This window comes from Thiomicrorhabdus heinhorstiae, from assembly GCF_013391765.2.
In the GTDB taxonomy this organism is placed as follows: Bacteria; Pseudomonadota; Gammaproteobacteria; order Thiomicrospirales; family Thiomicrospiraceae; genus Thiomicrorhabdus; species Thiomicrorhabdus heinhorstiae.
Map to the genome: position 1 here is coordinate 1 of NZ_JACBGI020000017.1, position 50,407 is coordinate 50,407.

Sequence of the window (50,407 nt, forward strand, 5' to 3'; positions counted from 1 at the left end):
AGTAACAAGGTGGTTTCAATAAAATGAAAATATTTTTTTAAATTGAGAAAAATTTAAATTTATCCGGCATAAAAAAACTTGCGTGAAGCAGGAAACGTCAGAAAGCGAACAGGCTTTAGAACGGCAAATTCAAGATAAAAAGGGAACGAAAAAGACTGACAGGAGAAAAGGTGGGGAATTTTCCCTAAAAACAGATCTGACTTCCAAAAACGGCAAAAAACATCCACTCTCTGGGAAGAAAAATCAATAAAACACAGACAAAAACTTGCTAGAAAAAAGAAAAGTGGGTCTATAAGCCGGGTTCTGTACTCCAAAGGAGTGACAACCATTCATCTGGAAAAAGCATCACTGCTTCACTCAAGCGACCTACCCGGAAACCTCTACGAGCAGCAGAGCGCCGCTGCAAGCAGCGACTATGTTTCCCTATTTGGTCTTGCACCGGATGGGGTTTACCATGCCGTCTCTGTTACCAGATCCGCGGTGCGCTCTTACCGCACCCTTTCACCCTTACCTGCTCGCCTAAACGAACATCGGCGGTTTACTCTCTGCTGCACTGGCCGTCGGCTCACGCCGCCCAGCGGTTAGCTGGCATCCTGCTCTGCGGTGCCCGGACTTTCCTCCGAGGCTAAAACCTCCGCGGTTGTCCGACCCACTTTTGTGGCGCTATAGTACAGCAAACCCCCTGCAAACACCAGCAGGAAAAACCGGCCGCCGCAGAGAAACATCGCATCCATTCCGACACGCTCATTTTGCACCGGCCGACTGCAGTGCTTGCGCCACCTGAATTCGGAAATGATAAGCGACCGGAGAATTCACCATTAAAGCAAACGGCTGCCAATGACCTTCTTTGACGATGTAGCCTGCCAGACAACTGACACCTTTCAAAGTACCGGTTTTTGCATAGATCCCTGGTTCAATTTCGGGTAACAGATAACGCCACGGATAAAACGCTTTGAGCACTTCCGACAGCTGCTGAGGCGTCAGCCGATTCTCCTTAGATAAACCGGCACCGTCTTCCAAATGAAAGGAAGTCCAGCCAAAACGGCTTTTCAACCACTGCTGGTAGTAACGACTCACCTTATCGCCATCTGCTGGTTTGCCAGAAGCATCTGCCGCCAGATTCAGGGCAAGTTGGTTGGCAATAAAATTGGTCGAAAAAGCCAGCATCGAACGAATCATCTCACCGAGAGTACGAGTGTTACGATAGGTCATTAACAAATCGTCGCGATGCTCTGCAGCGGATATTTTTCGTCCGACAGGCGCTTGTTCGATTTGCAGCCCTTTCTGCTGTAAGAACAGTGAAAAAAGCTCGCCGAAATAACGGCTACCGGCTTGTGTTTCCGCGCCAAGATTGAAGCGCTCGGCGCCTTTGAATGGATGTTGATCCCACTGAGTCTGAGCAACCTTTTTCGATAACTCGGTCAGAGGCGTTTGAGGTTCGGCACTCATCCACTGTTTCGAATTTCGACGAATATAGATACTGTTGAAATTGGCTGCCAAGGCCGACGGCACAGCATCATACGGATTGGAAGAGTCTCCTGTCCCCGGAAGAACCGTGCCATCACGATAATAGCCGTCATCCAGCAGAAGACGCTGAATACGGGGAACACCACGTTGCTGCAAATTAGCGACCACTTCTTCAGCCATCATGCTTAACTCTTCGGAAACCAGAAATGGATCACCATAGCCTTTGATCAACAGAGCCGGCGCACCATCCTCATTTTGCAACAGATAAAATTCGGTCTTAAAACGATAATCTTCGCCCCAATGATCGAGCGCCATCAGAGCGGTCACCAATTTGGTTGTCGAAGCGGGAATAAAAGATTGATCGGCGCGAATCTCCCGTAAAGCTTTGCCCTTCTCGTCACGCCACAACAATCCTGCCTGAGAGTTATCGGCTACCTTCTTCAGAACGGCCTGGGGAGGTTGCGTCCCCGCCTCAACCCAAGCGACTTTCAATAGCAGCAACAAGACCAGGAAAACAGATAGCAATGGAACCGACAAGCGTTGTCGGCCTTTACAAATACGATAATCCAAACTCTCTCCCCCGCATGTTTCCCTGTAGTTTTGGCTTTTCCAAGAAGATGTTATTATACGCACAAGTCGTCGAGCAACGACAAATCAGAATGACGCAACCTTCCAATTGCTCAAAAACAGAACCGGAACCCTTGTGACACCCAGAAAATCCTTATCCTCCTCGAAACCAATCCTGTGCCAACCGCTTTGCAAAACCTTCCTCTACGGATTTGCATGGAGCTTGATTTTTGCAGCCTTTATTCCATTGGGAAAAATTGCCGCCTGGCAGTACAGCATTTTGCTCGGATCGGTGCCGTCTACCTTGCTGTGGGATCTATTTAATCTGCAAAATACGACAACCCAAATCGCCAGTGCAATAGTTAACGCCACCATTCTGTTCACCCCCTATTTCTATTTCCGCCTGAGCGGCGAACAATCAAAATGGCTATGGCTGACATTTTCGCTCTATGGATTCATTAATGCTGCGCTTGGTTTTAGTATTATTATCAGTCTGAGGGGCGGCCATCTGTGATCGCTATAGACGACAAATTCTGTCCCGAATCAAGCCATTTGATCGCAGAGACATTCACCATCCCCCTGCTATCTCAATTGTCGGAGATACCTGACTTTTTACTTAGTTGGAAGGAGACGGATGAGGGCCATATTCTCGAGCTGAATGACGGCGGCAAATCACCGATTTCGATCGACTTCCTGGCCGGAAAAAAAGCTCATCGTCGCCAGTTCGGCGGCGGTAAAGGACAACCGCTGGTCAGAGCGATGGGACAACTGGAAAATACTTTGCCGAACGTTGTCGACGCAACCGCCGGTATGGGCGGAGACAGTTATGTTCTGGCATCACAGGGATTTGAGGTAACACTGATCGAGCGTAGTCAGGCAGTCGCCGCCTTGCTGTTCGACGCCTTGCAGCGTGCACGATTGAGTGAAGACTCGGAGATTCTGCAAACTTTGCAACATATGCGATTAGTTCACTCCGATAGCGCGCAGTATTTACGGCAAACCGCAGATCAAGTCGATGTCGTCTATATGGATCCGATGTATCCACATAAAAAGAAAAAGGCCGCGGTTAAAAAAGAGATGGCCATGTTGCAAAAAATGCTCGGCGCCGATACCGACAGTGAAAATTTGTTGGATGCCGCTCTGCACAAAGCGACTTACCGCGTAGTGGTTAAACGTCCGAAAGGCGCTGAACCGGTTTTTCATCCGACCATTCAGCCCAGTACCAATATCAGCAGCCCGAATACCCGCTACGACATCTATTCGATCAAAGCGTTGAAAGCCTCAGGGCAATTAAGCGAATAAGCAGCGCTAGCCATTATCCATTTGCATATCTTTTAGCTCCTGCGCTCTTTGATAGACCGCTTTCTTTTTACGACCACCGTACTCACTGACGATTTCAGCGATCTGCTTTACCGGCAAAGACTGCTTCAACAACAATAAAATCAGCACATCGTCAGCATTCTCTTCACGCTCAGGCTGCTCGTCGGCCCCTTGCAGCATGATGACGAATTCGCCACGCACTCGATCCGGGTTCTGTTTGAAGTACTCGACAATTTCACCAAGATCGCTGCCGACGAACTGCTCGAACTGTTTGGTCAACTCCTTGGCCACTACCGCCTGCCTTTCGGCACCGAAAACCTCCAACATCGCCTCCAGAGTTGCCTGCAAGCGATGCGGAGACTCATAAAACACCATCGTTCGGCCCTCTTGCGTCAACGTCTGCAAAACCTGCAAACGCTTGGCGGCTTTGGCAGGCAAAAATCCTTCGTAGCTGAAACGGTCGGTCGGCATACCTGCGGCGCATAAGGCGGTAATCACCGCACTTGGCCCGGGAATCGGAACCACACTAAACCCCTCATCCCGTAACGCCTTGACCAGATGATAACCGGGGTCGTTAATCAAAGGCGTGCCGGCATCGGAAATCAAAGCACCGTTTTCACCCTGACGCAGTCGCTGTTTAACCCCTTCAATACGCTCCTGCTCATTATGGTCATGCAAACTGATCAGCGGCTTGTTAATGGCAAAATGCTGCAACAACGGCTTACTGTGGCGAGTATCTTCGGCTGCGATCCAGTCAACCGAAGAAAGCGTCTCGATCGCCCGCTGAGTAAAGTCCTTAAGATTGCCGATTGGCGTCGCTACGATAAATAGGCTGCCGCTGTGATTAACTGTTTCCATCTAACTCCCGTTTCCAGCCGCTAAGGCCGCATAAATCGCTCACATTTAATTAAAACAAAACCCTGACTGATAACGGAATAAAAAGAATTTTCCGTAAACGCGCTTCAATAACACTTCGCCTGTAGGAATCGGCTATAATCGCTTTCTAATAACAGACAACTATTCTATAGAAAAATGACTGACAAGACCGTTTTTTCCCGCGCCCTATCCCTTGGCAAAACTTTCTCCGTCGCGATGATTCTGGCCTTATCCGCCTGTTCGATCCCACCTAAGGTTCCACCGGTCGAAAGACACAAACCGGTAACGCCTCCCGAACCGCAACCACCTAAACAGCCGGAGCAGGTGCTAGAAACCATTGGCATCCAGCAACCTGGATTTGATCTGCAACCGCAAGCCTTGCCGATCGGTGGCGAATCCGATTTGCAGCAGCGAATCAATACAGCGGATCTGAACGGCGACTGGGTAAGCTATCTCGAACTGAACCAGCAATTCTGGCAGGCATCGGATGACGAAGGCCGTGAAAAAATAGAATATGCCGTCTGGCAAAAACTCCAGCTGCTTTCCGACAGCAACGTCGCCCAGCTCGAACAGGAACCTTCGCGCATCGTACAAAGCTGGATTCGCCTATTAAAAGCCTCGCGCAGCAGTGCCGATAAACTGGAAAACCGTCTGCAACAGGTCCGACAGGAAGAGCCGTTTGCCATCTATCAGGCGCACCTCTTGCCACAGCTGATCGATAATTTCAGCGATCTGACCAGTTACAACAATATCGCGGTACTTCTGCCTCTTCAAGGCCGTTATCAGCAGGTCGGAGAACAGATTAAAGAAGGCATTCTAAAAGCCTATTTCGCTTCCGAGCGCAGCGGTCGCATTCAATTTTACGACACCTCCGATCCAAGCCGTATCGAGAATACCTACTACCAGGCTAAGCAGGATGGTGCCGACATGATTATCGGGCCATTGCTAAAAGAATCCATTCAACAGCTGATTCCGTTAAACGATGCCGACATTATTGCGCTGAACCGGGTCGATAACGCGCCTTTTACCGAATTCAGTTTTAAATCGGCTCACGAAATCGGGCAGCTGATTCAACGCCTTAACGCTTACGGTTATAAAAACCTCGGTATCCTCACCCCAGACTCCGCTGCCCAATTGAAACAGGCGCAAGAGTTGAAAAACCAGTGGGAACTGGAAAACGGCCACCAAGCGGTTCTGCAAACCTATCCGGATGATAATCCGCGCTTGAGAAACGCTTTAAGCGACCTGATCAACGAAACCTCCAGCAGTGAACGCTATCAGATTTTGAGACGGATCAGCGGCGAGAAAATCGAATTCTTCCCGCGGATTCGCGAAGATTTAAACGCGGTAGTGATTTTTGACGAACCGCAGCGAATCGCCGTCTTCAAACCGCAGTTTGCCTACTATCAGTTAAAAATTCCGGTCTTCTCTTCATCGGAAGCGGCGCCAAAGGTTTTAACCAACACGCAATCACTGCATGATTTAAAAGGGCTGCAATTTTTGGCAGCTCCGGCTTCGGTTACCCCGGACAGTTTGGAAACGTTGTTTGAAGCTTTCGGCTGGGACAGCTATCTGGCGGCAACGCACCTATCGGTTTTGCGTGCCGGCGGACAGATATCCAACGGTAAAACCGGAAAACTGCGCCTGAATCCGCAAACCAATCAGATTGAGCAAACCCTGATCTGGGCAACCTACGACGATGAAGGGAAAATTCAAGCGCAGTAGGCGTTTCAGGATTAGAAACTAAAATGTTCGCAATCGGCAAACGCAAAGAAAACCAGGCGCAAAAATGGCTCAGTAAACAAGGGGTAAAATGCGTGGAAGAAAACTTTCGTTGTAGAGGCGGGGAGATCGACCTGATCTGCCGACATGACGATTATCTGGTGTTTATCGAAGTGAAATACCGTAAAAACCTCGATCACGGCCATCCTAGCGAATTCGTCACCGCGGGAAAGCAAGGCAAAATACGTCATTGCGCCGAGGTTTTTCTGCAATCACATGCCGAATACCAAAGCTGCCCGATGCGTTTCGATGTCATAACTTTCAGCGGAAATGACACTCAACCCGAATGGATTCAAAACGCCTTTTAGGTTCTTCACACCCTTTTCGCAACAATCGCCGTTATTTGCTCGCTTCGGCGCTCAACACCAGCTTCTGGGTTTTTAAAATCGAATCCGGATTCAGACTGATCGCATCAATTCCCTGCTCGACCAGAAATTCGGTATAGTCGGGAAAATCCGACGGCGCCTGCCCGCATAAACCGATATGTCGATGGTTGCGTTTGGCACCTTCGATCGCCATGGCAACCATTTTTTTAACGCCGGGATCCCTCTCGTCATAATCGGCGGCCACTTTCTGCGAATCACGATCCACCCCCAGCACCAGCTGAGTGAGGTCGTTGGTACCGATCGAGAAGCCGTCGAAATACTCGGAAAATTCGTCGATCAGCAGCACATTATTCGGAATTTCACACATCATATAAACCTGCAAGCCATCCTGACCGCGTACCAGACCGTTTGCTGCTAGATTCTCCAGAACCTGCTTAGCTTCCTGAACACGTCGACAGAAAGGCACCATGATAATGACGTTTTTCAGACCCATCTGCTGACGCACACGCTGCAACGCCTGGCATTCCAGTTCAAAGGCTTCGGCAAAGTCGGGATCGTTATAACGAACCGCGCCGCGAAAACCGATCATCGGGTTCTCTTCATGCAGCTCGAAATATTTACCGCCGAGCAGATTGGCATATTCGTTGGATTTGAAGTCCGAAAGACGGATTACTACCGGTTTCGGATAAAATGCCGCTGCCAGCTGCCCAATCCCTTCCGACAAAGTCTGCGTAAAAAAACGAGCGCCGGATTCATAACCTGCGATTAAACCCTCCAACTCGGCACGCGTCTGTTCCGACATTACTTTTTGCGGATAGAGCAACGCCATCGGATGCGCCTTGATCTGATTATTAATAATGAATTCCATCCGCGCCAGGCCAACACCGTCATTCGGCAATCGATTGATGTTAAAGGCCGACTGAGGATCCGCGATATTCATCATCAAATGCGTTTTCGGTTTCGGCAGATCGCTCAAGTCGGTATGAATAACTTCATACTCGACCTGCCCGGCATAGACATTTCCCTGATCGCCTTGAGCGCAGGACACAGTAATCCAACTGCCGTTATCGATTTTCGCCGTGGCGTCGACCGTTCCGACTACTGCCGGGATTCCCAGTTCGCGCGCGATAATCGCCGCATGACAAGTTCGCCCCCCACGGTTGGTTACCAGAGCGGAGGCCATTTTCATAACCGGCTCCCAATCCGGAGTGGTCATATCGGATACCAAAACTTCACCGGCCTTGAAGGTCGACAGTTCTTCAACCGACTCAATGACTCGAGCACGGCCGGCAGCAATTTTAGTCCCTACCGCACGACCGTATACCAAGGCCTGATCGGGAGTACGGCACAAACGGAACTGCTCCAACTGATGAGCCTGTTTCTGCGACACAACCGTTTCCGGCCGCGCCTGAACAATAAACAATTCACCGCTGACACCGTCCTTGGCCCATTCGATATCCATCGGGCGGTTGCTTCCGGCCTGCTCACTGTAGTAGTCTTCGATAATCAGCGCATATTCAGTCAGCTTCATTACTTCCTGATCGTTTAAACAGAATTTCTTGCGATCTATTGGCGAAGTCGGGATATTTTTTACCGCCTCACGTCGATTCTGATCCGAAGAATAGACCATTTTGATTTTTTTACTGCCGAGGTGACGCTTCAATACGCAGCGATGCCCCAGCTTAAAGGTCGGCTTGTGTACCATAAATTCGTCCGGATCCACCGCCCCCTGAACGACGTTTTCCCCTAATCCGTAAGCACCGGTAATCAGCACCACCTGGTCGAAACCGCTTTCGGTGTCGATGGTAAACATGACGCCGGACGCGGACAAATCGGAGCGCACCATCTCCTGCACGCCGATCGATAGAGCGACTTCAAAATGATCAAACCCCTGGTCGATACGGTAGTGAATCGCACGATCGGTAAACAGACTGGCAAAACAGCGTCGACAAGCATCGGTGAATTCCGCATATCCTGAGATATTCAGGTAAGTGTCCTGCTGTCCGGCAAAACTGGCATTCGGCAAATCTTCGGCTGTGGCGGAGCTGCGAATCGCTAAAGAAGAACCGCTGCCAATCTCGTTCATCAACTCGTCATACGCCAGCCTCATCTCTTCCTGCAAAACTAGCGGCAAATCGGCACGATAGATCAATTCACGAATCTGAGCGCCGCGTCTTTGCAAATCGGCAGCATCATCAGGGTCAAGTGCATCCAGTAATTCGTGCAGACGCGGCCAAAGCGCATTTTCTTCCAATAGATAACGGTAGGCGTCGGCGGTAATGGCAAAACCGCGGGGAACGGGTACACCGAGCGGAGTTAAATTACTGAACATCTCGCCAAGGGAGGCGTTTTTCCCACCAACCAGCGGGATATCTTGAAGAGTTAAGGCGGAAAAATTTTTAATGTAACGAAAAGTTTCATGCGACATAGCGCCTCCCGGCTTTGAGCTGTAGTCCCTTTTTCGGTAATGCTCCCGGAAAGGAGCCCCGCTGCGTGCTAATGAAACGCAAAACAGGAATGACTCCTTCCGGAAATAAACTCTATTGACGTAGCGGCAAAGGCTTCTCGACAACCAAACGGACGGTTCGACTGCCCGGTGTAATTTCGACCACCTCGAATCCGCATGCTTTTAACATATAGATCAAGTCTTCGGTGTGATAACGGTTATGTTCAAGAAAATGTTGGAACACATCTTCAATGGCTGCCTTATCAACCTGTTCTTTCCACAAGCTTTCCTCCGGGAACTTGTGTTCCAGATAGGATTCCAGCGGCTGGCGAACTAAATCGATCAAACAGAAGCGGCCGCCCGGTTTCAACCAGGAAAAAACTCGTTGAAACAGTTTTACCGGTTGATTCAATTCATGAACCAGCATATTTGCCATCACAGCTGCAACCTTTCCTTCGGAAATCGAATTACGTGGATCATTCAAATCATCCAGCAGCATGCGCGCATTTTCCGGCAAGGGCAACTGAGCCACCAGCATATATTCTGCCGCTTCAATCCCAATCACCGTATTCTGTGCATACCTCAAGGCCAGATCATTGACGAACTGGCCGATTCCTGCCCCGAGATCCATAATCAGATCATCGTGGTCGATTACACTGCCCATCTGAGCATTCCAAAACTCCCAGAAATCGACATCATGACGCCGATCATAACTGCGGGTAATCATTTCACGGGCGTAGTCTCCATCGCCTCCGTGATGTTTTAGAATCTGCGCTTGAGTTTTCTCGATCATAACCGCCTCCTCATTGAAATAATCTCTGTAACAAACCAACAGATTATCAAAACTTCACGCTTGTGCAGTATTGCGCGATCAGATCTTGATAATTCCTGATACGGTTTTGCCAAACGGTTGGCAACTATTCTGACACAACTTCTTCCATCAATTCTTGAGTCACCTCAAGCCATTGGTCAACATAAGCGAAATAAAGCACCCATTTTTGCGGCCGCTGCTCAATCTGTTTAAACAGCTCACCATATCTTTGCAGCTGCGGTTGATACTCGAAGACCTTACCTTGCAGAAACGCCGGTAAATCTTCTCCTTCATACACACTGGTCTTGTAATCGACAATCCAGCGCACCCCGGATTCATCGACGAAAGTCCGGTCAATAATATGATTACGCACCGCTTGATCGGCTTCCAGCGAACTCAACGCTAACTCGGTTGCCGATTCCGCCAACGAAGAATCAAGAGCCTGACGTAAATGATCATTATTGCATGCATTTAACAGACAACGCTGCACTCTCTGTTCAGCACTGCTCAGAAGCTGATCCTTCAATCCCTGCTGCGCCAGCCAGCGACGATACAACGGCATCGCCGTCTCAATCGAGACCGGAGTCCAATTTTCAACACCCTGTTCGACTCTCAGTTCCAATAAACGATGTACCAGATTACCGACCGCCGTATTTAACAAAGCGCTTTGCGCCTCCTCGCCAAACGCCCCCTTCCCCCCGGCATCGAAGCGTTTGGCATCAAAAGCTTCCGATTCGGATGGCGTTTGCTCAACCTGCCATGCAAAAGCTTGGCGTTCCATATTTTTGACAATCTCTAATGAACAGCTTTCCCGCTCGTCCAGACGGCTGACTTTAGGCAGAACAGCCTCGGTTTCAAGAATCTCATTTCCAGCTTCATCGTGAGTATCCGCCAGAGTTTGAAACGCTTTGCCGACCTCGGGCCACATCACATCCAGCAGGGAATCAGGCTGAGGCTTCGGCACTTTCATGCGATCCTCTCGATCGAATTGCAGTGCGAAGTCGACCTGTCCGAACAGATGCAGATGCCGTTTGGCCCGTGTACAAGCGACATATAACAAACGCGCCAGCTCGTAACGTTGCTTCTGCTTCTCGAAACCGCGCAATAACTGACTCAGATAGGACGCATCCGTACCTTTCGGATCAAGCGGGGCAAAAACCAGGCGCTCTTCTCCCTCTTCCGACAGGAATTGGAACCAGGAAATCAGCGAGCTTTCGTCACCACGCGGTTTACGTCCCAACGACGGCAGAATCACCGTATCGAACTCCAGCCCTTTGGACTTGTGCATCGTCATCAGTTCGATGGCCGAACTCGCCTCGCTGGCATCCGCTTCGGCATATAACACATCGGTAATTTGCTGCAAACCATTGCCGTCGAGAGTTTCTTGATCATGTGCGGACAAAGCGCGGCAGAAAGCTTCGACATTCTCTACCGCCAGATCGTTTTCGACGGTCAAAGCCCCCTGCAGCAACAGCCAGGTTTCCCTAACCAGTTGCGAGAACGGCAGTCGTCCCAATTGCTGCAAAGCATTTTCCAGGACGGTGAAAGCGTGTCGCCAGCGAGCTTTTTGCCAGTCGCTATCATTGCTTTGAGCCTGCCATAAAGACCACACGGTCTTGTACGGCTTGGCGGCGATTAAATTATCCAGCTCTACCAGTGAAAAGCCGATCATCGGTGTACGCAGCAGGGCGATCCAGGCAGCGCGATCGCCCAAATGCAATAAGGCGCGACTCAGGGCAAGCACGTCCTGGATTTCCTGGCGCTCGGAGAGTGCTTCCAACTCGACGGCACGGAAAGGAATGCCGCGTGTTTTCAACTCCACCGCCAGCGGCATCAGATGCGAACGCGAACGCCCCAAAACAGCAATCTGTGCCTTTATATCCCGTTGATCATTCAAAGCCTTGTCAATCACCTCAACGATGTCGAGCACTTCCTGCCGGGCACTTCGATTCAATGCCCAATGAGTCTGCACGGCCGCAGAGAAGTCATCGGAAAAAGCTTGCGAATCGCTATAGGCCACCGCCCCTTTCTCAATCAGGCTCTCGTTCGGGAAAATCTGTTTAAAGTGCCGATTGACCCAATCGACCACACCACCGCTGGAACGGAAGTTCACCTGCAATTTCAACGGAATCAGCGGAACACCGCCGATTTCGCCTTGCCATGCCTTGAGGAAGTTACCGACTTCGGCTTCACGGAAGCGATAGATCGACTGCATGGGGTCGCCGACCAGAAACACACTGCGACCGTCGTCTCTCTGCCAACCTGCAAGCAGCTTCTCCAGCAAGCGGAACTGTTCGCGGCTGGTATCCTGAAATTCATCAACCAGCAGATGTTGAATCTGATAATCGAGCTGCTGGGCCAGATCGGTCGGCGATTCATCGTCTCCCAGCGCTTGCAAGGCTGCTTGAGCAATTTCGATAAAGTCCGCCTCGCCGTGTGCCTGAAAAACCAGCTTCAGATGCGCAGCGCTGAGTTTCAACAATTGCAATAACGCCTGAAGATTTTGCCACTGGTCGTCACTATAATGCGGTTGCGGCAAGCTTTTTAAAACCGCCAAACTCTCACGCAAACGCCCCTGTAAGCCATCGGCTTCATCTAACGCTTTTAGGATTTCACTCATCTCATCCTTGCGCTGTTTCGCTTCCCCTTTCCCACTCGGGAATCCTTCGTTTTTGGTCAGACGCTTGCGAAAACCTTTACTGTCTTTCGTCAAAATCCAATCGGCCAGAATACGCCATTGCACTATACCGTCGGCCTCCTCGCTCAAAGGCCAGGCCGAAGCGATCGTTTGCAATTGCGGCTGATCGTTCCCCTGCGCATAGGCGGCGATTTCACAAATCTCGGCAAACAGTGGATACTGCGCGCTTAACACTCGCAGATGACCTTGCAATTCCTGGATGATGATCTCTTGCAGCGCCGTTTCCAAATGCGTTCTGGCTTCCAGAGCCGTCTCTTCGTGACCGTAGGGTAATAGCGATGCCATCCACTGATCGCGCTTGGCCAGCATCGACATCAACAGGACTTCCGCACGGTTATAACGCCCGTTGACCAACTGCAACAGCGTCGCCACCGACTCTTCGGCCAGCGGACTTTTCAAAACGGCTCGGACGGCCTCGCGATAGACTTTATCCGGCGTTTGGGCGATACTCGACTGAGTCCCCATTTTCGATAACAACGGCATCTGTCCGACCAGGTAGCCGTTCAATCCATCGATGGTTTTGATGCGCAATCGGTTCGGATTATCGAGCAGGTTCCAGCCCATTTCTGCATCACGCTGCAAGGCCTTCTGCGCCAACAACCAGTTATTGCGCTCGACCAGTTTCGCCTGAGGTCCAAGCGGCTGCAAAGCGGCATTCAATAATTTAAACACCCGTTCGCGCATCTCCGCGGCGGCCTTTTTAGTGAAAGTGACCGCCACAATCTGCTCCGGCGCTTCAACTTGCGACAGCAATACCAGAAAACGCTGGGCCAGCAGCGAAGTCTTACCTGAACCGGCCGGGGCCTGAACAATAAACGACGCTAAAGGGTGAATAGCACTCAAGCGTTCCAGACCATCAGCCAACTCGTGATCCGTCGCAACGCCAAAACGCTGCGCCAAAAATTCGCTCGCCTGCATCATGACTTCACGACTCATGCTTCGTCCTCACCGTTTTCATAAGCTTCCAACTGTGCTAAAGCCTCAGGAAGACGTAACGCCAATCGTCCGGCAGCATAATCCATATCGCTCAGCTTGCGGAAACGCAGGCGCGCATCGCCTTGACGGATGCCGACCGCTAAATCTTCAACCTGATTGCGCAGGCTCTGCAAAAAATCCTCCCAACGCACGTCAAAAAATTCGCCGTCCTCTTTTTCGGCCAAACGTGAAAACAGGGTAATTGAACGTGATGTCGGCAGAACACTGTCGTCTTCCGTCAGGGCGCTCAATTTCACGCCGTCGTCGGAATGCAGCAACGCATAACCGATCGCCGCCACCGGCAGATCATCCGGTACAGCAAACAGATACACAGCTAATTGCGGTGCCTGGATTTCATCCTGCAACAGGCCTTTAATACTGGCGCGACCGGTTTTGTAATCAATAATAATCGCACGCCCCTCTGACTCATCGACCCGATCGACCACCACCTTGAATTTCAATCCGCCCAACTCCAGCTCGTGCCTGGCTTCTGTCTGAACGACTTTAAATGCATTGCGTGTTTTTTCGATCTCCAGCCAAGCCTGACAGAGCTGCAGAATTCTCGCTTGTTCCAGTTCCAGCAACACTGCACTTTGCGTATCCTGAAATTCCGCAAACACCTCGGCAATCAATTCCTGTAAACGCTGCTGCAACGCTTCTTCACTCAGGGACAGAAGCCCGTGCAAATCCCCTGTCTCCTGCCAGAAAAGCTCCATGACTCGATGCAGCAGAATCCCCTGATTGGTCTGTCCGAGATTCTCTTCGACATCCAATAAACCATACTTCGCCCCAAGACGGTAATCGATATACGCCATTAACGGACACTGGCTTTGAGCTTGCAGAATGCCGCTTCCGCCGGGTGCAAGAGCTCCCTCAGCCAGTTGGCAACCGCGGTTATCTTCCACCCACTCTACGGAGCCTAAACGATGTCGACGATTGAGAATGCCGAGTGACGACGAGTCGAGCCCCGGCAAGCTTTCAAAAGGCTGCCAATTCTTCAAGAGCGGGCTGGGCAGAAGCTGCGCATCACCTTGCCACTGCGGGTAACTGAAAACAACCTCCCGGCAACTGCCGAGCAGACGCATGCTAAGGGTCTGAGCATAATTCAACTCGCGCTGGGCATCGCAACGCGGCAGTTTGAACTCGTGCTGAAGACGCATCGGCAAAAACGGATTCGGATTCGCCGCCCGCGGCCAGGCTTCGTGGTGCAACCCGAGAATCCACAACGCATCAAACGCCTGACCACCAGCCTCAAGCATCCCCATTATCTGAATCGGCGCATGGCCGACGGTTTGCGGCTGGTGAATCTGTTCGCGTAAATAACGGCCGAGAATCCCCATCCAGCGACTGAGCGGATATTGACCGGTCAGATGCAGAGATGCAAACATCTGCAAGGCATTTTCAAAAGCGCTTTTCTGCTGGAATTCACGGCTGGACAGTGTACGCGATCCAGGCCACTGCAAAGTGTCAAGACAGAAACGCACTGCGGCGATAAACCCGTCCAATGACAGGGACTCGGATTTGGGCCTATCGGCAAGTACAGTCAGAGACTTAACCAGACTTTTCGGCAGGGGATTAAAGCGCCCTTCTTCCTCCGAAGCACCTTTTTGCAAAACGTCCAAGAGATGCGGCCAATGAAATTGCGACCACTGCAGACGGCGGATTTCCAGATCGGCCTGATGACGAGATTCCAAAGTCGCGCTGTTGTACGGCGAAGTTAGCCAGTGGCTCCAATCCTGGAACGACACCGGCTTATGCGGCTGTAAAAACAGCTGCAGGCTCAGCCAAGCTTGTTGCACCAGAGGAATATCAAACAAGGCTTCGCCGAGAGAAATATTATAGGGTTTGACGGCATCCGGGTTTTGCGAGGCAAGCAGCGAATCCGTAGCGACATACAACTGCTCGTCGAGTTGCTGCTGTAATAAAGCCTTATAGTCATTCAAATCCGGCGCAACCAGAGCGATCTTAATCTGCGCACTCGGTTTGTACTGCTGTAAATCCCGCCAGGTCTGCAACGCCCAATTCACCGCACGAGCCGACTCTTCGCGGCTATGTTGAGCCGGAAAATAACTGCGATCGACGGCAAGCGATTCACTCACAGTTTCCGCAACCACTTCGACACCGCGTTGCCTGAGCGCTCCAATCCACCGCTGCATAAAAGGGACGATTTCGTCAAAGCCGCGCAAATGAACAACTTTAGGCACGCTGCCGACGCCCTGTTCCAGCCAGATCAATCTCCGTTCCTGAAGCATGCTTTCATCCATCCAGCCGCGCTCGGCAAGCATCGCTTTATAGGCATCAACCACACGGATAAATAGCCTGGACTCCTGCGACAGAAACACTTCTTGCCGCCAGGATTCCTGTAACCATTCAGCTTCAAGCTGTCTTGCCTGATAGAGCTGTTTGAGGGTCGCGTTCCAGTTGAGCAGTGCCGAACCTTCCTGCAGTTCGTCGTCTTCTGTCTGCAACGCATCCTGCAAACACTGCTCCAACAACATCTGTGCTTCAAACGCCCCCAACACTTTCTCCGGCAGATCGTCCAAAACCAGATCGGCATTGAGCAAAGCGGTTTCATACCACTGTTCCCACCACTGCGACAGGGTCATAACCGCCGGCGTTTCGGCAACCGCAGTTTGCGCCGTCGATAAAAACATCTGCTGTTTCAAACTCATCGATAAACGGCTGTTAGCAGTGATATATAGCGTTTTACTCATAGACTCGTTCGACTCGTGCCATCTTAATTAGGTTTTTTGTAACAAATCGATCCAGCGATGCCCATGCAGCCGCAACTGCTGCTTGGCTTGCCGGGTGTGTGGGAAATGCCTTTCGACCAACTGCCAAAAAGCTGCCGAGTGATTGGCGTGGATGCGATGACAGAGTTCGTGCACCATCACATAATCCACCACCCACTCCGGTGCCTGCGCCAGACGCCAGTTAAATTGCAGATCGCCACTTGACCGGCAGCTACCCCAGCGCCCTTTATAGCCTTTGATTTCTACTTTGCCGAAATCGACTCCAATTTGCTGGGCGAATCGAGACAGTCGCGCGTCCAAGTGCAGCTGCAAAGCCTGGCGTAAATATTGTTCCAGCCACGCTTGAACCAGTCGTTTCCGCTCGCAATCACTGAGCGAAGCGTGGCAGGACAAGCACCAGATATCGCCTTCTCTGCGGACCGATACGGCTTTCTTTTTAAGCGTGCCGGAATCGGCATCGACGACTTTAAATCTCTGCCTTTCTCCGAAGAATTCAAACTCTCCGTGAGAATGCCACAGAATTTCATCTTCATGCAAACGTTCGGCCAAGCGCAGATAATGTTTGTGAAGCCAGTCGTTTCTTGAACCCAGCAAACGCTCGATCTCGCCATTGGTAAGGCGTTGCGGAATTTCCAGCACCACTTCACCCTTGCGGACTTTCAAGGCAATCGACGATTTCCGTGCGCTGTAAACTATCGGCAGTTCACGCTCTCCGTCCGGCGTTTTCAGTGGCCAGATGACCGCTCTTTCCGCACCGCTTGCCGCCACTTCGGCATGTTGGTTTTTATTCGTTCGCCTACCGAAAAACATAGGTCCAATTCCATTCAAGAACAGATACTTTATACTATTCGCTTTAGAGTCGGTTGAAAATTCCCGGCCATTCATCAACTGAATTCAAAGCCAACTTATGTCCGACCGCCAACAACCACAACACTTCCATACCGAGCTCACAGCTCCGCAAACCGCGCTGCAAGCCTTGGCCGGTCTTGAAGTTTTCAGCAATAGTGATTTAAAGCGACTGGCGCAAAACGGCGCCGTCTGGTTGAGTCGTTTCGATTCAAAACGCGGCACCTACCGCAAGCCCGAACGCCTGCGCCGACTAAAAAACGAATTACGGCAACAGGATCGGCTCGACCTCTACTACCATCCTCAACTGGATAGGCCTTGCACTCATGAACCGCTTTTAATTGCCGATTTTAAAGATTACTCTCTATGGCTAAAACCGCGCGGCGTCATGTCGCAAGGCTCCAAGTATGGTGACGCTTGCACTCTGTATCGTTGGGTAGAAGTGCAAAATACCCGACCCTGCTGGATCGTTCATCGCCTCGACCGCGCGACTCAGGGCTTAATGCTGCTGGCTCACAATAAAAAACTGGCGCAAACCCTGACCTCACTATTCGAAAACCGCCGGATAGAAAAACGTTATCAAGCCAATGTTCACGGATTACTGGCCGAAGCGATCAGTATCGACACGCCTATCGATGATCGACAAGCACTCAGCCATATCCATCCCTTATACACCTTCGAGCGTAACGGCAGTCAATGTACCCGTGTCGAAGTCAAAATCGATACCGGACGCAAACACCAGATTCGTCGGCATTTAAGTGCCATCGGTCACCCTGTGATCGGCGACCGTCTGCACGGTGATAAGGTACTCGATCAATGCCATTTCGCAGACATCAATCTGCAGTTGACCGCTTATCGTTTGCGATTCGAGTGCCCGATTAGCGACGAAATGCAGGAATTTAAACTCGACGAAAAGCAGCTGGATCTGCTGCATCCGCAGATTCAACAGGCGACTTGAGGCCGCAGATGCACTTTAAACTCGATCTGATTATCAAAGGCAGCTACTACTATCAGGCAGAAACTTTATATCGGCAGAAACAGTTGTATCCGGGCACAAAACTCACTGCCAAACGCGAAGCGGACAACCCTCACGACTGTAATGCGGTGCAACTATTTTACCCTTTGGAAAAACCGCAGCCAGCGGCTCTGCTCGGCTATTTCCCACGGCAAATTGCCGCCATCCTATCGAGCAAATATGATCTGCAAAGTATCGCTTCGATTCACTTGCAGGAGGTTCGCCACAGCGAGAATCGACTGCAACTGAGCTGCCGGCTCGAACTGAAACAACCCTGGACCAAGGCTCTGAGGCTCATGCTTCTGGCGACCTGGTTAAAATTGCCCAGCCCTCTCGCCTCACGAAGCCTGCCGACAGAAAAAGATCGTTAGTGTTAAAATCCAACTTCCTTGCTTTAAAAACTAAGACGAAACATTATGACGCCTTCCCCAGAACAAGCTACCGCGCAATCTCTTGAGCAATGCATCCAGCAACTGCAAGCCAGCGGCGACTATCAGGTTTTACGCAAACTGTCACCGCGCGAGACTTTCAACGCACCTTCCCCGGAAACAACCCATCGAGTCTGCCTGATCGATACCGAAACCACCGGGCTTGATACCCAAAGCTGTGAAATCATCGAACTTGGTTACCAGCTGGTCGAATTCGACTCTCACGGCCTTTTTTACCGTGTTCTGAGCGCTAAAAACTTTCTGAACGAACCGGAAGGCGAAATCGGTGCAGAAGTCACCCAGGTGACCGGCTTGACGATGGAAGACGTAAAGGGACACTCGATTCCGTGGGACGAGGTCGAAGCAGATATTCAGCAGGTTCAGCTATGCGTCGCACACAACGCCGCTTTCGACCGCCCGGTGCTGGAACGCTATTCCGAAGTATTTGTCGATAAGATCTGGGGTTGTTCGGTGGCACAGATCGACTGGCAGAAACTGACCGATGTCGGTTCTCGCAGCCAGGAATTTTTGTGCTGGAAAGTCGGCCAATTCTACTACGGAGCCCATCGGGCTTTAGACGACGTTCAGGCCCTGACCGAATTGTTATCGCAATCCGTCGGCGACGAGCAGAAACCGGCTTTTTTCTACCTTCTTAAGGCGATACGCAGCAGCAAATCGCTGGTCAAAGCGGTCGGAGCTCCATTTGAAGTCAAGGATACCCTGCGCAGCCGCGGCTATCGCTGGAATGCTTCGGAACGAGTCTGGCAGAAAGTAATCGATCAGGCGGATCTTGAGGCGGAAACCCGCTGGTTAAGCGAACAACAGTGCCATGCACCCTTTGTGCAGAAATTAAAATCTACCGATACCTTCTCGGTCCGAGCCGGATAACAACCTTAACCAATTTGATCTAAACAGTACCGTTTAAAATACGGATTAAAGACTGCCTCACGATTGTTTAATGGCGAATAAAGTTTTTTGATTAGCCAAGTGTACGAGCTTGGTGTCTACTGAACCCGGTTAAAACCCTATCGGGCACTTAGACTCATCAAGGAGGAAACTATGGCTACTATCACTTTAGGCGGCGATCCGATCGAAACCGTCGGGCAACTACCGGCTGTCGGAAGCCTGGCACCAGATTTTACATTGGCCGCAAAAGACCTTAGCGAAAAAAGTCTGGCGGATTTTGCAGGCAAAAACGTCATTATGAATATTTTCCCAAGCATCGATACAGGCGTATGCGCAGCATCGACCCGTGCCTTTAATGCCGATGGTGCAGAACGAGCCGAAGTATTATGTATTTCAATGGATCTGCCGTTTGCTCTTGATCGCTTTTGCGGCGCTGAAGGTTTGGATAAAGTCACGACACTTTCCGCTTTCCGCTCGCCTGAATTCGGCCAGGACTACGGTGTCAGTATTGTAACCGGGCCAATTAAAGGACTTTTGTCGCGAGCCATAGTGGTGATCAACTCGGAAGGAAAAGTGATCTACACCGAACAGGTACCTGAAATCGCCCAAGAACCTGACTATGCTGCAGCGCTGGCTGCTTTAGATTAAAAAACGCAGGCAAACCGCTCCGATTTTGGAGCGGTTTTCGCATTTGGATCAGTTTTTTACAAACTGCCCATCAGCTTGGAAATAATAAATCCGATCCACACGACCGCCGCAATAAAAAACGACAGAAACACCGCCGCCGAAGCCTGATCCTTGGCTCGCCCGGACAACTTGTGATATTCGTCTCCGATACGATCAACCACCGATTCAACTGCCGTATTCAATAGTTCGACCAACAGCACGATCATCAGAACCGCAATCAGTATCGCCCGTTCGAAAGCGCTTTCACCGATCCAGAAAGCAGCCGGAAGCAATAGAATAAACAGCCACACTTCCTGACGAAACGCGGCTTCATGCTTCCAAGTCGATTTGAATCCTTTCCACGAATAGCCAGCGGCATATACGACCCGCTTTAAACCTTTATGCGGCGATTTCATCCTTGATCCTCTCATCGATTAATTGCCTGTTTAGTTATTTAATTTTCAGTTTGAACCTTCGCGGGCAACGTGAAAACTTTTGCCTGGCCTCGGCCTCGATAATCCGAAGCCGCCTGCCATTCGTCATCTTTCCTCAATAAGAACTGGACATCGCCCAGATAATTATTCAAACGTAATTTATACCCCTTCGCCTTTAAAGCCGCTTCGGTTTGCGGCGACAACTCGGGATGGTAGTCAATGCGATCTTTCGGCCATAGCTGATGGTGAACACGCAATGCATCGACGGCTTGCTGGGCGCTCATTTCCCCATCCATCTCTTTTGTCACAGCCGAATCCAGGCTATTCACCAATACCTGAAAAACCGAAGTGATAATACTTGAACCGCCCGGTGTTCCGACTACCGCTTTAACACGCTCACCATCCAGAACCAAGGTCGGCGACATCGATGACAACATGCGTTTGCCGGGAACGATTTCATTGGCATGACCGCCGGTTACGCCAAATACATTCGCGACTCCCGGCTTGGTCGAAAAGTCGTCCATTTCGTCATTCATCAGAAAACCACCGCCTTCAATAACCACCCCATTACCGAACGGCATATTCAAAGTGTAGGTATTGGAAACCGCGTTACCGTCGCTATCGACAATCGAAAAATGTGTGGTCTCCGGCGACTCCGCCAGACCGGGTTTAACAGCTTCACTGTCAGAGATCTTCTGAAGATTCACCTCTGCCGCACGCTTCTGCAAGTATGCACTACTCAATAAACTCTTTACAGGCACTGCAACAAAGTCGCTGTCACCCAGGTATTCGGCGCGATCGGCATAGACGCGCTTTTCCATTTCTGCAAAAAAGTGCGTCTTTAAAGCAACAAGGTCTTGCAAATTCCTTCGCGCGGTTTCCTGCGCTTTCAGATATTGCGGCTTCAAGATGCTATACATTTGCAACAGCTGACCGAGAGCGATCCCGCCGGAACTCGGCGGCGGAGCGGAAATCACTTGATAACCGTTCCAGTCAAAACGGATCGGTTGCCGCCACTTGACCTGGTATCCGGCCAAATCCTTGCTATCAATCAGACCGTTACGAGCGCGCATGCTTTGCACGATCAGTTCAGCAGTGCGCCCGCGATAAAAATCGTCCGCGCCGGACTCGGCAATTCGTCGCAAGGTCTGCGCCAGTTCCGGCTGCCGAAAACGTTCTCCGCTTTGCAGATTCCCGAAATAGTGGTCAAAATTCAGTTCTTCATCGCTTTTATCTGCCACCCAGGACTGGTACCACAGGCTGTGCTCCTGCAGAGCAGGATCGACGATAAAACCGTTTTGCGCCAAGTCGATTGCCGGTTGTAACAATTGCTTCCAAGACAACTTTCCGAAACGCCGATGCGCCTGCCATAAACCCATCACCGTTCCGGGAACCCCGCTGGCTTTCGCCCCGACCAGAGAAGCAAACGGAATCACTTCTCCTTTTCCATCAAGATACATATCCCGCGAAGCGGAACCCGGTGCGGTTTCTCGATAATCCAGAAAATACGCCTGTGCAGCCGAACGGTTTTGTTCCTGCATAAACAGGGTCATAAAACCGCCGCCGCCTAAATTCCCCGCCTCCGGATAGGTGACTGCCAGCACAAAGCCTCCGGCCACCGCCGCATCAACTGCATTCCCCCCTGACCGCAACACCTTCTCGACCGCTTCGGCACTGTAAGAATCCGGCATGGCAAGCGCAGCTTGACCGGCATGGACGATGCTCAGCTGAAAACTCAGCAATCCGCCCAGTAAAGCGTAAAGATAAAACCTCATAATCTGCTCTCTCGAATTCCGTACAATCGAGCTTATCCTACTCTATTCAGGGAATGAATCGCCAATCATGAGGGATATTTTCCGGAAGACAAACGAATAAACCTTGGCGTTACTTTTTGATTGGCGCCAGATTCTGTAAGAACTGCTTGGCGGCATGCGGCCAGCGAAATTCAGGAATCGACTCGGCAATCGGTTCGCGATCCAATTTCAACGCCTGTGTAATGGCGACGCCCAAATCCTCATTCAGACAACCGTTGACACCCTCTTTAAGAATGTCTTTCGGACCGGTAACGGGAAAGGCGGCAACCGGCGTTCCACTGGCAATCGCTTCCAGATTTACCACCCCGAAGGTATCGGTTTTGGAAGGAAAAACAAACACATCGGCACTGGCGTAATATTTAGCCAGCTCTTCACCACGCTTGGCTCCGACAAAAACCGCTTCCGGATAGGCATTCTGCAAAACATCAAGTTCCGGCCCCTTACCGACGATCAGTTTGCTTCCCGGTAAATCCAGATCGAGGAATTCCCGTAGGTTTTTTTCCGGTGCCACTCGACCAACATACAACATAATCGGTCTCGGCAAGCCCAGATCACTACGCCGCTCGGGATTAAACAGGTCGGTATCGACGCCACGGCTCATCAAGCGTAAATCCTTGAACCCCTTACCTTGCAACTCTTGCTGAATCGACTCGCCAGGCACAAGCGTGCGTTGTGCCGGTGAATGGAAGCGTTTTAGAAATTTATAAACCCAGGATTCGGGAATCCACGGAAAACGTTTATGAATATATTCCGGGTACTTGGTGTGATAGCCGCTGGTAAAAGGTAAACCGTGCTTGAGTGCCAATTTGCGGACGGCCCAGCCCAAGGTACCTTCGGTGGCGATATGGATCGCATCAGGGCGGAAATTAAGCAGACGTTCTTCAAGAGCGGGTGCTCGACGAACCAGACGAATTTCCGGATAGGTCGGCAAAGGGAAGCATGGATAAGGCTGCGGCTGAATGACATCCACCTCAACCCCTTGGGCGGTAAGCTCTTTAACCAGGTGGTTCAAAGTCGTCACAACGCCGTTTACCTGCGGTTGCCATGCATCGCTGACCAGAGTCAGGCGTCGAATCGAGTTCCCTCGGGTCTCGCTAACCACCTTGGCAGGTTCAGGCTTAGTTTGAAAGGAGCGCGAAGATTCCATCGAACTGGCTTTTTCGACCACAATCACCTTACTCATTCCTTTGATCTCTCCTCAATTTATCGGCTGACAATTTATTTGCATGCCTGTTATGTCGCTTAGGGTAAAAGATTCGTATACCGAATACATGAAGGATATGTGACAACGACGGAGAAGCGTTCCCCCTCATCGGTTTATTCAAGCTATAGTCAGGATTTATTTCGGAATGCTACAAACTTTCTAGGTACAATGAAGCCAAAAGTTGGATACATAACCTCACAACCAGATACTTAAGGAGGAGCCATGAAACAGTCGACTCGTATCGCCTCAATTTTATGTTTGGCTTTAGCATGGACGGCACCAAGCGTTCAAGCGGCTGAAGCGGATAACGCACCGCAAATGGAACAGCAAAACCACGATAAAGACTATGTCAAAACCATCGATGCCTTTCGTAATGCGTCGAAATCAGCCGCCTTCTTCAAGCACTCATACGGTTATGCCGTCTTTCCTACTATCGGTAAAGTCGGCTTTGTCATAGGCGGTGCCTACGGTCAAGGCCGTGTATACAAGCAAGGACAATACGCTGGCATGACCGAAATGACACAAGGTTCGATCGGTTTCCAGCTTGGCGGTCAGGCTTTCAGCCAGATTATTTTTTTCCAGGACAAGCGCGCCTATGACGAATTCACCAGCGGTAACTTTGAATTCGGTGCTCAAGCTTCAGCCGTCGCGATCACTGCCGGTGTCGCTGCCGAAGCTTCAACCAAAGGAACGTCAGCAACCGCTAATGCCGGTAACGACTATGTTGCCGCCGAAGGCCAATACTATAAAGGCATGGCGACTTTCACCATTGCCAAGGGCGGTTTAATGTACGAAGCAGCGATCAGCGGTCAGAAGTTCAATTTTTATCCAAAATAACTTCAAATACCGAATCCCGTACAAAAAAGCCCGCTTTGAAACATATTCCAAGCGGGCTTTTTACTTTTTTACAACCAATCGGTTACGAACGGCTGGTTACTTCAACCAGGTGATAGCCGAACTGAGTCTTAACCGGACCTTCAACCGAACCGACATCGGCACTGAAAACTACTTTGTCGAATTCCGGAACCATCATTCCCGGTCCGAACTGTCCCAAATCACCGCCACTGCGCCCGGAAGGACACTGTGAATTCTGCTTGGCCACTTCGGCAAAGTCTGCGCCTTCGGCAATCTGCTGTTTTAATTCCAGACACTTCTCTTCACTGTCTACCAAAATATGACGCGCTGTCGCTAGAGCCATAATGTTTCCTTTTTCAATCGTTTTTAATTAGTTCCATCCAAATTATCGGCGAAACCACATCGCCTGTCTGCGGCATGAATTGATTTATTAATGACTTTGACATTCATATTCAAGCCTTCGCAAAGCACATTTTTAAATCACAAACGTGCACTGATGTACTTAAACCGATAAATTCCGTACTTTTTTTATCATCGTTTGCGGTGCTCCATTATAATATCGCCTATGGAAAATCAGACACCTTCACAGCAGACTCTTTTCGCCTCTATTCCGATGCAATCGGTCGGCCCCTTTAAGCTTATCGGCGATGTCACTGTCGACGATCTTATGGTTCCGATGGCGACCTACGAAACACCATTATGGCCATCGGTTGCGCGAGGAGCTCGAGTTGCTGCCCACTCCGGCGGTATCCGCGTTACCGTTATAGACGAGCGAATGACGCGCTCGATTCTACTGCAAGCACCGAATGCAGGAACCGCTCTGCAGCGCCTGCGCCAAATTGAAAACGATAAAGACGCGATGCAGGAAGTTATTTCTCAAAGCAGCCGCTTTGCCAAACTCGACGCCATGCATCATCAAGTCGTCGGCAATCTGATTTATCTGCGACTGGAGTTTCTGACCGGTGACGCTTCCGGGCACAATATGGCGACCAATGCCGCCGACCATTTGATTCCGTGGATTCTGCAAAAATATTCCGATCTGGAATATGTCTCCATCTCCGCCAACTACTGTACAGACAAAAAAGTTTCTGCGGTCAACGGTATCCTCGGCCGCGGCAAGTATGTGGTCTGTGAATGTACCATTCCGCGTAAATACTGCAAACGCTTTCTGAAAACCACGCCCGAAGCATTGGTCGATCTGCATATTAAAAAGGATCTGATCGGCAGTATCGTTTCCGGAGGTCTGAGAACGGCCAACGCACATGTAGCCAATATGCTGCTCGGCTTCTATCTGGCGACGGGACAGGATGCCGCCAATATTGTGGAAGGCTCACAGGCGATCAATCATGCCGAGGTCACGCCCGACGGCGACCTGTATTTTTCTACGACCTTGCCGAATCTGATTGTCGGTACCGTCGGTAACGGCAAAGGTCTGGATTTCGTGTTGGAGAATCTTGAACAACTGGGTTGTGCCGATCGTGATAAGGAACCCGGAGCCAATGCCCGCCGCCTGGCGTGTATTGCCGGTGCAACTGCCTTCTGCGGAGAACTTTCCTTGCTGGCGGCACAGACCAATCCAGGCGAGCTGATGGCGGCTCACCTGAAACTCGAACGTTCCCGCTGAGGCGTGTCGGATTTATGACTCGCCCTGTATCGCCGCAAGAGACGCTGTTATTGAACCAGCGCAAACAAGATCACATTCAAGCGGTACTTGAAGACCCTAAAGTGGATCGCAATCAGGCTGCTTTCGATTCGCTAAGATTAATGCACCGCGCTATGCCGGAATGCAATCTGGCAGACCTCAAAACCTCAAGCTGTTTTCTAGGCAAACCGATCGCCTTTCCTTTTCTCATCGCCTCCATGACCGGCGGAGCGGCTGACAATCTGTCGCAGATCAACCGCAATCTGGCTGAAGCCGCCGAAGCGTGCCAGGTGCCTATGGCAGTCGGCTCGCAAAGAGCGATGATTCAAGATACCAACGCCAGAAAAAGTTTCCAACTGCGCAGCTATGCGCCGACTGTGCCTCTGATCGCCAATCTGGGAGCGGTACAGCTTAATTACGGTTTCGGAATTGATGAGGCGCAGCGTGCCGTTGAAGCCCTGCAAGCAGATGCCCTCTACCTGCACCTCAATCCGTTACAGGAAGTCATCCAACCGGAAGGCGATACCGACTTCTCAGCATTGATGGAAAAAATTCACCGGTTAAACGAAAAACTGGACATTCCAATCATACTCAAGGAAGTCGGCTGCGGCTTGTCTCCGCAGGATATTGAACTTGGTTTACAAGCCGGTATTCGTTATTTTGATCTGGCGGGTCGCGGCGGCACTTCATGGAGCCGAATCGAAGCGCATCGTTCGAATGACGACCTTGGTTTCCTGTTTGAAGATTGGGGACTGACGACTCTGGAGGCCCTGCAACTGAGCGCTCCATATCAGTCACAGGCGACATTTATCGCCAGCGGCGGAATTCGAAACGGCATAGACATGGTAAAAGCTGTTATAATGGGCGGTCGCTTATGCGGGATCGCTGCCCCTTTACTGTCTGCAGCCATGAATTCAAGTGCCGAAGTTATCGAGATAATCCGCCGCTTTGAGCGCGAATTCCGCACCGCGCAATTTTTACTGGGCATCAAGAGTGCCGAAGACTTACACTTAAACACCTCTTTAATTCTGCCGAAAACGGCGTTTTAATCAGGGCAATGAATTACAAGAACACATAAGAATCCGCTTTAATGATGAAAGTAGGTATAGATTTACTGCATTTTTCCACTGCCGATTATTATTTAGGGTTGGATACCTTCGCGGCCGAAAAGAATATCGACGTCAACAAATACTATATTGGTATTGGTCAAGAGAAGATGTCCATTGCTCCGCCGGATGAAGATATCGTCAGCTTGGCTGCCAAAGCCTCTGCCCCGATTATCGAGCAAGTTGGAGCGGATCAGATTTCTGCCGTTTTATTTGCCACAGAAACCGGTGTCGATCAGTCGAAATCGGCCGGTGTCTTCCTGCACGGCCTGCTCGGCCTCAGCAAAAATTGCCGCGTAGTTGAATTCAAACATGCCTGCTATGCCGGTGCCGCCGCAGTACAAATGGCCACGGCGATGGTACGCAGCAATCCGAAAGAAAAAATCCTTGTCATTGCCGCCGACATCGCTAAATACGACGTCGACACTTCCGGTGAAGCGACACAGGGCTGTGGCGCTGTCGCCATGTTAATCAGCAGTGAACCGCGTGTATTGGAAATCGAACCGGGTTCAGGTTATTTCACCGACGACGTAATGGATTTCTGGCGCCCGAACCACCGCACCACCGCGTTAGTCGACGGTAAATATTCGACCAAGGTTTACCTCAACAGTTTGAAACAGGCGTGGCAGCATTTCACCGAACAGACCGGACGCACCTTTGACGACATCGACTATTTCTGCTACCACATCCCTTTTACCAAAATGGCGGAGAAGGCTCATCAGACCTTGGTCAAGCTGACCGGAGCCGAAATCAGCGAACAGGAATTCGAAGAGCAGACCATTCCAAGCCAGATCTATAACCGCGTAGTCGGTAACAGCTACAGTGCCTCGTTGTTTGTCGGCTTCATCTCCCTGTTGGACAATCTGAAACAGAATCTGGAGAATAAGCGAGTCAGTTTCTTCAGCTACGGCTCAGGTTGTGTGGCCGAGTTCTTTACCGGCATCGTCCAGCCCGGCTATCAAAAAGTGATGATGACCGAGTCGCATCAAACACAGATCGATCAGCGCACCCCTCTAAGCTACGCAGACTATCTGAAGTATTATCATGAAGTCGATTGTGCAGTTGATAATATCGAGTTTGCAACCTTGAATCGCGGCCCTTTCCGTCTTGCCGGAATTCAAGATCACAAACGCTATTACCAGAAAGTAGAGCCGGCCTAGGTTTCGACTATGGACAGCCTGTGCTCCGCCCCCGCAAAGTTAATTCTTTCGGGCGAACATGCCGTTCTCTACGGCTGCCCGGCTATCAGCATGGCCATTCCGATTTACAGCCACTGCCGATGCCGTCATACTGCCAGCTCCGAACTGGTTATCGATCTCAACCTGAAAAACCTGCAACACCGCTCCCGTTTCAATCCGTTCCAATGGACTGCGCGAGTTGCGGAAATTCACAAACGCTATCGTGATTTCACTACCGATCAATGCCGCATTGATCAAGTTCTGCAAGAACCGGAAGAACTTTTTCTAGTCGCTTTCGAACATTTCCAACTCCGTTACCCTTTGAAAAACGGCATCTGGCATTTTGAGCTTGATTCCGATATTCCAATCGGCCGCGGTCTGGGAAGTTCGGCATCGATTATTGCCAGCATGCTTATGTCCCTTGCAAGACAAAACTCGATCGAATTGGACCCTGAAGCTCTGCTGGAGATGACTCAAAATATTGAACATTTCCAGCACGGCCGTTCAAGCGGCATCGATCCGGCCACAATTATTCACGGCGGAATACTGCGTTTTCAAAACGAAGTCACCGAATCTCTTACCGATTGTGAATTACGGGGCTGGATCATCGACAGCGGCGCTCCCCTGAGCAGTACAGGAGAATGTGTAGCGCAGGTCGCCCGAAACTTTTCGAGCGACCTGGCAATCTGGCAGAAATTTACAACCGTGGAAACAGAATTGCACCAGGCCTGCCTGCAGAGCGATTTCGAATCTCTGAAAACTGCCGTTGCACACAATCAGCAACTTCTGGAACAAATCGGCGTGGTACCGCAAAAGATGACGCAATTTATCCACACTCTCACAACTCAACTCGGCGGAGCGGCCAAAATCTGCGGGGCCGGAAGCGTCACCGACGGTCCGGGAGGAATTCTGCTCTATATTGGCGAGCAAGACCCTACATCACTATGCCGGAAAAACAACATGCCATGTTATCCATTGCAACATGCTCATGCACAGTTAATTTGCGAGGATATTCCGACATGAGATTGATCAGTAAGGCCCCGGCCAACAGCATGCTGCTCGGTGAGCACAGCGTGGTATACGGTTACCCGGCGCTGGCATGCGCTCTGGACCAGTGGATCGAAATTGACTGGCAAGTCCGTAACGATCGTCAAATCCATATCGAATCGGCGCTCGGCAACATTCAAACCGACTGGAATACGATTGAACTCTATCCTAAACTGCTCTTTGTCATGCATGCCTTAAAAGCTTTTCAAGCGCATCGCCTTCCCGGCTTGAATATCAGAATCAGCAGCGAGTTTTCCTCCACTATCGGACTGGGCAGTTCGGCAGCGGTTTTGGCCGCCACACTGGTCGGATTGAATCACCTGAGCCAAGGCAACTTGTCTTCTAAAGAACTGTGGCAGATCGGGAAACAGGTCATACTCGATATTCAGGGACGCGGTTCGGCAACTGATCTCGCCGCCAGTTTGTTCGGTGGAGTAGTTTATTTCCAGCCTCCGAGCAAATCCTCCGATTCACAGATTGCTTCACTGAACGCCAGCATGCCGCTGTTACTGGTTTACAGCGGCTATAAAACACCAACCTCTGATGTGCTAGCGAAAGTCGCCGAAGAATGGCTGGATCAACCTGAGCAATTACAGACACTGTACCGACAGATGGGCCTGACGACTCTACAAGCCTATCAAGCCTTACAACAGCAAGACTACGATGCGTTCTATCGGGGTTTCGGAAGCTATCAAATGCTGATGGCACAACTCGGTGTCAGCGATGAGAACATGGATTATCTGATCGAACAATTAGTTCATTGCCCGCAGGTCTGTGCCTGCAAAATCTCCGGCTCCGGCTTAGGCGATTGCGTTGTGGCAATTGGCGCCATAAACCGTACAGACGCCCCTTCAAACGCTAATTTGCTGGTAAATTGCCCTGCCGAAACAAACCTGGCCGATTATTTACAGTTACAATTACCGATTACACCTCAAGGCGCGCACATCGTAAGTGCTTATGAATGAATAAACTCAAGTGACCCAGCAATGACCGATAAACAGAGACAACAAGATTTTATCCAGCAGATCCTCACACAGAGCGCCAACTCATCTCCGCTACAGGCACAAAAAACCCGCGGTCACGGCCAGGCGCCGGTCAATATCGCTCTGAGTAAATACTGGGGCAAACGTGATAAAGCGCTGAATCTACCCATTAACGGCAGTGTTTCGATCAGTTTGCCCGGGCTGGGCACGGAAACCACTTTAAGCATCACTGAGAATGATAGAGACATTATCCGTCTTAACGGCACCACTCTGGAACCGGAAGCGACTTTTGCCAAACGCCTCAGCCAGTTTCTAAACTGGTTCCGCGCCGACCAAACCACCGCTTTTTCGGTCGATACCAGCAATAGCGTGCCGACCGCTGCCGGCCTGGCTTCGTCGGCCTCCGGCTATGCGGCTCTGGTTCTGGCCTTGAACGATTTGTTTGACTGGCAATTACCGAAAGAAAGCTTATCCCTTTTAGCCCGCTTCGGCAGCGGCAGTGCCAGTCGTTCGCTGTTCGATGGTTTTGCAGTCTGGCACAAAGGTCATCAGAACGACGGCATGGACAGTTTTGCCGAACCTCTGGCAACTCTATGGCCGGAACTGACCATCGGACTGGTCAAAGTCGATACTAGGGAAAAGCCAGTTGGTTCAACCGTCGGAATGCAGCAGACCGTCGATACCTGCGACCTCTATAAGGCATGGCCGGAGCAAGCCGAACGCGAACTGAAAACGATTGTTGACGCCATTCAAAAGAAAGACTTTACTCTGGTTGGTAAAACCGCGGAGCACAATGCATTGAGCATGCACGCTACCATGATCGCGACCTGGCCACCGATCGTCTACTGGCAACCGGAATCGGTCGCTGCCATGCGGATGGTTTGGGCACTGCGGGAACAAGGAATAGAGGTCTATTTCACAATGGATGCAGGCCCGAACCTGAAACTGCTATTGCAGGAAAAAGATCAGACGGCTGTCAAAAAAGCCTTCGGCGAACGGGATATCCAAATCGATTTTATCCAGCCTTTCGAATAATTTAATCAACGGTATTAAGGCTGGCTGGCACATGAATTAACCATCGCCAAAACAGCCTTGCCAAACCCATCTCTTACAAACAGATTCGACGATTAAGCCGCATACCATAGAATGGCAAAATAGTGACAGCCTGTTCCACCCATTACAAAGAAATGCCAGATGGAATGCCCGTATTTCAATCTCGAATCGGTTGCATAGAAGATCACACCCACGGTATAGAACAGGCCTCCGGCCAGTAACCACATTAAACCTTCGGTCGGCACCATCTCGAGCAGAGGGTTAATCGCAATCACTACCAGCCAGCCCATTGAGAGATAAAGTCCGGTGGACAACAAAGGATGATAACCCCATTTAAAGGCTTTCATGGCCACGCCAATAGCTGCCAGGCCCCAGACAATACCAAACAAAGTCCACCCCCAGGCACCGCTCAAAACACCCAGTGTAAAAGGAGTATAAGTGCCGGCAATCAACAAAAAGATTGCCGAATGGTCCAGGGTACGGAAAATCTGTTTCACCTTACCGGACTGCAGTGCATGGTAGACTGTGGAAGCCAGATAAAGCAAAATTGCCGAAGCGGCAAAAATACTCGCACCGACCACGAAACCGGCATCCCCTTCCTGTACGGCGTTCCAAATCAAGAACGGCGTGCCGACGATAATCGCGACCAAGGCAACCGCATGACTGATTGTATTGGCAATCTCTTCACCGCGAGACTGCTCGCGTGATGTATCTAAAGCAAATTTACTCATATCAAACCTACTTCCTAACTTAAGAATAAACAGCATAAACCATTTAAATTTTCACGTCGACCGGACAAGTTTTACATTTCATGAAGATATTCCAAATCGGATTTTCGGCAAAATGCCCAACTGGAAATATTTATTCCTAAGCAGGCTAAACAGACCTTGGATAATAAAAAACCCCAAAGCGGAGTTTCCGTTTTGGGGCTTTGCAATAAGTGATTGAAGAACTGGAGACTATTTAACGACTGAAAGTGTCGGACGTTTTTTCTTCTTATCACCTTTGTCTGGCTTGTCGTCTTTTTTTGCCGGCTTGTCCGGTTTCGGGCCTGTGCTTTCAACACCACTTATTTTCGGCTTGGAAGCGACCTGTGCCTGAGCCGATTCCTGATTCGGATAAGGTTCCGGCGGAAACGGCATACCGTGACCGTTTTCACGGGCAAAAATCGCCAATACCGCTTGCGGCGGAAAACCGATCACTCTTTCAACACCGCCGAAACGGGCTTTGAATTGAAAACGGTCATTTTCCATCGCCAAACCGAAGACCGCCGACGGACTGACATTCAAGACGATGACGCCGTCTTGAACATACTCCTGAGGCACCTGTACACCCGGGTAATCAGCGTCAACCTGAATATGCGGTGTCCAGCGGTTGTCAACGATCCAATCGTATAGAGCACGGATCATGTAAGGGCGATTCGAGATCATTCTTAGTCTCTCATATCCAATTCGTCATCCGACAAGCTTTCGGAGAACATTTCACGATTAAGCACTTTTTCAGCGTAATCCATAATCGGCTTTGCCGTTTTCGGCAGTTCAATACCCAAATAAGGCAGACGCCACAACATGACGGCCATGCTGATATCGACCAGCGAGTAGTCTTCACTCATAAAGTAAGGTTTGTGGGCAAATACCGGAATCAGCTGAATCAAACGTTCCAATAGGTCACGGCGAGCAGTTTTAACCGCCGCTTCATCATCACTGTGCATGATGGTTTCCACTAAAGGATACCACTCTGTTTCGATCTGGCGCAACATTTGGCGCGCACGCGCTTTGGAAATCGGATCAACCGACATCAATGGCGGATGTGGAAAGCGCTCGTCCAGATATTCGATAATGACTTGCGGATCGTATAATACCAATTCGCGGTCAACCAAAGTCGGCAGAGTTCCATAAGGGTTCAACTCCAATAAATCTTCCGGCAGGCTATCAGTATCCACTTCAATGATATCCATCGGAATATCTTTTTCTTTGGCAACAAGGCGTACGCGATGGCAGCTTGGGCTCTTCGGATCAGAAAACAGAACCATCACGGAACGCTTAGTGACTGGGATCTCAGACATGGAGTTTCTCCTAAAAAACGCTAAACAGCAAAAAAATTAACACGAATTAAATTATTATACACCCTCTGTCAAGCCCCCCCTTCACCCCCGAGTTTCCGTTGACATTCGACTTATAATCGATGAAACACGCCGCCTACCAGTACCAAAACAATCACAACGAACAACAACTTCTTCGACGGCCCGTGATCAAAAGCGAGCCTAAAACCGAATATAAAAAAATAGAAAACTCTGAATAAAGAGATGGATCAGGCGTCATGCAATCCGAAAGAGAGGCCTTGTTCGATATCGGTAAACCCCTGTTGCAGCATCAATAACCGATCGACACCTAAAGCGACGCCACTGCAATCCGGTAACGAATATTTCTCCAAGGCTTGCAGCAGCTTTTCATCGAGCGGAACCGGTGACAGACCGAATTGTGATCGTTGCAGCAAATTTGCTTCAAAGCGCTGACGATAAAGCCGAGCATCGGTTAATTCTCGGTAACCATTGGCCAATTCCATCGCATCGACAAACACCTCAAACCGTTCGGCAAACTTGGCATCTTGCGGATTGATTCTCGCCAAAGCAGCATCCCTGGCCGGGAAATCACAGAGCACGCTGATTACTCCTTGACCAAGCTGCGGTTCAATCACTTCGGTTAATACCAACTGTTCCCACAGAGGTTTGTCATCGGCATCGACACCAACAATTTCCGGCACGCCATAGCGCTGCAAACACTCGATGCAACTCTGTGCATCTGCCTGGAAAATATCCTCGATCCCCGCCAGTTCGGCGAAAGCCTGCCTATAACTCAATTGCTGAATTTTTCTTGGAGTCGGTAGAATGCTATTAATCAACTCACAGACTTCATCAATCAGCTGTTGCAGGGTGAAGCCCAGGCGATACCACTCCAGCATAGTAAATTCAACCTGATGGCGCGGGCTGAGATCACCGTCTCGAAAGACCTTGCCAAGATAAAAAATGTCTCCGGAACCCTCGCACAACAGACGTTTCATGGGATATTCCGGCGACGTGTGCCAGTACAAGGTCTGCGCTTCTTTGATCCCTGGAATCTGCACCCTACTGCTCAAAGAACGCAAGTGCAAATCAGGCGTCGCCCCGGCAGAAAGCATCGGTGTATCAACTTCCAATACATCTCGTTCATAAAAAAACGCCCGCAGACTTTGCAGTAGCTGCGAGCGTTTTTGCAATTGAGAACGTCTGTCGAGCGAGTTATTTCGCACGCGAGACATATTCGCCTTTCTCGGTGTTGACCACAACCATTTCACCGATTTGCACGAATAGAGGAACTTGGACAACAGCTCCGGTTGACAGAGTAGCCGGTTTACCGCCTGTTCCGGCAGTATCACCTTTCAAGCCCGGATCGGTTTCAGTTACTTCCAAAGTGACCTGCTTAGGAGGCGTTACAGAAATCGGCTGTCCGTTAAACAAAGTTACCGTACACATATCTTGTTCGATCAACCATTTGTTGATATCGGATACCGCCGATTCCGGCGCCTGGTATTGCTCAAAACTTTCCACATCCATGAAGTGCCAGAACTCACCATCGTTGTACAAGTATTGCAGATCGGTATCAATAACATCCGCTGAATCAACCTTTTCACCTGACTTGAAAGTCTTTTCCAATACTCGGCCGGTCATCAGGTTACGGTATTTCACGCGGTTGAAAGCCTGACCTTTACCTGGCTGAACGATTGTATTATCAAGGATGGTGCAAGGCTGTCCGTCCATCAAGAACTTTAAGCCGTTTTTAAATTCGCTGGTGCTGTAACTTGCCATAAATAGGTACCTAGAATAGTTCCGAATAAGTTATGTTTATCAATCAAATCCGATTATTTTACCGCAAAACCCTTATGGGTAAAAAACAAAATCCTCAACAGATCATTTCTCACAGACCTAAAGATGAAAAGCGTAACAAAGCCCGTTACAATGCTCATCATTGACTGATCGCTCTTTGTTTGAAGGCCGCTAATTAACCATGACGCTAGATTCCGCCGCTGTACTCGATACAGATACCCTGCGCAAACAACCCGACTACGGTTTTGCTTTTAAAGCACCACAAGCGTTTTTGCAGCGGATCAACCCAAACGACCCTAAAGACCCTTTGCTATTGCAAATTCGTCCCGATCCGCAGGAAGGACAAGAGGTTGCCGGTTTCAAAACCGATCCGGTCGGAGATCTACATAAGAATCCGATACCAAGTCTATTACATAAGTATCATGGTCGCGTTTTGCTCATGGCCAGCCCGCGTTGCGACCTTCACTGCCGTTACTGTTTTCGCCGCCATTTTCCTTATCAGGAGCAGATCAACCGTCGCCACTGGCAAGAAGCGCTGGATTATATTCGCAGAGACGACAGTATCCATGAAGTGATTCTCAGCGGCGGCGACCCCCTAACGCTCAACCCCGAAGCCCTGTTGCAACTTCTGGCAGAAATTGAACAGATCCCGCAGGTCAAGACCTTACGTTTTCACAGTCGAACCCCGATCGCAATACCCGAAAAACCTGTACACCGCAGCATTATTCAATGGGCGGAAAAGACTCGGTTAAATGCAGTTATGGTTATTCATTGCAACCATCCGCAGGAATTAAACCAGGAAACCGCCGCTTTATTCACCGCCTATCGTCAGAGCGGCATACATCTGTTAAATCAGAGCGTACTGCTAAAGCAGATCAACGATAGCATCGAGGCCCTTGAAGCTTTGAGCCATAAACTCTTTTCCCAAGGCGTTTTGCCTTATTATCTACACCAACTGGACCGGGTCAGCGGCAGTGCACATTTCGAAGTCAATCAAGCTACCGCCCAAGCGTTGCACACCTCTTTGAGAGAACGGTTACCCGGTTATCTGCTTCCGAAACTGGTACAAGAAATCTCCGGCGAACCCTATAAAACACCGCTGTAGCTCGCAAAGCAAACTCAACCTGCCAACATCTCTTTTATGCAGTTATCCACTTTCTCACAACTTATCCACAGGCTAGAAACCGATTTGTACACAAGTGAAAACCTGGCCGGAAGAGAAAAAATAGGTCCTGTCGGCTAATTTCGTTAAAATGGCAACTTCGTTTATTATCAGGCGGCAATACCATTTGCCGAGCGCTTTTCAACCAATCATTCAGCTACCTTGCAAGGATTCTTTATGAGACCAGCATCAGCCGGCATCTGGCTTGTCAGCATCGTCACTTTCCTGCATCTCATTCTGGCATTTCATACCGAACTTGGTGTCGACGAGGCACACTATGCTCTGTACGGACTACATCCCGACTGGAGCTACTTTGACCATCCTTCACTGGTCGGCTGGCTACAGATTCTTCCGATGGCTCTGGTTCCGACTGATTGGGGCGCTCGCCTGGTTCCGATCCTCCTGTTTGCAATAGTCAATTATCTGCTCTACCACCTGGTGCAACAACTTTTCGATGAAAGGAACGCCAAGGAGGACGTTGAATGGATCGCCTTCTGGAGCCTGGCACTGCTTAATAGCAGCACTCTTTTCTCGCTCATGGGCTTCGGGCTTCTTCCCGATCTGCCATTAATGATCTTTGCCCTGCTTTTGATCTCTGTCGTACATCAACTACTGCAATTTTCCATCGGACAAACGCCGCTACGCCTCTGGGTCTATCTCGGCATTCTGGTCGGCTTGGCGGCACTTTCCAAATACACCGCCATTACACTGGTTGCCTCATTAATTCTAGTCGTGCTGTTTAGCAAGCGCTGGGACTGGCTCAAGGACAAAGGATTATGGCTATCGATACTAATCGCACTGATTTTTATCACCCCGGTACTCTATTGGAACTGGCTGCATGACTGGGCATCCTTCCAATACCAAATCGACCATGGAACCGGCAAGACTCACTGGCTATGGGAAAACTTTGCTCGTTCCCAAGCGATTCAACTGGTCAGCTACACGCCTTTAATCTACTTTATCGGCTGGTGGATGCTGGTCAAACCGGACAACTACCGAAATCCGTCTTCCCGTTTACTGGTGCTATTTGCCCTGCCGGTCACGGTATTATTTGCCTGGGGCTCCGGTTTTGAAGAAAGCCTGCCACACTGGCTCTCCCTTTCCTGGTTGCTGATGACGCCTTTGGTTGCAGGCACCCTATGGCACAACCGTCACATTCGCTGGATTAAATATTCGGCCGCCGGTTTATTGATTATTTTTACCGTGCTGAACGTCTCTTTACAGAGCCTGCTGTACACTTTCTGGTATCCGTTCGAAGACAATAAAAATCCGTTGAAGACCGAATTCGGCTGGCCGCAAGCGTTGCAAAAAGCCCAACAGCTGACAGAACAGACCGGAGAAGAACGCATTTTTGTCGGCAACTGGAGTTACGCCAGCCGATCAGCGTGGTATTTAAGACCGCAGCCGATCTTCATTGCCAATAAAAAACAAACCCAGTTCCCTTATTGGTTCCCGCAGGCGCCGCAAGGCTCAAGCGGACTATTAGTCCAACCGAGTTACGACAAGGAAATGCCGATCGGCACTCAGGCATATCGATTCGAATCGTGCCAAAAGATCGATCGTTTGCCTCTGTATGAAAACGGTCGTTTGGTCGTCAGTTACGACTACTATCGCTGCCAGGGATTCCATTATTAAGTCTGGTATAGCTTAAACTCCTTTTAAGCAAAGGCCGCCAACTGCCCTGCTTGGGAGCGAAAGCGTTGCAAGCACGGCGATAAATCGGCATAATGCCTAACAATTTATAATCGCAATTCATCGACTTGTGGCTCGGCTCAAACACGATTTCCAAGGTTTTCCGACCCAAAAACGTCATCAATCGAATGAATCCGAAAAAACAACAACCCAGATGGATCGGAGACACACTTTGGGTAACCTTATAAAAATTCTGCTCTCGGCTGCGATTATCGGCTTCATCTTTTATAAGTTTCCGATGGACAGTGTGTGGGACACCATCCTGTCGGCAAATATCGGTTTATTGCTTGCCGCTCTGGCCTTTCAAATTCTCAGCCAGACCGTCGCCGCCTATCGCTGGTCACTGATTATGGGGATTCTGAAGTTTGATCACCCCTTCTCCTTCTATTTCCGCAGTTATTTCAAAGGTAGCCTGTTTAATCAGATGCTGCCGACCAGTGTCGGCGGCGATGCCTATAGAATTGCGGAACTGACGGCTCACGGCGGCCTGGTGCAAGAAGCTTTCTACGGGGTATTTATCGACCGGATTGTCGGCCTGTTCGGCCTGCTGCTGCTAAACCTGCTAGCCAATTTAATTGAAAGCGACCTGCTTCCTGAAGAGGTTTTCTGGAGCATTAATATTGTCATCCTTCTGGCAATCAGCGGTTTGATCGTACTCTTGCTGATCCGCAAAGTTCATCTATTGCAACGATATAAAGTCACGCGCTTTTTCTTCTTTCTTTCCGAACGCTCCCGTCTGATCTATCGCACTCCAAAGCGCATCAATCAGCAGATCGGCCTGTCGATCCTGATTCATTTGCTGTCGATGATCGCCATTTTCGGCATCGGCCACAGCGTCGGCATCAATGAGCCGCTGGTTACCTATCTGGTACTGATACCACCGGCAATTTTATTGACCATTTTGCCGATATCCTTTGCCGGCTGGGGAGTCCGCGAAGGCGCGCTGGTCGCATTGTTCCTGCTGATCGGTGTGGATCAAACTCAGGTACTGGCGATGTCGCTACTGTATGGCGTTATTCTGATTCTAAGCGCCTTGCCCGGCCTGTACTTTTATCTGAAAAGTAAACACAAGTATTTATAAAATCGCCGGACTTGGCGTAGGCCAAACGGCAAAAAAATGGCATAATGCCCTATTAATCTCGACAATGCCTTTTGTTAAGAATTTGCTCATAAAAAATAACAGAAAATCACACATTTCAGGAACAGAACATGAATGTAGACATGATGCGGAAAGTCGACCATCATCTAGGGATTCCGCTTACCTTTCTAGCAACCTACTGGCTTAAACTGATTCACCTGATCAGCGGTAAACAACCGACAACGCCTAAAAACATTCTGTTTGTCGAGCTATCAGAAATGGGCAGTACCATTATTGCCGACCCGGCAATGAAGCGCGCGCAGAAACATTTCGATGCTAATCTGTTCTTTGTAATTTTCAAGAAAAACAAACCGAGCCTGGATCTGCTGAATACCATCCCACAGGAAAATATTTTCACCCTGTGCGAAGATAATCTCTTCACCTTGATTCGCGACTCAATCCGTTACCTCTTCTGGTGCCGTAAAAACCGCATCGATACCGCGATCGATCTGGAACTGTTCTCTCGTGTATCGGCTCTGTTAACCGGCTTCAGCGGTGCCAACAACCGAGTCGGCTACCACAACTTCCATGGCGAAGGTTTATACCGAGGCGAAATGCTAACCCACAAAGTCAGCTATAACCCTCATATCCATATCGCCAAAAACTTTATTTCGCTGATCTATGCTCTAGAAGCGAAAAGCGCCGAAGTTCCTTATTCGAAAGTATTGATTACCGATCAAGATACAAAACTGGATCAAGTCACTTTCAGCGACGAAGAACAGGCTCGTATTCGCAATCAGGTCAAAGCCTGCTACGCCGACTATCAGACTGATAAGCACCAACTGGTTCTAATCAATCCGAATGCCAGCGACCTTTTGCCGCAACGACGCTGGCCGAAAGCCAATTTCATTGAATTGATGCAACGTATTCTGAATGAATATGAAGACTGTCTGGTCCTGATTACCGGAGCGCCGAATGAAAAAGCCGAAGCCGAAGAACTAAGAAAGCAGGTAGATCACCCACGCTGTATCAATTTCGCAGGCCAGCTAAAGCTGTTGGAAATGCCGATTCTCTATACCGTATCTCGCCTAATGGTCACAAACGATTCAGGTCCTGGGCATTTTTCGGCGATTACTCCTTTGAAGACCTTTGTTCTTTTCGGTCCGGAAACACCAAAACTGTATGGTTCTTTGGGCAACAGCACTCCGATTTACGCCGGCCTAGCTTGTTCACCATGTGTCAGCGCAGCCAATCACCGAAAAACACCCTGTTCGGAGCCGGCCTGTATGGATGCAATCAGCGTCGACAAAGTTCATCAACTAGTCAAAATCGAACTCGGCTAAAATTCCTATATCGCCAGCGGGAGACTTTAATCAGGATTCCGATGGCAGCTTTTCCCCTTCGGTACAAATTCCAGCCACTGTTGTTGCATGGCATCGAATCCCTGCAGCAAAAAATCACGACTCTCCTCAGCTTCACCTAACACGCATAAACATTCGTAAATTGCTTCCAGCGTCGACAAACTGGCATCATTTTTCTGCTTACGGATTTTGTAGCGCGACGGATCGAAATCTTCCAACTCGACTCTCGGCAGAGCCTGCAAAAAAGGATTCAACAGTAACTGTTTATAGGATTTCTTCCAGGTCGCATCCAAAACCACGATACAGATTTCTCCAGCAGGTAATGAAGCAACTTCCCGAATGGAAACCGACAGCGGCGAAGTGACGCCCTCACGTTGTGGATAAAGCAAAAAAACGTGTGGTGCTGATTGCAAATACTCCAGCAAACTTCCTGAATGTGCGAGTTCTACACTATCGCAATAAGCTTCCTGCAAAGTTTCGCCAATCCACAGTAAAGAGCGCTGCAGCATCAGATCAGCCAGCCTGGCGGTGCCTTTGGCGTTTTTTGCCTCACTTGGATGCTGAAAGATAATAAACTCGATTTGGTTGGCAACCGGTTGCACCCATTTGCACAAACAGGCTTTCTGTGGTCGCTGACAGACGGGACAAATCGATCGTTTTATATTGCTTTGATTGTTATCAGTTACAATAAAATTCACATTATCCTCGACGGGAATAAACTTTGAGCGTTCGTTATTTTTCAATCAATGCCTCTGCAGGAGACGACACTTTTCGGCTTAAGCACTTTCTGAAGGCATATAAACAGCGCGCTTTTCAGCGACGCGACAGAGTGTTCACTGCTGAGGATCGGAACTATCTCATCAGTTTCGCTCGTCTGGTTCCGATTGATGAAGGTGGTTACTGGCTGCGCGGCCTTTTCGTAATTCCCGAAATGCGCCGCCTGGGAATAGCCTCTCATTTAGTCGATACCCTGTTAAAAGAGGTTAAACAGGAAGAGAAAGCCAGAATTTATCTGCTTGCGCGGGAATTTCTGACCGATTTTTATCTAGCCAAGGGCTTTACCATTCTGGAACCTAACGACTTACCAGAAAGTTTGCAAGCAACCTACGAGCAAGCCATATCGCATGGCAAACATTGGACGGCCATGAAGTGGTCGGTTTATTCGCCTTTATCTTCCAATTCATTAACCCCTCCTTCTTCCTGAAGCAAGTGGTTCGGGATTTCTTTTTTGGTTTTCCCTGCCAACTCTTTTAGCATCTGAGCCTGACGGATCAGGTTACCCTGCCCTGAAACCAGCTGGCTGCGCGCTCTTTGGTAAGTCTTATGCGCAGTATCAAACTGAGTGCCGACTTTTTCGAAGCTTTCGACAAATCCGGCAAATTTATCGTGAACTTCCGCGGCACGCTTGATCAATTTCATGGTGTTTTCACTCTGTCGCTCATAGCGCCACAGCTGCTCGATAGTTTTTAAACTGGTAAATAAAGTGGTCGGTGTTACCACTGCCACGCGTTTTTCAAATGCATCTTCAAAAATACGGCTATCCGCTTCAATCGCCAGCAGATAAGCTCCCTCAACCGGAATAAACATCAAAATAAAGTCAGGCGCATTCAGGACTTCAAGATGGTCGTAGCGCTTGGTCGCCAGTGCATCGATATGCTGCTTCAAACTCTGTAAGTGAGCCTTAACCGCTTGCTGGCGTTTGGTTTCACTTTCGGCATTCAAAGCCTGTTCATAGTGAACCAGTGAAACCTTGGAATCGATAATAATATGCTTCTGATCCGGCAGATTCAAAACCACATCCGGCCGCAAACGTCTGCCGTTTTCGTCGGTAAAACTCTTTTCTCGCTCAAACTCGAGGCCTTGCCGCAAACCGGAACGCTCCAACAGCCGCTCCAGAATCATCTCGCCCCAATTCCCCTGAGTCTTATTATCGCCCTTCAGAGCCTGGGTGAGGTTTTGCGCTTCCTGACTCATCTGGCTATTAAGAGCCTGCAGCTGCTTTAATTGTTCCTGCAGACCGGCACGACCTTCCAGATCTTCTTTATGAGTCTTCTCTACCCGATCTTTGAACGAATCCAAAGCCGCCTGCATCGGTTTCAAGACCGCACTAAGATTATCGCGGCTGGATTGAGTAAACTGTTGCTGCTTCTGATCAAAAATCTGGTTGGCGAGGACTTTAAACTCATTGCCCATTGTCTGCTTGGCTTCATCCAGCAATGCCAGTTTTTCTTCCGCGGCCTGCCTCTCTTTTTCTAAAGCGGTTTGCGCCGAACTCAACTGCTGAGAAATCTCTTTGAGCTCAAAACGAAGACTCTCCAACTGTTCCTCTTTATGCTGTAATTGGCGGCGGCTCTCTTCACTGCCACGCGTAAGCAATTCTACCTCGGCCACTAGTGCTGCGAGTTGCTTATTCTCCTCATTCAACTTGCTATTTTCTTCTTCCAGTTTGGGAAGCTGTTCCAGATAAGTTTGCTGCTGGATCAGTAATAATTCCTGCTCGCGAAATCGCTGCTCGCTCTCGCGCACTTTTCGTTGCTGAAAAATATACACCGTTGCAGGCAACATAATTGCCAGACCAGCAAGTGCAAATAGATAACCGATATCCATAAACCGCGTTTGTCTCTCTTAGGTCATTTGTCTAAACCTAATTATTGTACCTGCTTTATGGATTCAATTTTGCGGTTCGGGCTCCGACCAGAACTCACCAACCCAGACTTTTTCAGAAGAGATTTGCGAATTGAAACTGACTCCGTGCAAGTCGGACTTATCAGCTTGAAAAGGTGCCGTAGTAAAATGCCCATTCCAGCAAGAGTAAGCTTGCCCTTTGGAATCGATCACCACCGCGTCCAGACGCCAAGATTTAGATGGTTTAAATTGTTCGGACTGCAGTTTTTGATCTTCTTCTTCGAGATTGGGTACCTCTGAGGGCATCTCGACGATCACCTCCTCGTCACTAACTGGCGTCTGGCTGAGATGCTGTCGATAAGCTTCACGCTCCTGATCAATTTTCTGCCGTTCTTGGGAGGAAAGAATCAAAGAAGGAAAGCCGGACGTTACGTTGACCCCCTGCGCCCAAACGTTATGCGTGAAGACCGCAAAAATGCAAAAACCAACCCTCTTTATCATTCCATCACTCTCCATTTCAAATTATTCAACTTCTGTCGACAAACGAATTACGCTGACTACACAATGGGCATCCACATTGGCTTCTTGAGGATTAAACTGTAATGCTTCAGACCCAGACCATTCCTTTGCTATTTCGAGCTCACAGGATTGTAGATAAAATCCGTAACCTAATTTGCTCTCGAGCCGTTGAAAAAACTCCACTAAATCCGCTACGTGCTGCAAACCGATTTGCAGTACAAAGCTAGGTATTTTCTCGCCATGAGATTTTTCCGTCTTTTGTTTAAAAACCGCCAATCTCACACTTGGCAAAAACAGTTCCTGCTGTATTTTCAGTGCGGATTCTTTCAACTTTGAATAATCGATATCTTGAAACGGCCGTAAAGCCTGTTCGCCATGAGCGAGCGCAAACTGTTGGATTTTTTCCCTGCCCGCATAGAACTGCTCTTTAGCTCGAAGGGATTTCACCAGCAATCGTTGCGACTCGTTCCGATACTGCTGTTCTTGAGATCCAATCTCTCCCAGTAAATAGAATTCAACCGACAAACCGAACAGCGTAGTTAAAAACAAAACCAGAAAACTGACTTTTAAACGCCAACTCAAAGAGGTGTAAAACTCATAGACCGAATTTTTAGACCATCTCATCAAGGATTTACCTGCAGATCAAAACTCATCCGGAATGAGGCTGAGAGATCTCTCCGGTCACCACCGTAATAGTTATCTAATTCAGATCTCCAGGGCGCCTGTAACCAAACGATGTCAGAAACCCTGGAAGAGCGCTTTAAGTCAGCGGAAAAATTCTGCAAATCCGCATGAACTTGTATCGGCGATTGCTGATGAATTACCCCTTTGACTTCAATGCGAATACTCTTATCCAGTTGCTCCTCTTTGCCGGAAACATTTTCACCTCTCTTGAATTTGAGTCCTTGAATTGAAAACAATTTCGCCGGAACACCAGTATCTTCTAATAACTTAAAAGTTTCCTGCAAAACTTGCTCGACCTGACTGCCGGAAAAACGCATTTCCAACTCGGTTAGATTATCGATATGGTCAATTTTTCGCTTTTTTTCGTCAGTTAAATTCCAGGCAGTTAACTGACTACGCTGTTCATTCAACTGCTTGCTTTGCCATATCCGAGTCGAATTCAATTCATCAAACCAGAATGCGATTTGCAAACTGACGAACAACAGTAAACCTAGCATTACGACATTGGCACTCAAAATAGATAAACGCCCACGTTTGAGCCAAAATGGCATCCTTAGCCAGTTATCCCTGTAATCACTTCCCTTTGCTAAAAGTCGAATCCAGCTCTGATAGGTTGCCAATCGTTCAGGCAGGGTCAAAAAACCTGGCTGTGTAAAATCCGCACCGGCAAGGTTATTAAAGGTTCCTTTCAATGCTTCCGTCAGATTAGGAATAATTTCTTTATCAAAACCCACTGCCAGCCACTCTAACCGAACCGGAGCCACAAATCGTTTATCCGACAAAAGGCTGCTGACCAGTTTTCGGCCGTCTTCTATCAAACGCAGCTCGCAGCCCTTGCTATAACGGATGCTTCTGACCTGATACAACAGGGAATCACAAACCAAATATTGATAGACTTTCGCCTCCCTTTTCACATGAATTATTCGCCAGCAACTCTGCGAGTTTGTTTTGACATTGGCCCCAAGGCTCAACTTTGAAATGAGTAATTCCGATACGGATCGATACCAAGCTAGGATTCCCGAATGAACGCCCCGGAAGTAGAATCCGGCAGAATTCAGACTCTCGAGCGTATTTTTCAGACCCGAGTCCATACTGCTCGAAAGAGAGCACTGCATCTTAAAATGCCTTCTCTTACCGTCGAAGCGAGATAACTTGCACAGCCATTCTCCCGATAAGACATCTTGATCAGTCCCCACCCTAAGATTCTTCCGCTGCAGAAATAACGACTTTTCCCAGGGCAAAAGCTTAGGTACCGATTCCAAATTCAGCTGTTCGCTGCCAGCTTCCAGAACGACTATTAACTCCTTGCTCTTTGATATTTGCTGCAGTCGAACAATACAGCTTTCAATATCAGTAAAGCACTCGAACTTATCCTGGTGAAAAACCGTAAACGCCGCTTCAGTTATATGCATCAGAACCAACGACATTTCCACTCACCTATTGCAGCTTGTCTATCGAGTCGTAAACCGGTCCTAGAACGGCCAATACGATCCACCCGATAATCAGTCCCATCAATAAAGTCACGAACGGTTCGATGAGAGGTTGAACTTTTTCCAATCTGCGTCTGGCTTCGCTTTCCAAATATTGCGAGGCCTGCATAAAGCCGATATCCAACTTACCACCAAGCTCTCCCATCTTGATCATACTCAGAGCGGCCGATGGCAGCCAATTATCAGAACTCACAGCCGTATATACATTGCTTCCTGACTGGATTTCATTTTCAATATTGCCGAAAATTCTTCGTAAATACAGGTTTGATTCCGCTAAAGGCACAACTTCGTGCCAAGCAGTCGAAAACGCACTTTTCTGCTCAAGCATCAACGCTAAAGTTTTAAAGATCTGTGCCATTTTCAAATATAGGGTCAAGTTGCCGCTAAACGGTAAACGAAACCAAAGGCGGTGCAAATAAGCTCTAAAGCGTGCATTTTTACGATACAGAAGGTAAATCACCGTCAAAAAGGCCATTGGCCACGCAAAACTCGTCCAACCTAATTCCCCCCAAAGATCGGATAGAGACAGCAACAACTGTGTCGACCAGCCAATTTCCCCATCGATAGATTCAATAAACCCCAATAAAGAAGGAACAATCGTATTCATCACAAAAATAAGCACCAACAGCAGAACACAGACGAGAATAACAGGATACGTGAGAACTTTTTTAAGACTCTGTTTCAGACTCAGTTGCCACTGTAAATTCAGGGAAATCTCTATCATCATTTGCGGTAAACAAGCATTTTTCTCCGCCAAAGAAATCAATTTGATATAAAGTGAATCAAAGCAGCTCGGATAGTTTTCCAGAGCCTGATAAAAATGCTCACCATTACGAATTCGTGCGGCAATATCTTCAACCACGGAAAAAAACCACATTCCCTTGTGGGAAAGTTTCAACTCATCCAATGCGTCCAGCAAGGCAATTCCGGAATTCAAAAGAAATGACATTTGCTCGGTAAATAGAGCTAACTCTCGCTTGCTTAACTTTCTCTTGAACACCGTTTTTAAAGGTTTTTGCGTCTGGTAATGCAAGAGCTCGATCTGTTGTAGCCGCAAGTGCTGTTCCAACGCCTCAATCCCGCTACAATCGATCTCACCGTGAACTCTTTCACCGGTTACCACATTAATTCCTTTGTAACGAAAAAGCATCATCCCCTACCTCGCAGATTAAGAAAGTGCTAAAACTCTCTGGATTTCTTGTATCGAAGTCTCACCTTTTTGCAACCAAAGTTCGGCACTTTGCTGCAGGAATACGGCCCCATCTTTGGCTGCTTGTTCCGATAGCGCGTCTTTTGAAACCTCCTCAGCCAATAACCGGCTTAATTCCTTGCCTACGACAACACATTCCCACAAAAGCAGCCGACCGTTATATCCGCTTTGATCGCAAGCGGAACAGCCACATGCCGTATAAAACCGGGAATTATCTTCCTGATTGGAGCATTCACTCAACGCCTTACAATGACAACAAAGCCGCCGAGCAAGACGCTGTGCAATTACTGCATGCAAATTATCAGCAATCCAATCGCGAGGGACTCCTAAATCCTTTAAACGTTGCAAGCAGGAGAAAGCGTCATTACTATGCAGAGTGGCTAAAACTTTATGCCCGGTCATGGCAGCTCTAAAAGCCATGCGAGCGGTTTCCTGGTCACGAATTTCCCCAATCAAGATAATGTCTGGATCTTGCCGAAGAATTGCTCTGAGCCCATCCGCGAACCCCATCATTTCACTAACGGCAGTTTGACGAATTCCCGTTAGAAGATACTCTACGGGATCTTCCAGAGTCATAATATTGACCCCTTCCTGATTCAATTCATTCAAGATCGAATAAAGCGTTGTGGTTTTTCCAGAGCCGGTCGGACCATTAACAAGAATAATTCCGCTCGGTTGTTTCAGAATGCCTTCCAGTTGATGCTGCTGACAATCCGGTAATTGCAGGCTTGGTAAAGAGCGAACCCCTCTTTCTCGATTCAATACCCTGATAACCACATTCTCTCCCCAGTATCCAGGAAGAACAGAAACACGAAAATCTGTCATATATCCACCGACCTTCAAGGTAAAGCTGCCGTCTTGCGGTAGACGCTGCTCTGAAATATCCAAATCACATAAAACTTTGATCCTTACACACAGTGCCGCCCAATGCTGTTTATGTAACAGCCTGACCTGTTTAAGCACTCCATCGATACGATAACGAATCCTCAGATAATTATTTTCCGGTTCAAAATGAAGATCTGAAGCATTACGCTTTACGGCATCAACCAGAAAACTATCCAACAAACGAACTAAGGGGTGCCTAAGGTTTCCATCCACGACGTCTCCATCAAAAGAAGATTGTTCGAGTTCCCCTAGAATCTCGTCAATCGAAAGTGCATAGCCGTAATAACGATCAATTGCACTCTGCAGCTCAGCTAAATCTGCAATAACTGGGCGCCATTCGATATCCTTAGCAGACAATACGTCATCAATTCTGTCGAATAGCAGTAGATTTTCACTGTCGACAACGGCAATTTGTGCAAAACCGTCAATGAACGCTATCGGCAAAACCGAATAATGACGAGCAAAAGCTTCGTCAATCAGCTCTATGGCACTTAGATCAGGAATCAAACCACTCAATTCAATGCTTTCAATACCATTCTGCTGCGACAACGAACGATGCAATTCAGAACGTGATAGAAAATCCTGCTCCACCAGTAACTGACCAAGCCGAGAACCGGTTTGCTTTTGTAAAAGAAGAGCAATATGCAGTTGATCTTTGGAGATATGACCACTTTCCAGTAATAACTCACCAAGTAGCTGCCTTCTCACTATCGTTACCTCTAACTTTCGACGATCAAAGGGCGAATGAATATGACCAGTTCCGTACGAGAACGTTCCCGACTTTTTGACTGAAATGCCGCTCCAATCACCGGCAAATCGGCGAGGAACGGCAATTGGTTATTATCATCACTATTCAAATCTTCAATCAGGCCACCAATCATCGCTAACTGGCCATTACGCAATTTCAAAACGGACGACATCTCTTTTTCTTGGATAACAGGAATAAAACTCTGAACGTCTAAACGATTCAATTCTGGATTGGGATCGGCCACCTGACCAATATGACGAGAAATAGTGGGACGAATATTAAGGGTAATCTGATCGTTATCGCCAACGAATGGAGTAACACTTAAAGTAAAACCAACAGGAACAGTATGAACCTCGGTTTCATAGGTTGTCGTAGCTGCACTATTTGCAGTTGCCGCAGTCGTGTTGACATCTACCGTGAAGTAAACCAGATTATTGACAACTTTTAACAAGGCCGTTTGATTATTTAAAGCCATTATTTTCGGACTGGAAAGCACTTTAGAATCACCGAATTGTTCAAGCAATTGCAAACTTGCCAGCAAATTAAAACTTCCGAATTTGACAGCTCCCGCTTCACCACTTGAAGCCAAGGTTTCGAAAATAACGCTACCGTCAGCAGATTGGAAAGGAACGTGAAAGGCTAAACCTCCAGAATTCCCAAATAAGGATGGGTTAAGCAGAGACCAGTCAATACCTGCCTTAAATTGGTCATTCAGCGTAACTTCAACGACTGTCGCTTCAATTAGGACTTGACGTTTAATCCGGGCACGAATCCCTGTCAAAAACTTTTTAAACGATTGATGAGTATCCTCATCGGCATACAGGCTAAGCACGCCTGATTCAGGATTAATTAAAAAACGCTGGTCCGCTTGATTCTCGGTGACTAAAAAGCTTTGTAAATTAGCTTCCAGTGTTTTCCAAAAATTATGTCTGGATTCAACCTTAACACGCGTACCACTGGCTAAACGAGGAGACGAAGTTGAAACAGGTGTACTGGACACACTCATTTTCATGTCGATATTATCAGCACCGCTTTTCTCCAGATGCACATAATCGATTGGATAAGTTTTCCAGTACGGCTTTGCCAAATAGACAAAAATACCACGCTGATCAATTTGATAAGCAACGCCTTGATTCCGTAATAGCTTCAGCAATTCCAGAAAAGAAATATCCAAGGCATTCATTGAAACCCTGTAATTAGAAGAAATATCAGTAGCTAATGGAAATTGAAAGCGCTCGGCAAGAAAAGTTAATAATGACAGCAATGAAACTTTATTGGCATTTAATGAAAATAGATCTTTTGAATAAATCGAATTGTCAGGAAGCGGATCTACCTCTGGTATCGTTTTATTAACTAAACTTTTTTGGACTACTTGCAAGGTTTCATTCTGACTCTTAGTCTCTAAATGTTTTAATAAAGCTGCCGATTTGTCGATGCTCTTTTCAGACACGCTTTTAGCCGTAGTTTCACATCCGAAAAGCGAAACCACAAACAACAGCAAAAACAGAACAGAATATATATTCATAGCCGACCAACAAAATAAGCATTTATACTTATTTTATAAATTAGATATACAAATACAAATTCATTAGAAATTAATTATTTACAGATATGAAATATTCAATTTTCAGAAGGTAAAGAATTGCTAAGGAATGATTGAATAAAAAGTCCGCTTTACGACACCCAGCTTCCGCAAGGAAGAGCTTTTTAAAGCGTCTTTAATGCCCGCAGGATGTGTCCTATTCTATTTACTGAAGAGGCGTTGGAATGGCGAGGGCACATGGATGTGCAGGAACGGCCTCACGTAAATCATTTTTCGAATGCAAAAAAAAACCGCTATTCCAATTAAGGGATAGCGGTTTTTTAGGATATAAGCTTGGCGATGACCTACTC

The 50,407-nt window shown here is 48.8% G+C and carries 45 protein-coding genes and 1 other RNA gene; 21 read left to right on the forward strand and 25 right to left on the reverse strand.

Translation table 11 applies throughout. The features are described from left to right. Positions 1-82: 82 nt before the first annotated feature. On the forward strand, positions 83-250 hold the full coding sequence (locus tag H8792_RS08560) for a hypothetical protein (protein WP_185978536.1): 168 nt from the start codon (positions 83-85) through the stop codon (positions 248-250). 26 nt (positions 251-276) lie between these two features. On the opposite strand, the gene rnpB is transcribed toward H8792_RS08560, so the two are convergent. Further along, positions 277-656, reverse strand: an RNA gene (gene rnpB / locus H8792_RS08565) — RNase P RNA component class A. A gap of 88 nt (positions 657-744) precedes the next feature. Continuing rightward, positions 745-2,037 carry a D-alanyl-D-alanine carboxypeptidase/D-alanyl-D-alanine-endopeptidase gene (locus H8792_RS08570; protein WP_185978537.1) on the reverse strand — a complete coding sequence of 431 codons (1,293 nt, stop codon included), beginning with the start codon at positions 2,035-2,037 and terminating at the stop codon, positions 745-747. 133 nt (positions 2,038-2,170) lie between these two features. Here H8792_RS08570 and H8792_RS08575 point away from each other — a divergent pair, with 133 nt between their 5' ends. Together H8792_RS08575 and H8792_RS08580 are read left to right on the forward strand one after the other, a co-directional pair. Further along, positions 2,171-2,548, forward strand: coding sequence for a hypothetical protein (locus H8792_RS08575; RefSeq protein WP_194947657.1), 378 nt, complete (start codon positions 2,171-2,173; stop codon positions 2,546-2,548). Beyond that, positions 2,545-3,336, forward strand: a complete 792-nt coding sequence (locus H8792_RS08580) for a class I SAM-dependent methyltransferase (protein ID WP_185978539.1) — start codon at positions 2,545-2,547, stop codon at positions 3,334-3,336. Before H8792_RS08575 ends, H8792_RS08580 begins: the two co-directional genes overlap by 4 nt. Before the next feature lie 6 nt (positions 3,337-3,342). Here the strand turns inward: H8792_RS08580 and rsmI are convergent, their stop codons facing one another. Continuing rightward, positions 3,343-4,212, reverse strand: coding sequence for a 16S rRNA (cytidine(1402)-2'-O)-methyltransferase (gene rsmI, locus H8792_RS08585; RefSeq protein ID WP_185978540.1), 870 nt, complete (start codon positions 4,210-4,212; stop codon positions 3,343-3,345). Positions 4,213-4,386: 174 nt separating this feature from the next. Between rsmI and H8792_RS08590 the strand changes: the two genes are divergently transcribed. Both H8792_RS08590 and H8792_RS08595 read left to right on the forward strand, forming a co-directional pair. Continuing rightward, on the forward strand, positions 4,387-5,955 hold the full coding sequence (locus H8792_RS08590) for a penicillin-binding protein activator (RefSeq protein WP_185978541.1): 1,569 nt from the start codon (positions 4,387-4,389) through the stop codon (positions 5,953-5,955). A 23-nt stretch (positions 5,956-5,978) separates the two neighbouring features. Further along, positions 5,979-6,320, forward strand: coding sequence for a YraN family protein (locus tag H8792_RS08595; RefSeq protein WP_185978542.1), 342 nt, complete (start codon positions 5,979-5,981; stop codon positions 6,318-6,320). 31 nt (positions 6,321-6,351) lie between these two features. Here the strand turns inward: H8792_RS08595 and ppsA are convergent, their stop codons facing one another. The 5 genes from ppsA to H8792_RS08620 all read right to left on the reverse strand — a co-directional run bounded on the left by ppsA (position 6,352) and on the right by H8792_RS08620 (position 16,831). Then, positions 6,352-8,766, reverse strand: coding sequence for a phosphoenolpyruvate synthase (gene ppsA / locus H8792_RS08600; RefSeq protein WP_185978543.1), 2,415 nt, complete (start codon positions 8,764-8,766; stop codon positions 6,352-6,354). A 112-nt stretch (positions 8,767-8,878) separates the two neighbouring features. Continuing rightward, the gene (locus H8792_RS08605) at positions 8,879-9,577 is read right to left on the reverse strand and encodes a class I SAM-dependent methyltransferase (protein ID WP_228767034.1); all 699 of its coding nucleotides are present in this window, start codon (positions 9,575-9,577) and stop codon (positions 8,879-8,881) included. A 124-nt stretch (positions 9,578-9,701) separates the two neighbouring features. Beyond that, positions 9,702-13,229, reverse strand: coding sequence for a UvrD-helicase domain-containing protein (locus H8792_RS08610; protein WP_185978544.1), 3,528 nt, complete (start codon positions 13,227-13,229; stop codon positions 9,702-9,704). Then, positions 13,226-15,982: a PD-(D/E)XK nuclease family protein gene (locus H8792_RS08615; RefSeq protein WP_185978545.1), complete on the reverse strand. Its 2,757-nt coding sequence runs from the start codon at positions 15,980-15,982 to the stop codon at positions 13,226-13,228. Before H8792_RS08615 ends, H8792_RS08610 begins: the two co-directional genes overlap by 4 nt. A gap of 27 nt (positions 15,983-16,009) precedes the next feature. Beyond that, positions 16,010-16,831: a M48 family metallopeptidase gene (locus H8792_RS08620; RefSeq protein WP_185978546.1), complete on the reverse strand. Its 822-nt coding sequence runs from the start codon at positions 16,829-16,831 to the stop codon at positions 16,010-16,012. A 97-nt stretch (positions 16,832-16,928) separates the two neighbouring features. Here H8792_RS08620 and H8792_RS08625 point away from each other — a divergent pair, with 97 nt between their 5' ends. From H8792_RS08625 to tpx, 4 genes are all read left to right on the forward strand, one after another. Beyond that, positions 16,929-17,825 (forward strand): RluA family pseudouridine synthase, encoded by an 897-nt coding sequence (locus tag H8792_RS08625; protein ID WP_185978547.1) that lies wholly within the window; start codon positions 16,929-16,931, stop codon positions 17,823-17,825. A gap of 8 nt (positions 17,826-17,833) precedes the next feature. Further along, positions 17,834-18,253, forward strand: a complete 420-nt coding sequence (locus tag H8792_RS08630; RefSeq protein ID WP_185978548.1) for an HIRAN domain-containing protein — start codon at positions 17,834-17,836, stop codon at positions 18,251-18,253. A gap of 45 nt (positions 18,254-18,298) precedes the next feature. Then, the gene (locus H8792_RS08635; protein WP_185978549.1) at positions 18,299-19,198 is read left to right on the forward strand and encodes a 3'-5' exonuclease; all 900 of its coding nucleotides are present in this window, start codon (positions 18,299-18,301) and stop codon (positions 19,196-19,198) included. 171 nt (positions 19,199-19,369) lie between these two features. Next, positions 19,370-19,864, forward strand: a complete 495-nt coding sequence (gene tpx / locus H8792_RS08640; protein ID WP_185978550.1) for a thiol peroxidase — start codon at positions 19,370-19,372, stop codon at positions 19,862-19,864. A 56-nt stretch (positions 19,865-19,920) separates the two neighbouring features. Here tpx and H8792_RS08645 read toward each other — a convergent pair whose 3' ends face one another. The 3 genes from H8792_RS08645 to H8792_RS08655 all read right to left on the reverse strand — a co-directional run bounded on the left by H8792_RS08645 (position 19,921) and on the right by H8792_RS08655 (position 23,313). After that, entirely contained in the window at positions 19,921-20,298 is a 378-nt protein-coding gene (locus H8792_RS08645; RefSeq protein ID WP_185978551.1) for a diacylglycerol kinase, read from the reverse strand. A gap of 38 nt (positions 20,299-20,336) precedes the next feature. Further along, a complete protein-coding gene (gene ggt, locus H8792_RS08650) occupies positions 20,337-22,091 on the reverse strand; it encodes a gamma-glutamyltransferase (RefSeq protein WP_185978552.1) in 1,755 nt (584 codons plus the stop codon). 109 nt (positions 22,092-22,200) lie between these two features. Next, positions 22,201-23,313, reverse strand: a complete 1,113-nt coding sequence (locus H8792_RS08655) for a glycosyltransferase family 4 protein (RefSeq protein ID WP_228767035.1) — start codon at positions 23,311-23,313, stop codon at positions 22,201-22,203. Between the two features lie 243 nt (positions 23,314-23,556). Between H8792_RS08655 and H8792_RS08660 the strand changes: the two genes are divergently transcribed. Then, positions 23,557-24,171, forward strand: coding sequence for a lipid-binding SYLF domain-containing protein (locus H8792_RS08660; RefSeq protein ID WP_228767036.1), 615 nt, complete (start codon positions 23,557-23,559; stop codon positions 24,169-24,171). Positions 24,172-24,253: 82 nt separating this feature from the next. Here H8792_RS08660 and H8792_RS08665 read toward each other — a convergent pair whose 3' ends face one another. Next, positions 24,254-24,532, reverse strand: a complete 279-nt coding sequence (locus tag H8792_RS08665; protein ID WP_185978553.1) for a peptidylprolyl isomerase — start codon at positions 24,530-24,532, stop codon at positions 24,254-24,256. 222 nt (positions 24,533-24,754) lie between these two features. Here H8792_RS08665 and H8792_RS08670 point away from each other — a divergent pair, with 222 nt between their 5' ends. From H8792_RS08670 to mvaD, 6 genes are read left to right on the forward strand one after another with little or no spacing between them, the layout of a single operon-like run. Continuing rightward, positions 24,755-25,813 (forward strand): hydroxymethylglutaryl-CoA reductase, encoded by a 1,059-nt coding sequence (locus tag H8792_RS08670; protein ID WP_185978554.1) that lies wholly within the window; start codon positions 24,755-24,757, stop codon positions 25,811-25,813. Between the two features lie 14 nt (positions 25,814-25,827). Further along, positions 25,828-26,880: a type 2 isopentenyl-diphosphate Delta-isomerase gene (gene fni, locus H8792_RS08675; protein WP_185978555.1), complete on the forward strand. Its 1,053-nt coding sequence runs from the start codon at positions 25,828-25,830 to the stop codon at positions 26,878-26,880. 41 nt (positions 26,881-26,921) lie between these two features. Next, positions 26,922-28,097, forward strand: coding sequence for a hydroxymethylglutaryl-CoA synthase (locus H8792_RS08680; protein ID WP_228767037.1), 1,176 nt, complete (start codon positions 26,922-26,924; stop codon positions 28,095-28,097). 9 nt (positions 28,098-28,106) lie between these two features. Further along, positions 28,107-29,138 (forward strand): mevalonate kinase family protein, encoded by a 1,032-nt coding sequence (locus H8792_RS08685; protein ID WP_185978556.1) that lies wholly within the window; start codon positions 28,107-28,109, stop codon positions 29,136-29,138. Then, the gene (locus tag H8792_RS08690; RefSeq protein WP_185978557.1) at positions 29,135-30,127 is read left to right on the forward strand and encodes a mevalonate kinase family protein; all 993 of its coding nucleotides are present in this window, start codon (positions 29,135-29,137) and stop codon (positions 30,125-30,127) included. Before H8792_RS08685 ends, H8792_RS08690 begins: the two co-directional genes overlap by 4 nt. Before the next feature lie 21 nt (positions 30,128-30,148). Continuing rightward, positions 30,149-31,180, forward strand: coding sequence for a diphosphomevalonate decarboxylase (gene mvaD, locus H8792_RS08695; RefSeq protein WP_185978558.1), 1,032 nt, complete (start codon positions 30,149-30,151; stop codon positions 31,178-31,180). Positions 31,181-31,272: 92 nt separating this feature from the next. On the opposite strand, the gene trhA is transcribed toward mvaD, so the two are convergent. From trhA to efp, 5 genes are all read right to left on the reverse strand, one after another. Next, complete coding sequence (gene trhA / locus H8792_RS08700) at positions 31,273-31,929, reverse strand: PAQR family membrane homeostasis protein TrhA (RefSeq protein ID WP_228767038.1); 657 nt, start codon at positions 31,927-31,929, stop codon at positions 31,273-31,275. A gap of 228 nt (positions 31,930-32,157) precedes the next feature. After that, on the reverse strand, positions 32,158-32,628 hold the full coding sequence (locus tag H8792_RS08705; RefSeq protein WP_185978560.1) for a ClpXP protease specificity-enhancing factor: 471 nt from the start codon (positions 32,626-32,628) through the stop codon (positions 32,158-32,160). A gap of 2 nt (positions 32,629-32,630) precedes the next feature. After that, positions 32,631-33,263 (reverse strand): glutathione S-transferase N-terminal domain-containing protein, encoded by a 633-nt coding sequence (locus H8792_RS08710; protein WP_185978561.1) that lies wholly within the window; start codon positions 33,261-33,263, stop codon positions 32,631-32,633. Between the two features lie 245 nt (positions 33,264-33,508). Continuing rightward, positions 33,509-34,495, reverse strand: coding sequence for an EF-P lysine aminoacylase EpmA (gene epmA / locus H8792_RS08715; protein ID WP_185978562.1), 987 nt, complete (start codon positions 34,493-34,495; stop codon positions 33,509-33,511). Then, complete coding sequence (efp, locus tag H8792_RS08720; RefSeq protein ID WP_185978563.1) at positions 34,476-35,042, reverse strand: elongation factor P; 567 nt, start codon at positions 35,040-35,042, stop codon at positions 34,476-34,478. Before efp ends, epmA begins: the two co-directional genes overlap by 20 nt. Positions 35,043-35,241: 199 nt before the next feature. Here efp and epmB point away from each other — a divergent pair, with 199 nt between their 5' ends. The 4 genes from epmB (at position 35,242) to H8792_RS08740 (ending at position 40,335) form a co-directional block, all read left to right on the forward strand. Then, a complete protein-coding gene (gene epmB, locus H8792_RS08725) occupies positions 35,242-36,165 on the forward strand; it encodes an EF-P beta-lysylation protein EpmB (protein ID WP_185978564.1) in 924 nt (307 codons plus the stop codon). A gap of 234 nt (positions 36,166-36,399) precedes the next feature. Next, positions 36,400-37,857 (forward strand): glycosyltransferase family 39 protein, encoded by a 1,458-nt coding sequence (locus H8792_RS08730; RefSeq protein ID WP_185978565.1) that lies wholly within the window; start codon positions 36,400-36,402, stop codon positions 37,855-37,857. 211 nt (positions 37,858-38,068) lie between these two features. Beyond that, complete coding sequence (locus H8792_RS08735) at positions 38,069-38,995, forward strand: lysylphosphatidylglycerol synthase transmembrane domain-containing protein (protein WP_228767039.1); 927 nt, start codon at positions 38,069-38,071, stop codon at positions 38,993-38,995. 128 nt (positions 38,996-39,123) lie between these two features. Continuing rightward, entirely contained in the window at positions 39,124-40,335 is a 1,212-nt protein-coding gene (locus H8792_RS08740) for a glycosyltransferase family 9 protein (protein ID WP_185978567.1), read from the forward strand. Between the two features lie 26 nt (positions 40,336-40,361). On the opposite strand, the gene H8792_RS08745 is transcribed toward H8792_RS08740, so the two are convergent. Then, on the reverse strand, positions 40,362-41,051 hold the full coding sequence (locus tag H8792_RS08745) for a tRNA-uridine aminocarboxypropyltransferase (RefSeq protein ID WP_319557275.1): 690 nt from the start codon (positions 41,049-41,051) through the stop codon (positions 40,362-40,364). A 23-nt stretch (positions 41,052-41,074) separates the two neighbouring features. Here H8792_RS08745 and H8792_RS08750 point away from each other — a divergent pair, with 23 nt between their 5' ends. After that, positions 41,075-41,557, forward strand: coding sequence for a GNAT family N-acetyltransferase (locus tag H8792_RS08750; protein WP_185978569.1), 483 nt, complete (start codon positions 41,075-41,077; stop codon positions 41,555-41,557). Here the strand turns inward: H8792_RS08750 and rmuC are convergent. The 7 genes from rmuC to mshL all read right to left on the reverse strand — a co-directional run bounded on the left by rmuC (position 41,512) and on the right by mshL (position 49,964). Beyond that, positions 41,512-42,960, reverse strand: coding sequence for a DNA recombination protein RmuC (gene rmuC / locus H8792_RS08755; protein ID WP_228767040.1), 1,449 nt, complete (start codon positions 42,958-42,960; stop codon positions 41,512-41,514). The two genes, H8792_RS08750 and rmuC, sit on opposite strands and share 46 nt — an antisense overlap. A 63-nt stretch (positions 42,961-43,023) precedes the next feature. Then, positions 43,024-43,479 carry a hypothetical protein gene (locus tag H8792_RS08760; protein WP_185978570.1) on the reverse strand — a complete coding sequence of 152 codons (456 nt, stop codon included), beginning with the start codon at positions 43,477-43,479 and terminating at the stop codon, positions 43,024-43,026. 21 nt (positions 43,480-43,500) lie between these two features. After that, positions 43,501-44,121, reverse strand: a complete 621-nt coding sequence (locus H8792_RS08765; RefSeq protein ID WP_185978571.1) for a hypothetical protein — start codon at positions 44,119-44,121, stop codon at positions 43,501-43,503. Further along, a complete protein-coding gene (locus H8792_RS08770; RefSeq protein WP_194947658.1) occupies positions 44,121-45,614 on the reverse strand; it encodes a hypothetical protein in 1,494 nt (497 codons plus the stop codon). The genes H8792_RS08765 and H8792_RS08770 overlap by 1 nt, the downstream gene beginning before the upstream one ends. Positions 45,615-45,618: 4 nt before the next feature. Continuing rightward, complete coding sequence (locus H8792_RS08775; RefSeq protein WP_194947659.1) at positions 45,619-46,821, reverse strand: type II secretion system F family protein; 1,203 nt, start codon at positions 46,819-46,821, stop codon at positions 45,619-45,621. 18 nt (positions 46,822-46,839) lie between these two features. Continuing rightward, positions 46,840-48,474 carry a GspE/PulE family protein gene (locus H8792_RS08780; protein ID WP_324187609.1) on the reverse strand — a complete coding sequence of 545 codons (1,635 nt, stop codon included), beginning with the start codon at positions 48,472-48,474 and terminating at the stop codon, positions 46,840-46,842. An 11-nt stretch (positions 48,475-48,485) separates the two neighbouring features. Continuing rightward, positions 48,486-49,964: a pilus (MSHA type) biogenesis protein MshL gene (gene mshL, locus H8792_RS08785; protein WP_185978574.1), complete on the reverse strand. Its 1,479-nt coding sequence runs from the start codon at positions 49,962-49,964 to the stop codon at positions 48,486-48,488. Positions 49,965-50,407: the final 443 nt, after the last annotated feature.

What these genes read in the sequence shown, in the direction of transcription:
- rsmI (WP_185978540.1), bottom strand. Translation starts at nt 4,212, where the DNA reads ATGGAAACAGTTAATCACAGCGGCAGCCTATTTATCGTAGCGACGCCA.
- H8792_RS08590 (WP_185978541.1), top strand. Translation starts at nt 4,387, where the DNA reads ATGACTGACAAGACCGTTTTTTCCCGCGCCCTATCCCTTGGCAAAACT.
- H8792_RS08595 (WP_185978542.1), top strand. Translation starts at nt 5,979, where the DNA reads ATGTTCGCAATCGGCAAACGCAAAGAAAACCAGGCGCAAAAATGGCTC.
- ppsA (WP_185978543.1), bottom strand. Translation starts at nt 8,766, where the DNA reads ATGTCGCATGAAACTTTTCGTTACATTAAAAATTTTTCCGCCTTAACT.
- H8792_RS08605 (WP_228767034.1), bottom strand. Translation starts at nt 9,577, where the DNA reads ATGATCGAGAAAACTCAAGCGCAGATTCTAAAACATCACGGAGGCGAT.
- H8792_RS08610 (WP_185978544.1), bottom strand. Translation starts at nt 13,229, where the DNA reads ATGAGTCGTGAAGTCATGATGCAGGCGAGCGAATTTTTGGCGCAGCGT.
- H8792_RS08615 (WP_185978545.1), bottom strand. Translation starts at nt 15,982, where the DNA reads ATGAGTAAAACGCTATATATCACTGCTAACAGCCGTTTATCGATGAGT.
- H8792_RS08620 (WP_185978546.1), bottom strand. Translation starts at nt 16,831, where the DNA reads ATGTTTTTCGGTAGGCGAACGAATAAAAACCAACATGCCGAAGTGGCG.
- H8792_RS08625 (WP_185978547.1), top strand. Translation starts at nt 16,929, where the DNA reads ATGTCCGACCGCCAACAACCACAACACTTCCATACCGAGCTCACAGCT.
- H8792_RS08630 (WP_185978548.1), top strand. Translation starts at nt 17,834, where the DNA reads ATGCACTTTAAACTCGATCTGATTATCAAAGGCAGCTACTACTATCAG.
- H8792_RS08635 (WP_185978549.1), top strand. Translation starts at nt 18,299, where the DNA reads ATGACGCCTTCCCCAGAACAAGCTACCGCGCAATCTCTTGAGCAATGC.
- tpx (WP_185978550.1), top strand. Translation starts at nt 19,370, where the DNA reads ATGGCTACTATCACTTTAGGCGGCGATCCGATCGAAACCGTCGGGCAA.
- H8792_RS08645 (WP_185978551.1), bottom strand. Translation starts at nt 20,298, where the DNA reads ATGAAATCGCCGCATAAAGGTTTAAAGCGGGTCGTATATGCCGCTGGC.
- ggt (WP_185978552.1), bottom strand. Translation starts at nt 22,091, where the DNA reads ATGAGGTTTTATCTTTACGCTTTACTGGGCGGATTGCTGAGTTTTCAG.
- H8792_RS08655 (WP_228767035.1), bottom strand. Translation starts at nt 23,313, where the DNA reads ATGAGTAAGGTGATTGTGGTCGAAAAAGCCAGTTCGATGGAATCTTCG.
- H8792_RS08660 (WP_228767036.1), top strand. Translation starts at nt 23,557, where the DNA reads ATGAAACAGTCGACTCGTATCGCCTCAATTTTATGTTTGGCTTTAGCA.
- H8792_RS08665 (WP_185978553.1), bottom strand. Translation starts at nt 24,532, where the DNA reads ATGGCTCTAGCGACAGCGCGTCATATTTTGGTAGACAGTGAAGAGAAG.
- H8792_RS08670 (WP_185978554.1), top strand. Translation starts at nt 24,755, where the DNA reads ATGGAAAATCAGACACCTTCACAGCAGACTCTTTTCGCCTCTATTCCG.
- fni (WP_185978555.1), top strand. Translation starts at nt 25,828, where the DNA reads ATGACTCGCCCTGTATCGCCGCAAGAGACGCTGTTATTGAACCAGCGC.
- H8792_RS08680 (WP_228767037.1), top strand. Translation starts at nt 26,922, where the DNA reads ATGATGAAAGTAGGTATAGATTTACTGCATTTTTCCACTGCCGATTAT.
- H8792_RS08685 (WP_185978556.1), top strand. Translation starts at nt 28,107, where the DNA reads ATGGACAGCCTGTGCTCCGCCCCCGCAAAGTTAATTCTTTCGGGCGAA.
- H8792_RS08690 (WP_185978557.1), top strand. Translation starts at nt 29,135, where the DNA reads ATGAGATTGATCAGTAAGGCCCCGGCCAACAGCATGCTGCTCGGTGAG.
- mvaD (WP_185978558.1), top strand. Translation starts at nt 30,149, where the DNA reads ATGACCGATAAACAGAGACAACAAGATTTTATCCAGCAGATCCTCACA.
- trhA (WP_228767038.1), bottom strand. Translation starts at nt 31,929, where the DNA reads ATGAGTAAATTTGCTTTAGATACATCACGCGAGCAGTCTCGCGGTGAA.
- H8792_RS08705 (WP_185978560.1), bottom strand. Translation starts at nt 32,628, where the DNA reads ATGATCTCGAATCGCCCTTACATGATCCGTGCTCTATACGATTGGATC.
- H8792_RS08710 (WP_185978561.1), bottom strand. Translation starts at nt 33,263, where the DNA reads ATGTCTGAGATCCCAGTCACTAAGCGTTCCGTGATGGTTCTGTTTTCT.
- epmA (WP_185978562.1), bottom strand. Translation starts at nt 34,495, where the DNA reads ATGTCTCGCGTGCGAAATAACTCGCTCGACAGACGTTCTCAATTGCAA.
- efp (WP_185978563.1), bottom strand. Translation starts at nt 35,042, where the DNA reads ATGGCAAGTTACAGCACCAGCGAATTTAAAAACGGCTTAAAGTTCTTG.
- epmB (WP_185978564.1), top strand. Translation starts at nt 35,242, where the DNA reads ATGACGCTAGATTCCGCCGCTGTACTCGATACAGATACCCTGCGCAAA.
- H8792_RS08730 (WP_185978565.1), top strand. Translation starts at nt 36,400, where the DNA reads ATGAGACCAGCATCAGCCGGCATCTGGCTTGTCAGCATCGTCACTTTC.
- H8792_RS08735 (WP_228767039.1), top strand. Translation starts at nt 38,069, where the DNA reads ATGGATCGGAGACACACTTTGGGTAACCTTATAAAAATTCTGCTCTCG.
- H8792_RS08740 (WP_185978567.1), top strand. Translation starts at nt 39,124, where the DNA reads ATGAATGTAGACATGATGCGGAAAGTCGACCATCATCTAGGGATTCCG.
- rmuC (WP_228767040.1), bottom strand. Translation starts at nt 42,960, where the DNA reads ATGGATATCGGTTATCTATTTGCACTTGCTGGTCTGGCAATTATGTTG.
- H8792_RS08760 (WP_185978570.1), bottom strand. Translation starts at nt 43,479, where the DNA reads ATGATAAAGAGGGTTGGTTTTTGCATTTTTGCGGTCTTCACGCATAAC.
- H8792_RS08765 (WP_185978571.1), bottom strand. Translation starts at nt 44,121, where the DNA reads ATGAGATGGTCTAAAAATTCGGTCTATGAGTTTTACACCTCTTTGAGT.
- H8792_RS08775 (WP_194947659.1), bottom strand. Translation starts at nt 46,821, where the DNA reads ATGCTTTTTCGTTACAAAGGAATTAATGTGGTAACCGGTGAAAGAGTT.